Here is a 45537-nt window from a genome sequence, read left to right as displayed (position 1 = left end):
CATGAACAGTCTCCGATAAGGGTGGGGCGCACGCCCAGCATCGCCATAGGCCGTTTTTTAAGAAAACTGTCAATCCAGCTTCTCGCCTGACGGACCGGCGTTACTGACGCACGTTTACTTACCGACGATCATGTTGCAAGTAGGGCGTGTCCTGAGCTGATTTCATGGCTTCGATCGCGCCCTCGACCGAATCGACGCTGACATAGGCCTCTAGGAAGCTGGCCGGCGTCATGCCCTTTTCGACCGTATGTTCGATCAGGGTGAAGAAGCCGTCCCAGAAACCGTCCAGATTCAGGAAGATGACGGGTTTGGCGTGCAGGTCCAGCCGCTTCCATGACAGCAGTTCCACGACCTCTTCCAGCGTGCCGACGCCGCCGGGCGCGACGACGAAGACGTCGGATTCGTCGTACATCAGCTGCTTGCGCTCGTGCATGGAGGTGACGACGATCGTCTCCACATCGTCGAACAGGCGCTCGCGGCTGCGCAGGAAGGCGGGCATGATGCCGACGACGCGGCCGCCGGCGTCATGCGCTGCGCGGGCCGAGGCGCCCATCAGGCCCACGCCGCCGCCGCCATAGACGAAGCGCCAACCCGCCTCGGCTACAGCCTTGCCGAACTCCGCGGCCGCCTGGATGTAGCGCGGGTCGGTCCCGTCGGAAGAGCCGCAGAACAGGCAGACGGATTGGCCCTCGAACGGGGCGATGTTGACGGAGGGCAGGGACATGGAACCTTTGGTGACCTCGGGCGGCAAGTGAAGACAGGCGGGGAGCGCCAAGCGGGCCGGGTTGAAGGGGCTGGGCCAAGCGAACGGAGCCGTCTATCTGGACACACAGCCTTATAGCGATGCGGGACAGGATGGAACGAAGGATCGGCCTGCGACTGAGTTTGAGCCTGGCGCTGGGATTGGCGACGGCGCTTTCGGCGTGCGGCGCTCCCAAGAGCGATGCGGAAGCCGATACGGCCGAAGTCCAGGATGGCGACTGGATGGCGACGCCGCGCATCACCAGCGTGTTGTCCCAGACGCCTGGAGGCGTCTTGGTGCGAGGAGAAGCCGCGCCTGGCGCGCGCGTGATCCTCAGCGGCGCTGATGGTTCTGCCGTGGCCGCCGCCGCGGATGCGCAGGGGCGATTCGAGCTGCATGTCGGTCCTGCGGCGGTCGGGCAGATTCTGACGCCTGAGATCCAGATCGGGCAGGCGACGACGCCGGGACCGCAACGTCTGCTGGTGGTCGGGGAAGGCGGGCGTCTGGCCGCCTTGTTGACCGACGGCGGCGCCAGTCTGCGCCTGACGCCAGGACCGACCTTGGACGCTTTGGACGGCGACGGTCGCGGTCTGATTGCCTCGGGCCGCGCTGATCCTGGCCGAAAAGTCGCGGTCCAAGCCGGAGGAGGAACGGCCCAGGGCGTGGCGGATTCGCATGGTCGTTGGAGCGTTGTCGTTCCTGCTGTGGGAGATCGCGCGAGCGATATCGAGGTAGAGGGGCGGATATTCCGCTATCCGGGCCCTGGCGCGCCCCCTGATCGGGTCGAGCGAGCAGGAGAGGGGTGGCGGGTCACACGCCAGTTGTCAGGCGCTGCGCGCCAGACGACCTGGTTTCCTGATGCAGGCGCATGAATTTCAGGCCTGATCGTCGTTAATGCAGCATTAACCAAACCAGTTGATCAAGAGGCGGTCTTCTTTTCGAGGACACCCACCATCACCAAACGACTTTCGGCCCGATGCTCATTGCGTCGGGCTTTCTTTTTGATCTCACGTGCGTGGATGCATGGTGAGGAAGGCAGGCAGCAAGCTGGCCACGACGCGGCGGCTGGCATCGTCCGATTGACCCAGCATCTCCCGTAAAGGGTCGCCGATCAGCGCTTCGCCGAATGCGCTGAGCGCAATGAAGAGAACGGCCGAGCCGATGATCTCGTCTGATCGATCGCCGCCCAGGCCGATCTTTTCCTGGATGGCGACAACCAAATTCTGAACGGCCTCTCGAACGGGTTCGAGATGGGACAGGTCGCCAGACAATGCGATCCAGGCCGCCAGTCGGCCTGCGCCGCCGGTCGAAAAGGCGTCGAAGACGGCGTTGATGAGCTCCAGTGGAGCGCCTTCGTCCGTCCGAAGCCTGGCGACTGCGGCGTCCAAGGCGTCGCTGAGATCGGCGACCATCGAGCCCATGAGCGCCGACTGCAGTCCGGCGGCGGAGCCGAAATGGTGGATCAGGTTGGCGTGGGTGACGCCTATTTCTCCCGCGACCGCAGCCAGGGTCACGGCGTTCGGTCCGCCGGAGAGCAGGAGGTCGCGCGCTGACGCCAAGGCTTCGCGGCGGGCTTCCTCGGGCGAGCGCCGTCGGCGGCGCGGCTTATCGGCGATTTTAATTGACATTTATGTAAATGACATCCATGTAGGTAACGTGTCTTACGAGTCGTCCAAGGAGACTGCAAGCCATGGTCGCGACGGCGCTTGATGATAGTGGAGCCATAACGGGCTTTCGCGAAGCCTCTCGCACGCTGAAACGTAGAGTTCAGCCCGTTCGTGCGGCGCGCGCGATACGTCGGTTGGTGGCGGACAAGGATGACACCGAACAGGTGTTCGAGATCATGAACGCCTTGGCGGGACGTTCGGTCGACTGGGGCTATGCGAAGTTGCTGAACTCCTCCGAAGGCGGCGTTCAGGCGTATCGCCGTTTGGAATTGGCGGACCGACTGCAGGATCGGGAGTGGTTGAAGACCATGCCGGCAGGCAGCGTCGGCGCGGCCTATCTGGATTTCATCGTCTCGCAGGATTTCTCCGCTTACGGCCTCGCTGAAGAAAGCCGCAAGGTGACGGATAGCGAGATCGAAGCCGCGCATCCGCGCGCCTGGTACGGGCGACGCCTGCGAGACGTGCACGACATCTGGCACGTGTTGACCGGCTATCACACCGACGCTCTGGGCGAAGCCTGCGTCGTGGCCTTTTCTCTGCCGCAGACGCGGAGCTCCGGCTTTGGCCTGATCGCGGCGGCGATCGCTGTGCAGTTCGCGCGAGCGCGCACCGGCTATCCATGCGCCCGGGCGGTGTTTCAGGCCTGGCGCGACGGGCGCCGTGCGGCCTGGCTTCCGGGACAGGACTACGAAGCCTTGCTCGCAGAACCGTTGGATCAGGCGCGGCTTCGCCTGCGTATTCGCAGGCCGGACATCTACGAACGCGTGCCTGCGGCGGTTCGAAACGCCTACCTGGGCGGCAAGGGCTGAGGCGCGAGCGAGGGAGCGCGGGCGGGGCGGCCGCGTTTCCTCCTTTCAGGACAATGGAAGACAGTCTGAGCGACTTCGCCTGTCGCTGGGGCGGAAGGATCGTTCATGTGGATTTGGATCGTGTCGGGCGCGGCTGTCGCGGCCCTGCTGGTATTGCTGCTTATTCGGCCTGTACGCCTCATTTTGCTGTCTCGCCCGGTGATGAGCGTGTTTCGCCGCATTATGCCGCGTATGAGCGCGACCGAGCAGGCGGCGATCGAGTCCGGCAACGTCTGGTGGGACGCCGAGTTGTTCTCGGGACGGCCGGACTGGAAGCGTCTGCTGGCGACGCCTGCGCCACGCCTTACGGATGAAGAGCAGACCTTTCTCGACGTAGAGACCGAACGGCTGTGCGACCTGTCCAACGACTGGGACAGCACCGCCGTCTGGCAGGATCTGTCGCCTGAGGCGTGGGCCTATGCGCGGGACAAGGGGTTCCTGGGCATGATCATCCCAAGGGCCTACGGCGGTCTGGGCTTTTCGGCCTACGCCCACAGCCAGGTGATTCAGAAGCTGTCGACGCGCTGTTCGGCGGCGGCGGTGTCGGTGATGGTGCCGAACTCTCTCGGACCGGCCGAACTGCTGCTGCACTACGGCACGGAAGAGCAGAAGAACCACTATCTGCCGCGACTGGCGCGCGGGGAAGAGATTCCCTGCTTTGCCCTGACCAACCCCTTTGCGGGTTCAGACGCCGCTTCGATCACCGACACCGGCGTGGTCTGCAAGGCCATGTGGAAGGGGCGAGAGACGCTGGGCTTCCGCATCACCTGGCGCAAGCGCTACATCACCCTGGCGCCCATCGCGACGGTGATCGGCCTGGCCTTCCGTGCGGTTGATCCCGACGGGCTGCTGGATCAGGGCGATGAACCGGGGATCACCTGCGTCCTGATCCCGCGCGAGCATCCGGGCGTGCGGATCGGGCGGCGCCATTGGCCCCTGAACGCTGTCTTCCAGAACGGTCCGATCGAGGGCGATGATGTCTTCGTGCCGATGGAGATGATCATCGGCGGGCGTGAGCAGGTCGGCGCCGGCTGGCGGATGCTGATGGAGTGTCTGGCGGCGGGCCGGGCCATCTCCCTGCCGTCCTCGAACGTGGGGATGTCCAAGCTGGCCGTGGGCATGGTCGGCGCCTATGTCGCCATCCGTCGCCAGTTCAACCAGCCGATAGGCGCCTTCGAGGGGGTGCAGGAGGCCCTGGCTCGGATGGCGGGGCATCTTTACGCCACAGACTCCGTGCGGCGGTTGGCGGCGGCGGCGCTGGATCAGGGCGAGAAGCCTTCGGTCGTCTCGGCCATCGCCAAATATCATGTGACCGAACGCGCTCGCATTATCGTCAATGACGGCATGGACGTGATCGGAGGCAAGGGCGTCTGCATGGGCCCTGGCAACTTCCTGGCCCGCGCCTATCAGCAGATTCCGGTCGCCATCACGGTCGAGGGCGCCAACATCATGACGCGCACCTTGATCATCTACGGCCAAGGCGCGATCCGTTGCCATCCCTATGTCCTGCCGATGATGCGGGCAGCCGAAGTGCAGGACTTGAAGGCGTTTGATCGCGCCCTGTTCGGCTATGTCGGCTTCGTGCGGGGCAATATGGCGCGGGCGATCGGGTTCAGTCTGACCGGCGGCGCGCTGATCACGGCGCCGCGCGACGCCGCACCTGAATTGCGTCGCTATTACAGACAGGCGACGCGCCTTTCGACCCTGCTGGCGTTGGCCTCGGACGTCTCGATGGCGATGGTCGGCGGCGCCTTGAAGCGTAAGGGCGCTCTGACGGGGCGACTGGGCGATATGCTGTCACAGCTTTTCATCCTGTCGGCGGCGCTGAAGCGTTTCGAGGACGAGGGGCGTCCGGCCGAAGACCTGCCTTTCATTCATTGGGCGGCGCAGGACGCATTGAGCCGTGCGACGACGGCCTGGCGAGACCTGCTGGCCAATCACCCGAGCCGGGGTGCGGCCCTGTTCCTGAAACTGGCGGGGGCGCCGTTCGGCCTGAAGGCGCCGACGCCCGGCGACAAGTGCGCCGCCGAGGTCGCGGGTTTGATCCAGCGCCATGGCCCTGCGCGAGATCGGCTGGTGGCTGGATCGTGGAGCGCCAGCCTGGAGGTCGATCCCATCGCCGCCGTCCTCGTGGCCTTCGACCTGTATCCGCAGGTGGAGGCTGTCGAAGCGCGGCTGAAATCGGCGATCAGGACCGGGCGCTTGTCTCGCGCGCCGCAGGATCTCACACGACTGGCGGACTGGGCGCGAGAGGCCGAGACGCAAGGCTTGATCGACGCCGACGAAAGCGTGCTGATCGCACGCTATGCCGAGGTGGCGATCCAGGCGATCATGGTCGACGACTTTCCGCAGGACTTCGGCCTGGCGGAGGGGCTGGCCCGTCGTGAGGTGGCGTCGGATCGTCCCGGGACGACGGGCAAGGGGCGGCAGGCCGCCTGATGTCGGATCGTTATCTGGACTTCGCCAACAGCGGTATGGGCGGCTGGTTGACCGGTGCGCTGGGTTTGCCGCGCCCCTTGCCGTTGCGCCGCAGGGCTGAGGCCGGAGCGTCGCCTGTCGGCCCCCTACTGCGGGGCGGCGGCGGGCGGTTGTCATCGCTTCTGCATCGACTGGCGGGCCAGTGGGGCGTCGATCTTCATACGACGCCTGATGAAGGCGCGCGCTATGGCGGGTTGATCTTCGACGCCTCCGACATCGACCGGGCGTCCGGCGCCACGGACCTCTATCGCTTCTTTCACGAGACGGTGCGTCGCCTTGGACCTTGCGGTCGCATGGTGGTGATCGGCCGACCGCCCGAAAGCATGGCGGACGCCGAGGGGGAGGCGGTTCAGCGGGGAGTGGAGGGCTTTGTCCGCTCCCTGGCCAAGGAGGCGCGCGAGGGCGGGACGGCGCAACTTCTGCGGCTCGCGTCGGACGCGGAAGAGGCCGCGGCGTCCAGCTTGGGCTTCTTCCTGTCGCCGCGCTCGGCCTATGTTTCGGGCCAGGTGATTACGATCGGCGCGGCGGCGTCTACGTCGATTTCCGCTGACCGGAGGCGAGTCCTGATCACCGGCGCGTCGCGCGGGATCGGTGCGGCCATGGCGCGGCTGTTCGCAGCCGAAGGCTGTGCAGTGACCGCGCTTGACGCGCCTGGCGCGCAGGCTGACTTGCGTGCTTTAGCCGCGCATATCGGGGCCGAGGCGTTAAGCGTCGACATAACTGCGGCCGATGCGGCGGAACGTCTGGTTGAGGCGGCGCGGGCGGCGGACGGCTATGACGCGGTGATCCACAACGCAGGGATTACGCGTGATCGCACGCTGGCCAGAATGTCGGCGACCGAGTGGGATAGCGTCATGGCCGTCAACCTGGGTGCGCCGCTAACTCTGACACGCGCCTTATTGGACGCCCGGCTAATCCGACCTAACGGGCGGATCTTAGCGGTGTCCTCGCTCAGCGGCATCGCGGGGAACAAGGGCCAGTCTAACTACGCCCTGTCCAAGGCGGCGTGGATCGGCGCGGTGCGGCGGCTGGCGGCCGAGGCGGGCGACGCGATCACCGTCAACGCCATTGCGCCAGGCTTCATCGAGACTCGCATGACCGCCGCCATCCCCTTCGCCATTCGTGAGGCGGGACGACGGATGAACAGCATGGGGCAGGGCGGTCAGCCGATCGACGTGGCCGAGACCGCCTTGTGGCTGGCGGAGGCGGACAACGGCGGCGTGAACGGCGCAGTGGTGCGCGTCTGCGGTCAGAGCCTGCTTGGGGCCTGACGGATGCGGAGGGCGAAAAGATGAGGGGAGCAGAGGCGGCCGCCCCGGTCTCCATGCTGCAACTGGCGGGCGGCGCGATACGGGGCGTGTTGCGTGGTGAAACGGGGAGCTGCAACCTACCGAAGGCGAAACTAGCGGCGCTGCCGCTGCGTCTGGATGCCGATGCGATTGGGATCTACGGACGGCTGTGCGGTTTCGTGACCGCTCAGGGCGTGCCCCTGACCTGGCCGCACATCCTGGCCTTTCCGATGCATTTGCGTCTGATGATGCGCTCGGACTTTCCTTTTCCCTTGGCGGGCTTGGTGCACCTGCATAACCGCATTCGCCAATATGCGAGGCTGAGGCCGGGCGAGGCGTTGAGTCCGCATGTGCGCTTCGGTCGCCTGATGTCGCATGAGCGTGGGCAGGCGTTCAGCATCCTGACCACGATGGGGCGGGACGGCGTGGTCGTGTGGGAGGCCGAGAGCCTTTATTTGAAGCGCGGCGGCGCTGGGTGCGGCGCTGCGGCGCCGGAGATGGAAGCGGCGGCCAAAATGGCGCAGCATCAGTCTTGGTCGCTTCCTGGCGATCTGGGGCGTCGATATGCGCGGGTGTCCGGGGACGCCAACCCTATTCATACCTCTGCCCTTGGGGCGCGGCTGTTCGGCTTTCCGCGCGCCATCGCCCATGGCATGTGGACCCAGGCGCGGGCGCTGGCCGCCCTGACGCCGCCCGATGGGCTGGAGGCGGCCGAGATCGAGGTTTCCTTCCGCACTCCGCTGCTGCTGCCCGGCGCGGCGGCGTTATTCACGGCGCCGAACCATCGCGATTTCGAGGTGCGCGATCCGACGGGTGAGCGCCTTCATATGCGAGGGCGCCTGAGCGCCCTGGCCCCATTGGAGATCATCGTCTGATGCTGACCCTGTCCTCGCCGCGCCGAGTCGCCATCATCGGCGCCAATCGTATTCCCTTCGCCCGGTCGAACACCGCCTACGCCGAGGCGTCGAACCAGGACATGTTGACAGCAGCCCTGCAGGGCCTGATCGACCGCTATGACCTTCATGGCCTGCGGCTGGGCGAGGTGGCGGCGGGCGCTGTGCTTAAGCTCTCGCGGGACATCGCTCTGACGCGCGAAAGCGTGCTGGGGACTACGCTGGGCCACGACACGCCCGCCTATGACATGCAGCAGGCCTGCGGCACCGGCCTTGAGGCGGCCATACTGGTCGCCAACAAGATCGCCCTGGGCCAGATCGAGGTCGGGATCGCCGGCGGGGTGGATACTACCTCGGATGCGCCGATCGCTCTGAATGAAGGTTTCCGCCGGGCCTTGTTGGCCGCCAACCGTGAGAAAACGATGTTGGGCCGGTTGAGGGCCTTGTCGCGAGCGGGATTGACTGCGCCCTTCCGACCTGAGCCGCCGCGCAACGCCGAGCCGCGCACGGGCCTGTCGATGGGCGAGCATTGCGAGCTGATGGCCAAGCACTGGGCCATCCCGCGCGAGGAGCAGGACGCCCTGGCGATCCGCAGCCATCGCAATATGTCGGCGGCCTATGAGGCGGGGCTGTTCGACGAGATGGTCTCTCCCTTCAACGGGTTGAAGCGCGACAACAATCTGCGGCCTGATATCGATCCGGCCAAGGTCACGGCGATGAAGCCGGTCTTTGATCGTGAGAACGGCACGCTGACGGCCGCCAATTCCACCCCGCTGACGGACGGCGCCTCGACAGTGCTGTTGGCCAGCGAGGAATGGGCGAAGGCGCGGGGACTGCCGATCCTGGCCTGGATGAGGGCAGGCGAGACGGCGGCCGTGGATTTCGTCAGCGGCGAGGAAGGCCTGCTGATGGCGCCTGCCTACGCCGTGCCGCGAATGCTGGCCAAGCTGGAGCTGACGCTTCAGGATTTCGACTTCTATGAAATCCACGAGGCCTTCGCCGCCCAGGTGCTCTGCACCCTCAAGGCTTGGGAAAGCGACGACTATGCGCACACCCGGCTGGGACTAGATCGGGCGCCGGGCCCGATCGACCGGGTGCGGTTGAACATCCACGGCTCGTCCCTGGCGGCGGGGCATCCGTTCGCGGCGACGGGCGGGCGTATCCTGGGCAATCTGGCGCACATGCTGAACCGGGCGGGCAAGGGGCGCGGCCTAATTTCAATCTGCGCAGCCGGGGGGCAGGGCGTCGTCGCCGTGATCGAGAAATGAGCGTGGCGCTGGATGTGACGCAGACCGACGCCGATCGCCTGTGGGCCGAGCGCTTCTGGACGCGCGCCTATCGTCCCGACGTGCCTGCGACGATCGACAACGAATTGGTGCAATGGGCTTCGGTCGGCGACCTGTTCGCGGCGGACGCTCGCAAATATGCGGAACGCGTCGGATTCGTCAGCATGGGCTCGGGCGTGACCTATGGCCGGGCGCTGTCGGAAGCGCGGGCGTTCGCCGCCTGGCTGCAGGCCCAGGGCGTGCGGCCCGGCGACCGGGTGGCGTTGATGATGCCGAATTGCCTGCAGTATCCGGTGGCGCTGTTCGGCGTGCTGTTCGCCGGGGCGGTGGTGGTCAACGTCAACCCGCTCTACACGCCGCGCGAGCTGCAGCATCAGCTCAAGGACAGCGGCGCGGTCGCCATCGTCGTGATGGAAATGTTCGCCGCCACTCTTGAACAGGCGATCGTGGGGACGGACATCCGCCATGTCGTCGTCACGGCCATGGGCGACATGATGGGGCCGGTGAAGGGGACGGCGATCACCGCCCTGCTGCGCCATGTCGAAAAGCTGGTGCCTAAGTGGTGCGTCCCGCAGGCTGAACGCTGGCCCGCCGTGATGCGTCGGGCGCGGCGACTGTCGCTGAAGCCGGTCAAGACGAAGGCGGAAGACCTCGCCTTCCTGCAATATACGGGGGGTACGTCTGGCGTGGCCAAAGGAGCCATGCTGACCCATCGGAACATCATCGCCAATGTTCTGCAGGGGCGCGCCTGGATCATGGCCCAGATCCCTGAGGATCAGGTGGTGGGCAATGTCACCATGCTGCCGCTCTATCATATCTTCTCCCTGACGGCGAACCTGCTGATGTTCGTGGGCGTGGGCGGACGCAACATCCTGATCGCTAATCCGCGCGATGCGAAGCGGGTAGAGTGGGTGCTGAGGAAGGAGCGGTTCGCGGCCTTTACCGGCCTCAACACCCTGTTCGCCGGGTTGCTCAAGAATGAGGCCTTCCGTGATCGCGACTTCTCGGATCTGCGCCTGACCGTGGCCGGGGGCATGGCGACTCAGGCGTCGGTGGCCGAGGCTTGGCAGAGCGTGACCGGCGCGCCGCTGATCGAAGGCTATGGCCTGACCGAAACCTCGCCGGTGGTCTGCATCGGCTATGTGGATATCGAGCGGCCGGAGACGATGGGCTTCGACGGCACGGTCGGGCTTCCTGTGCCTTCTACCGAGGTGCGGATGCGTCGCGACGACGGAAGTTGGTGCGGGATCGACGAGCCGGGCGAACTATACGTGCGCGGCCCCCAGGTCATGCGCGGCTATTGGAACCGACCGGAGGAGACGGCCAAGGTTCTGACGCTTGATGGCTGGCTGGCGACAGGCGACGTGGGCGTTATGCAGGCGGACGGCCGGGTGCGGCTAGTCGACCGGATCAAAGACATGATCCTGGTGTCCGGCTTCAACGTCTATCCGAACGAGGTCGAGGATGTGGTGGCGGCCCACCCCCTGGTGGACGAGGTAGCCGCTGTCGGCGTTCCTGATCCGGTTCAGGGCGAGCGGATCAAGGTCGTCATCGTGCCGCGCTCGCCCGAACTGACGGAGGCGATGATCGTCGCCCACTGCCGCGAGCGGCTGACGGCCTATAAAGTCCCTCGCATCATCATCTTCCGCGACGAGCCTTTGCCCAAGACCAATGTCGGCAAGGTGCTGCGCCGTGAACTGCGGGATTAGGCGGGTTCGGTCTTCCCGCGCGTGATCAGGAAGCCGAAGGCCGCCGCCAGCGGGAACATCAGTACGCCATAAACGGCGCCGGGCAGCGTCATCTCAGAACTGTTCAGCACGGATTGGGCGATGACGATGGCCAGGGTGGCGTTATGCAGCCCGACTTCGAAGGCGCTGGCGACGGCTTGCGGGCGCTCGATCCTGAGCAGGCGCGGCACGCCGTAGCCGACGCCCAGGCTGAGGAGGCAGAAGGCCACGGTGATGCCCGCTAGGTTGCCGATCTGGCTCATCAACACATCGAAGCTGGAGGCGGCGGCGCCGACGATGACCAGCACTAGGATCAGGATGGAGGCGATCCGCACCGGCCGGTCCATGGCGGCTGCGAAGGCAGGGCGCCATCCGCGCACCAGCATCCCCAACGCCACAGGCGCCAGAACGATCATGAAGACCTCTACGGTCTTCTTGAATTGCAAGCCGACATGCAGGTCGCCGGGCTGGAAGAAGGCGATCGCCAGATTGACCACGACGGGCAGGGTGACGACGGCGATGATCGAGTTGATGGCTGTCAGGCTGATGTTCAGCGCCACATCACCTCGGAACAAGTGGCTGTAGAGATTGGCCGTCGTTCCGCCTGGGGAGGCGGCCAGCAGCATCATGCCGACCGCCAGAACGGGCGGCAGGCGGAACAGCAGCACCAGCCCGAAGCAAATGACCGGAAGCAACAGCAACTGGCAGGCCAGGGCCACGCCGGCCGCCTTGGGCCTCTGGGCCACGCGGGCGAAGTCTGCGGGCGTCAGTCCGAGGCCCAGGCCGAACATGATGATGCCCAGCGCGACGGGCAGGCCGATGGTGGCCATTGCGGAATCCATGCGTCGTTTCTCCCCGTGCGCCAGATGGCGGCGCGATTGTCCCTCTTAGGCCTGGCCCGCCAGCGCGCGCCCCGCCGCCCGTCCCGAGAATATGCAGCCGCCCAGGAAGGTGCCCTCCAGCGCATTGTAACCATGCAATCCGCCGCCGCCGAAGCCCGCAGCTTCGCCTGCGGCGTAGAGTCCTTCCAGCGGCGTTCCGTCCGGCGTCAGCACGCGGCTGGACAGATCTGTCTGCAGTCCGCCCAGCGACTTGCGCGTCAGGACGTGCAGCTTGACGCCGATCAACGGCCCGGCCGCCGGGTCAAGCACCCTGTGCGGCGCAGACGTGCGGGCCCAACGATCGCCGCGATACCGCCGGCTGTTGTAAATGCCCTGAACTTGCGCGTCCTTGGCGTAGGGATTGGCCATCTGGGCGTCTCGATCCTCGATCTGGGCGCGGATCAGGGCGGCGTCCAGCAGCGGTCTGTCGGTCAGGCCGTTCATCCTGCCGACCAGCGTATCCAGGTCGTCTGCGACCACGAAGTCGGCGCCCTTGTCGCGGAAGGCGGCGACTTCTCGCGGCGCGGCTTTGCCTAGGCGTGAACGCAGGACGCCCAGAAGGTTGCGGTTGGTGATGTCCTGGTTCTGCTCCGAGCCCGACAGGGCGAACTCCTTGGCCATCATGGTCTCGGTGACGATGAACCAGGAGTGGTCATGCTCGGCCAGATCAGGAGTGGTCCGCAGATATTTCAGCGTGGCGATGGTGTCGTAGCCGGGCAAGGCCGGGAAGGGCAGGCGCCGCCCCAGGGCGTCGAACCACAGAGGCGACGGTCCCGGCAGGATGCGGATCGCATGGTCGGGCCAGATCGGCGCCCAGTTCCGCACGCCCTCCACATAGTGCCACATGCGGTCCCGGTTCACGAGTCGCGCGCCAGCCCTGGCCGCGATGTCCAGCATCCGCCCATCCACATGGGCGGGCACGCCGGTGATCATGCGTGCCGGCGGCGCGCCCAGCCGCTCGGGCCAATAGCGCCGGACCATCTCATGGTTGCCGCCGATGCCGCCGGTCGCCAGGATCACGGCGTCGGCTTTGAGGGTGAAGTCGCCGATGACCTGGCGATTGGAGGGGGCGCCTCGCGGCGCGTCGTCGGGCGCCAGAGTCACGCCGGACACCCCCTTCACGCGCCCGGCCTCGACCAGCAAATGATCGACGCGATGGCGATGATAGAAGATCAGTCGACCAGACTTGGCCGCCTCTCGCACACGACAGGCGAACGGTTCGGATACGCCGGTTCCCGTGCCCCAGGCGACATGGAAGCGCGGAACGGAATTGCCGTGACCGAGCGCCTTGCCCGCGCCGCGTTCGGCCCAGCCGACCATGGGCGTCAGTTTGATGTCGTGTCGACTGAGCCAATTGCGTTTTTCTCCGGCTGCGAATTCCACGTATGCGCGGCCCCATTGCACAGCCCACTCATCTTCAGCCAAGGGGGCGCCCAGGCGATCCCAGCCGGCGCTGCCTTGCCAGTCGCGCCACGCCAGGTCGAAGCTGTCACGCACGCCCAGCCGCCGTTGCTCGGGCGAGTTCACCAGGAACAGGCCGCCGAAGGACCAGAATGCCTGACCGCCTAGGTTGGCGGCATTCTCTTGATCAACCAGGGCGACGTACTTGCCCGAGCGGGTCAACTCGTGTGCGGCGACCAGCCCTGCCAATCCTCCGCCGACTATAACGATGTCCGTGTTCATCGGCCTGCACCCCAAAAATAATACGCTCTCATCATTACTAACAATAATGTTAGCGAAAGGAAAATAGTTTGAACAATGTGATACCTGGGTCTGCGCTGCATTGCGCAAGATAAGCGACGCAGCTGCAAAAGCTTCCGCTACGTCATCGAACAATGATGTAAGTAGTGTATTGACAGATCAGTGAATAGATGGATCGTGTGGCCTTAGTCCTGCGGTCGCACCGTCCAACCGTGAGATGATAAATCGGGACGGGGGAAACGTGTCGGCGCGCCTGGGGAAGGGCGCTCGATGTCTGGGGAGATAAGTTTCATGGCTTCAGCGGCCTGTAATCGCGCGCGTCTGGCTGTCACCGCGTCTGCCGTTGTTCTTGCTGTAGCGGCCGGCCCCGCTCTGGCTCAGGACGTCGCGCCGTCACAGGAAGCAACCACCGTCGGCGACATCATTGTTACGGCCCAGAAGCGTGAACAATCGATTCAGGACGTGCCGATCGCCGTGACGGCGCTGTCGGCGGAAAACCTTGACGCCATGAAGATCGAGGGCGGGTCGGAATTGATGCGGGCGATCCCGAACGTCAGTTTCTCCAAGGCCAACTTCTCCATGTACAACTTCTCGATCCGCGGGGTCGGGACTAAGGCGATTTCGGCCAGTAGCGACCCGGCCGTGGCGGTCAGTTTCAACAACACGCCGTTGATCCGAAACCGTCTGTTCGAGCAGGAGTATCTGGATGTGAACCGCGTCGAGGTGCTGCGCGGGCCACAAGGTACGCTGTATGGTCGCAACGCTACCGGCGGCGTGGTCAACATGATCCCAAACCTGCCGGGCTTTGACTTCGAGGGTTTCGTCAAGGGCGAGGCGGGCAACTATGACACCCGGCGCATGTCGGCCATGGTCAATGTACCGATCACCGACACCTTCGCCGTTCGTCTAGCCGGATCGGCGACCAAGCGCGACGGGTTCGACTACAACAGCTTCAACGACACCCAGGTGAACGACCGCGACATGTGGTCGACGCGCTTTTCAGCCCTTTGGGAACCGACGGACCGCTTCCGCACCAGCTTTATCTGGGAGCATTTCGAGGAAGACGATCAGCGTTCCCGCACGGGCAAGCAGTTGTGTACGCGGGATCCGGGGCCGACGCGCGTGGGTGCGGTCAATATTACTTCCGACCTGATCCGGAACCGTCTGAGCCAGGGATGTCTGCCCGGCTCGCTCTATGATGACGCGGCCTATGGCGCGCCGAACGGCGGCGCGTTCGCCCATATTTTTCTCGCCGCCACGTCATTTGGCTATGATGCTTCGAGAAGGCTGGTGGTGGGCGTGCCGCTTGGAACGGACCCTTATGCAGGTTTGACCCAGTCACGGAACTTGCGAGAAGTAGCGACCAGTTATGACCCAATCTTTCGGGTCAAGAACGATGTTTCGCAATTTAATGTAGAGTATGACTTCAGCGATAAACTGAAGCTGATATCTCAAACCGCGTACTCGAAGGATGGTTACTATTCAACTCAAGACTATAATAGATTTGTTTCAAATCCTATATTCAACAGCACTGACAATCTTTTTGATATTAATGGGCAGCCTATAGTTAACTCTCCTTTGCCTGGTGGTTACTATACAGATCCACAACTAGGTACATCCAATAGGATGATTTCTGCAGACTTGAGTAAGTCTGACAATCGCCAATGGACTCAAGAGCTAAGACTTCAATCAAATCTTGATGGCAGATTTAATTTTAATATCGGTGCTAATTATTTGGATTTTAAATCCAATGATGATTACTACGTTTTTAATAACGTTTTTACTTTCTTGGCTGAATATTATTACAATAATGTTGTAGGTGCTCCTGTAAATCAGGGGCGTGTTACGCAGCCTTGTACGCCTCAAACTCCAAAAGAATGTGTCTATGTCGATCCGACGCCTATCAGTCAGTTGGCTGGCGACGGGCACAACTACTTCCGTAGCAAGAATGTTGTTCATACACGTTCCTGGGCGGTCTTCGGCGAGGGGTATTGGGATCTGACGTCTGACCTGCGGCTGACGGCGGGGTTGCGTTACACCGATGATCGCAAGATCAGCACGCCCTATCCGAGCCAACTCCTTCTGGGTGCGGATCGCGGCAATCCGGGACCGTCGTCGGGCGGTTATGTCAGCCGTGGCTATCCGGCGCTGCCGGACGTCAAGCAGCAGTGGGGCGCCCTGACCGGGCGACTGGTGCTGGACTGGAAGCCGGTGACGCCCTTTACGGACGACACCCTGATCTACGCCTCCTACGCTCGGGGCTATAAGGGCGGCGGCGCTAACCCGCCTCGCGTCGACATCAATCCGTCGGTCATCCAGTATCAGCCGTTGGCCGAGTTGTTTGAGCCGGAATACGTCAACGCTTTTGAGATCGGAACGAAGAACTCCTTCCATGATGGAAAAGTGCGGTTGAATCTGACCGCCTTCTATTACGACTACACCGACTATCAGGTGTCGCAGATCGTCGATCGTATCTCGCTGAACGAGAACTTTGATGCGCGCATGATGGGATTGGAGCTGGAAACGGTGTTCCAGCCGACGCCTAACCTGCGCTTGGATGCGAACATCGGCTATCTGGACACCAAGATCGGCGATGGTGAAGGTTCCATCGACGTTATGAATCGAACCCAGGGCAATCCTGACTGGATGGTGTTGCGGCCCTGGCTGCAGGTGCCGTCGAACTGCATCGCGCCGACCAAGCATGTCGAAAAAATCTTAGGTACGGCGTTTCCAGAGATTACGAAGACGCTCGCGCTTCAGGCGCTGTGCGGCGGTTCGCTTCGCACGGGGACGTTTGATCCCAACTACACCTCCAGCGTTCCCTTCTGGCGTCTGTTCGGCATCACCTACGATCCATTCAAGGATGCGCCGAACGGGGGGCGTGGTTTTGAGGCGGATCTCAGCGGCAATGAGCTGCCCAATGCGCCGAACATCACCGCCAACATCGGCGCCCAGTACACATTCTTCCTTGGAGATTGGGATCTGACGCTGCGCGGCGATTACTACTATCAGGGAAGCAGTTATTCTCGCGTCTATAATACGCAATATGATCGCCTGAAGGCATGGGATAATGTTAATGTCAACGTTACGCTGGAAAATATGTCGAGCGGCTTGGTTTTCCAAGCGTACGTCAAGAATCTGTTTGACGACGCGCCAATCACGGATGCCTTCACGAATAGTGATGATACTGGTTTGACGACGAATGTTTTCACGCTTGATCCTAGATTGATAGCTGTAAGCGTAAGTAAGAGATTCTAAGTTTAAATCCTACGCCGCCATCTTTAATAAGGTGGCGGCGCTTGTTGTTGTGATTTATAGAATTTAAAGTGAATAATATAAAATTAATCATATTTATAATTTGACTTACATCTGTTTCAATTGTCTTGTGTCTTCGTCACCATTAACTGGTGAAATATTTGGGAGGAGATGACATGTTTAAAGCTGCTTCTATTGCTTCAGCCGCCGTTCTGGCCATCGCGGGCTTCGCCGCTCCGGCCATGGCGCAATCGATCAGTCCAGCCGGTACGTCTTTTGTCTTGTCAGGCGCCTTGACCCTTGAGCAGTCGACGACCATCAACTGTAACGTGTCACTGAACGGGACTGTGGCTGCTGACGGTAGTTCGGCCACTATCACCGGCGGCAGCTTCAGCCCAGGCGACTGGCAGTGCGGCCTGCTGGTCTCGCCGTCGGGCTTCCCCTGGACGATCACGCCCAACGGAGGTGGTTCGATCACCATCACCAACATCGGCGCCAGCTCGATCCTGGGCAGCTGCAATGGCGTCATCACGACGAACTGGAACAATGGAACCAGTAGCGTGTATTTCCCTACTTCCACTATTCCTGGTTCGCCGAACCCGTGCAAAATCACGGGCACGCTGACGAGCTCGCCGGGCCTGACAATTTCCTGATCATGCCTGATGGTGCGGTCGTCTTTTCCATGACTGCATCGTTTCCGACGCCGGGGGTTCGCAAGAGCTCCCGGCGTTTCTTTTGTTTAGACGCTGATAGTTCAGCAACAACGTATCTATCTGAACCCGACGCCTGATATGAATTAGCCTTCAGGCGAGGTGCTGCGTACGACGGAGTATTGAATGCTGTTGTGGCTGCCCTTGGTCAGTCTAGCCGTCGTGGGGCAGACGGAGGTCGCGCAGACGGAGCAGGGCCGCGCCACCGTAGCGAGAGCTGCAGCCGATCAAGCCGCGCGCCAAACTCTAGAAGAACCGGTCAGGGTCGATGACGTGGAAGTTCGCGGTCGCCGCGGCGCAGCCTTGGTCCCGCCCGAGGTCGAGCTGGACGGCGTAGAGATCGACGCCTTGGGCGCTTGGGACATCAGCGAGGTTCTGCAGCGGCTGGGTCAAGCATATGGCGTCGGCGAAGCGCCTATGGTTGTCATCAACGGCAAGCGCGTCGCCAATCCCGGCGCCTTCACCGGTTTCCCACCGGACGCCCTTATTCGGGCCGAGGTGCTGCCTGCCGAGGCGGGGGCCCTTTATGGAGGCGCGCCGGGGCAAAGGGTGGTGAACCTGGTCTTGCAGCGGCAGTTTCGAAGCCATGACGGTCAGGTATCCGGACAGCGGCCGACACAGAGCGGAATGTCGTCGCTGGCAATTGATCTGCGCCGCTCGTCGATTAATGGCGAACGGACCTTGCAGATGGGCGCGCGCGTTTTGCGCGACACCGCTCTGCGGGCCGATGAACGCGATCGAGGGGAAGGCGAGAGGCTTGCGGGTGACGCGGTCACCCTGCGCCCCGGCGTCGATCTGGCTGCGGTGAACCTGACTGCGACGCGTCCGCTCGGCGAATGGTCGTCTGTGGTCAGTTTGAACGGTCAGGCTAGGGAAAGCTCGTCGCGCGTTCGCTTCGGCGACGAGATCGTTGCGAGTCTGAGGCGAAATAACAGCCTGGGCGGAGCTTTCGGACTCAGCGGCGAGGCGAAGGGGTGGCGGGTCCAGGTGAATGCGACTGGCCAGGCGTCGCGAGCGCGCGAGAGCGGCTTTGGCGATACACGTGGTGAAAACCGCATGATGGGCCTGAGCGGATCCGTCGGGCGGACGTTGCTGGAACTGCCCGCCGGTCCCCTGGTCGCCAATTTCAACGGCAATTTCATGGATAGTCGCTCGACGGTCGAGCGCGAACAGGGCCGCGCAACAAGCCGCTTTCAGACTCGGGAGGCGAGGGGCTCTTTGGCCGTTCCGCTGGCCAAGGCGGGCGCGCGTGAAGGCGTGTTGCGGGGCTTAGGCGATCTGCTGGCGACGGTAGGCGGCGGCGTTCGGGACACGGGCGCAGGATCCGGCGATGAGATGAGCGCGGCCTTGACCTGGGTTCCGCGTCAGAAGGTGCGCCTTAATGGCCTCTGGTCCGCTGCGAACGACGGCATTTCGAACAATCTGAGGTCCGAGCCCCTGTATCATGACACGCCGCGAGTAGTGTTCGACTTCCGCAACGGCCAAGCGGTGGAGATCGTACCGATCATGGGAGGAAACCCCGACTTGCGACAGCCGCGCTCGGAGCGTCTTTCGCTGACGACGTCGCTGGGACCGTTCACGCGGTGGAGTCTATCCGCCAACCTGGGCTATCAACGCGACAGGACGACGAACGGGGTCGGCTCCCTGCCAGACCTGACAGAGGATGTCGAAGCGGCCTTTCCAGAGCGATTCCGTCGAGATCTGGATGGGCGGCTGATCTCTGTTGATTATCGCCCGCTTAACTTCGGCGCCAACCTGACGGAAGGCCTGACCAGCAGTTTGAACTTCAATCTGCCGCGCCCCTCTGGGGCTGTTGGCGACGAAGCGACGATTCTGCGGGTGTCGCTAAGTCATAGCTATCGTTTGCGCAACACGTTGTCGCTGGCGAACGGACTCCCTGAGCTGAATCGACTGAAGGGAGACGGGGGCGGAGTGTCGAGGCAGGACGCGCGTTTGCTGATCGATGCACGACGCGGGCGTTGGGCGCTAAACGCTTCAGCGCGATGGCAAGACGGTTATCGCACGCGACGGTTGAGTGGCGCCGATGGGCCGACGGACTTGCTGTTGAAGCCATTCGCATCAATGGATTTGAAGCTGAGTTTTCAGATGGCCTCTACTCGCGCGGCATCCGCCGTTGATGCTGAAGCGATGCGCCGAAGGGCTGGGGGCCTGCAAGTGAGCCTGGAGGTTTCAAATCTGTTCGATGAAAGGCCTCAAGCACATCTAGGTGATGGTGCGTCAGCGCCTGGCTATGGCCGGGATGCACAAGACCCCATCGGTCGCGCAGTGCGGTTAACGTTGCAGCGGCGCTTCTGAACACCTTCAGCGCATTCGCCGCAACACCATTGTCAACGACGAAAAACCGAATCGCCCAAGCTGGGCGCTATCTGCCGCTTTTCGACGAAGTTTTTATGGGGGAAGGATTTCAATCCCCCGAGTGGCTCCGCTTCGCGGAAGCTTTTCGAACTATCTGCCTTCTGCCAAATCGAGAAGTAGGGGCTTTGTTTGAGATGGTACGATTCTTCTATGAGGAACGACGGGAGGCTCCTGATCTCTCATCAACTTGAATCGTGTTCCTCATGCGGGACCGTGTTTGCCGAGGAGGACGCACCGACATTTCTCGCCGGGCAGGATCATCGGCCAATACCAACAAGGACAGCGCCCTCCCGCACCCACAACCTCCCTGGTTATACCGATCTAGGCAACAAAAACCCTGCAAGAGCAGTGTCTTGCAGGGTTTTTGCGTTTCTGTGTCCGCGCAGTGTCTTTGGGCCATTTTCAATCGGTCAGGGGAGCAGCGGGGCGCCGTCCCGAAGGAAGGCGCGCCTTTGCCGGTCCAGTACGGCCACGCCGCGTCCGGAGGGATCATGTGGACGTCGTCCTTCATCCCTTGATGAAAGCCAGGATGTCCGCGTTCACCACGTCGGCGTTCACCGTCAGCATGCCGTGCGAGAAGCCGGGATGGATGATCAGCTTGCTGTTCTGCAGCAGCTTGTCCTGCATGAGGGCGCCGGTCTTGTAAGGGACGACCTGATCGTCGTCGCCCGCCAACACCAGCGTGGGTACGGTGATCGCCTTCAGGTCCTCGGTCTGGTCGGTTTCCGAGAAGGCCTTGATGCCTTCATAGTGCGCCTTGGCGCTGCCCATCATGCCCTGACGCCACCAGTTGTCGATCACGCCTTGCGAGATTTCGGCGCCGGGGCGGTTGTAGCCGTAGAAGGGGCCGGCGGGCACGTCGATGAAGAACTGCGCCCGGTTGGCGGCCAGAGCGGCGCGGAAGCTGTCGAAGACCTCGATCGGCGTGCCGTTGGGATTGTTTTCGGCCTTGACCATCAGCGGCGGCACCGCGCTGACCAGCACGGCCTTCGCGACGCGGCCCTGAGGCTGGCCGAACCGGGCGACGTAGCGCGCCACCTGTCCGCCGCCGGTCGAGTGACCGATGTGGATGGCGTTCTTGAGATCCAGATGCTCGGCGACCGCCGAGGCGTCCGCGGCGTAGTGATCCATGTCATGGCCGTCGCCGACCTGTTCCGAACGGCCATGCCCGCGCCGGTCATGCGCGACGACGCGATAGCCCTGCTGCAGGAAGAACAGCATCTGGTTGTCCCAGTCGTCCGCCGATAGGGGCCAGCCATGATGGAAGTGCATCGGCTGGGCGTCCTTGGGGCCCCAGTCCTTGTAGAAGATGTCGACGCCGTCGGAGGTGGTCACATAGGGCATGGTCTGTCTCCTTGTCGTTATCGGAACGAACCGGCGGCCGTGATCGGCGTCGGCATGTGGAGGACCAACTGGGCGTCCTTGACGACGTCCAACTGGACCAGGGTTGAAGCGCCCAGCCCGTCGAGCAGTTGCGTCAGCAGTCCCCCTTGTCGCTGCAGCGTGATCCCGGACGGCATGACCTTCTGAGCGAAGGACAGGGTGTTCGACTGCACCGAGATCTGACGCCACTGGCGGATGCTGCCGAACGACTTCCCACCCTGGCAAACAGTCTACTGGTGGTTCCGGCGGTTCGTACGTCGACTGCTGTTTCGCACGATCCACGATGTCGCGCTGATGCTTGACCGCGAGCGCGAGAACCGGGAGCAAAGTCCGACCGCAGCGGTCGTCGACAGCCAGTCAATCAAGGCGCCCGCGGCGGAAAAGCGCGGCTTCGATGCGGGCAAGAAAGTCGTTGGCCGCAAACGGCATATCGCAGTCGGGCAGGCTGCTGATGGTGAATCTCACCACCGCAGACATCTCCGACAGCGCCGGTGCCCAGACTATCGTCGCAGCCATCCGAAAGCGTTGGCCCTGGCTCAAGCACCTTTTCGCCGACGGTGCCTATGACCGCACCCGCCTCATGGACGCCGCCGCCTATCGCGACTTCGTCCTAGAGATCGTGCGGCGCACCGATAAAGAGCCCCGCTTCAAGGTCCTCCCCCGGCGATGGGTCGTCGAGCGAACCTTCGGCTGGATGACCCGGTGGAAGCGCCTCGTCCGAGACTACGAACAGCGCCTCGACGTCTCCGAAGCCATGATCCACATCGCCCTCGGAAGCCTCATGCTGCGCAGGATCGTCCATCCTTGAGCATTCTCAAACGGACTCTGAGAATTCTTCTTCGTCGCTCAAGGTGTCGCGCAATGATGCCTTGCAAGTCTCACCGTGCATCTCGAACGTGTAGGATTCGCTCACCTCATCCCAATTCTTCACGGCTGTACGGATGAGCGTCCCACTGATCGTATCATGCTTCTTCTGCGATAACATATCCAGAGAGACTTCGAGAATTGGGCCGACATGCCGCTTTCGATTATGGTCAGCTCGATCTCTGGCCGAATGAGTGTGAAGGCATGGTTCGGGTCTGATGCACCGTTAATGCTCAAAACCGTGAAGTCGGGTTCTCGTCCTGTACCGAGCCGCCAAAACTTATGATTTCAAGCGTTGAAAGGTCTATGTTTGCTCAGGCTCTCGTTGTGATCCCGAAAGGATGTTTCCCAGTGTTTCACTTGTGATCCTGCACCTATCGAGGTCCGCGTCATCATAACGCTCGCCCTCGCCGATTTCGTAGATGTCGAACTCGACACCGGAATTTTGCAATAACGCGACGATGGCTCTCAAGCGCGAAATACCATCATCATAAAACGCGTTGCTGAATAGATCTTCCTGCACGACCGGACGACGACCTGTCACCGCAGCTTTGATGTCGGCAAGGCTATCTCCGGTGAGTTTGTATAGCGAAACCAACAGGGCCGTCGCGATCTCACTGGTGTTCAAGATGATCGCTATGTGAGGAAGGGTGGGGGGCATCCCCTTCCGAGGTCGCCCAGAGGTACCTGGAGAAATGTCGCGAATAGCATCACCGCCAGGGCTGGAGTGATGATAGATTCCCAACTCTCGGTTCCCGGGGCGGCCCAGCCGATCACGGCTGCGCACGCCACGGTCAGGAAATAGATGCCGACCTGCCCGGACTCGAGTCGATCACGAAGGGCTTGTAGCACCATACTTTAAATCCAGTGACAGAAGCGTCCGCCGCTTCTGGTTCCGGCGGCTTGGCTTTGTTGAGGGGAAGCCGCACGCTCTGAACTGGTGGGGGAGGCGGGGGCGGCATTTCAATTATTGGCGAATGATGGGGCGATGGTGGACGAAGATCAAGCGGTGAAGGCGCTTGCCGCCATCTCCAACAAAACGCGCCTGCGCATCGTGCGCTTGTTGATTGTTGCAGGCGCCGAGGGGCTGCGGGCTGGGCTCTATCGCTGACGCGCTCGAGGGCGCGCCTGTGTCGCGCCTGTCCTTTCACCTCGGGCAACTCGAGGCGGCTGGTCTGATCGAGAGCCGTCGGGCCGGGCGCTGGATTATTTACAGCGCGGCTTTCACGCGCTTGTCGGGTCTCTTGGCCTTCCTGATGCGGGATTGCTGTGCTGGCCATTGTGCGGTTTGCGATCGGGCGATTGCACTTTTCGCTCAATGCACTGGGCGCCCTACACGGGCGAGCGGCGGCTGACCGTCTTTACGATATCCGGCCATTTGTCGCGGATGCTCATAATGCTCGTGGGCGTGATACCGTCGAGCGGCCCTCAGATGTTCGGCGGTTTGACGTGGAGAAGGAGCTGCAGAGAAAGGACAAGCTGGGCGCGAAGCGCGTCCTGCCTTGCCGGCGACATATCGAAATCGCCGCCCAAGTCTCGCGCCAGCATGACTCCCCCGATCGTCGCCATGAGCAGCCGAGCGCGAATGTCGGCGTTTTCACCTCCGACCCAGGCTTCGAGCTCTGCGTAGGCGTCAGTCCCGAGTGTAGCGTCGATAATACGACGCGCACGCTCAGAGCCGCTTGAACGGAGCAGGATGTGCGCACCCAGAAGAAGCGGCGTGGCTCCGTCGCCGAAAAGCGCCTCGTCGACGAGTTTTTCGGCGAGGGCGACCCGTTCGCTCCAGCTGTCACGCCAACCGGAATGACAAGCCTTCACGACCTCCGAGAAAAGATCTTCCTTCCCTCCGAAGTAGCGGTTGATCAGGGAAGGATCCACATTCGCCCTGTGGCCTATGGCGCGCACGCGCACCTTGTCGAATCCGTGTTCGGCGAACAGTTCGGCCGCGGACCGAAGCAGCGCCTTTCTCGTGACGTCCGCATCCCTGCAGCGCCCCTCCGCGCGCCCGGGTTGAGAAGGGTTCCGCGCCTTTCTGATCATCGGAGGCGTCTCGCAAGGGCTTAGGGATCGAGTTTGGGGCAGGGCGTGATCATCTGGACAACGCGTTTAGCTTGACGGGCAATTCAAAGCCCCAGGCGAATGGATCTGAAGGTTCGCAGACAAACTCCGAGCGTCCGATGTAATGCGAGGTTCCCTCCACCCTGACCCGTGAGACGATCCCCCGCTCGTCCTCCGAGACTCGCGCCAGGGTCCCGGTGAAGCCCTGGCCGGAGACGCCGCGAATTTCGCAGGATTGGCCTGGCTGCATCTCGCCTCTCGCGGCGCACAGTGCGATGCGCGCCGTTACGCCGCTGCCGGTCGGAGAACGGTCGATTTGCCCCTCGGCGAAAACGCACAGATTGTAGCTCGGCAGCCCGCCGTGATCGCCCAGCGGCGTGTCGTCGGTGAGGATCGTCCCGTAGAGGAAGCCGAGATCGGGTTCTGAAGGATGTCGCACCGGCAGGGTTGCGCGCACTGCATCGGTGATTGCGACGGCTGCCGCCGCCAGTTCGGCCAAGGGCGTGTCCATGAGGGACAGGCCGAGCCTCGATGCGGGAAGCACGGCGTAGAACGCGCCCCCGAAGGCGATGTCGAGTTGAACGGATCCGAACCCGGGCACTTCGACCGCCTGATCCAACTCAGGGCAATAGGCCTCGACGCTTTCAAACGCCACCCGCACCTCTTCGGCGTCTTTCCAGACTTCCACGTCCACCACGCCGCAAGGCGCTTCCAGCTTGAACCTGGCGCGGTCATCCCCGATCCGGACCCGGCCGCTGTCGACCGCCCACCGGCCCAGGGCGAGCGTGGCATGACCGCACATGGTGCTGTAGCCTTCCTGGTGCGTGAACAGCGCGGCGAAATCGGCGTCCGGGTGACAGGCTGAGGTCGGGATGACGCCATACATGTCGGCATGGCCGCGCGGTTCGAGCATCAAGGCGCGCCGAAGGTGGTCATGATTCCGATGCGCGTCGCGTCGCTTTTCGAGAAGGGTCGCTCCGACCAACTCAGGATAGCCCGCTTCCACGATGCGGACAGGTTCTCCGGCCGTGTGCATGTCGAGCGTGCGGAGCGTGACGGCCTCGGTCGGCGCGTTCATATCAATCTTAATCCTTCCTTTACCCTGGTTAGATCGCGGCGGCTCCACGCCTTGATCGGGAGGGGCCGGCCAGATTGCGCCGTTTCAGCGTGCGCCGAAATGGAGCTTGTCGTCGATGAGGAGCAGAATGCGCACGGGCTCGCAACTTTTCTTCCACGATCTGAGAACGACCGAGAGTTGAATTACGATGCTCTCGTCGAGCGGTCCGCCGATTATCGTCAAAGTCGTTCGAATGCGCCTGAGCGCCTGCGCTGGCTGGATTCGTGAGGTGCCCCCGCTCGCCTTTTTGCCCCTTATCCGGGTGATGTCCGCGTTCGGTGCGGCGATCCGATAAGCTTATACCAAAAAAGCATTTGTCCTGATGCAACACGCGTGTTGGCCTTATAAAAGGTCGAGCGACCGGGCGGCGAGATCTCCGAAAGCTTCGATCCAACAAGTTCTATCCGCGTCTTAACAACGCGGTTGATCTGAGCGCGCGACAATAGCGCGCCGTGGGAGGATGACATGAAGCTGCGCCAGAATCTGCTGTCGTCGACAGCAGCCTTTGCAACCGTCTTTTTTGCGTCTCAAGTTTGTGGGCAGGAGGCGGCTTCCGACAGCACTCCGCCGGAGATCGCCGCGCCGGCTGACCAAGCCACCCAGCTCGGTGAAATCGTAGTGACCGGAAGCCGGATTTCGCGACGAGACTACCAGGCGGAGAGCCCTGTCGTCACAGTCGGCAAGGAATTCATCGAGGCGTCCGGAGGGGCGCCGGTCGAGGCCGCGCTGGCGCAGATGCCCCAGTTCACGCCAGGGAACACGTCGACCTCCGGTCAATTGCGCGGGAGCGCGCAGGGCACGGTGGATCTACGCGGCTTGGGCGCTTCGCGGACCCTGGTGCTGCTGGACGGCCGCCGTCTGCAACCCTCCTCGGGGAACAATGTCGTGGATATCACCACCATCCCTCGCGCGCTCATTTCGGGCGTCGAGGTGATCACGGGGGGCGCGTCTTCGACCTATGGATCCGACGCCGTGGCCGGGGTGGTGAACTTCAAGCTCAACCGTCGTTTCGAGGGCTTTCAGATCGACGCTCAATATGGCCTGTCTGGTCAGGGCGACGACGAAACCCTCCGTTTGGATGTCACCGCCGGCGGGGCCTTCGCCGACGGTCGCGGCCATGCGGTCCTGTCGGCGGGCTATGGCCGGCGCGAGACCATCCTGACGGTGGATCGTGACTTCTATCTGCGTCAGCAGACGGCTTCGGCGACCATCCCCCAGGGCCTGTTGCCGGCGTCGGCCAATCGACCGAGCCAGTCTGCCGTAGATATGGTGTTCGCCCAGTACGGAGTGGCGCCGGGAACCGTCCAAGCTACCAGCACCTTCGGCTTCAATGATGACGGCACCTTGTTCGCCACGGGGCGTTCCGTGGTCAACTATCGCGGCCCGGGCGCCGAGATGGGCTTCACCAACAATGGTTCTTCGGTCGGCTTCAATGGGGTCGACACCTACTTGCAGACGCCGCAGACGCGCGGATCGATCTTCGGCGCGGTCGACTACGACCTCACCGACACGGTCAAGGCTCAGCTGCAGTTCAACTATACCGTTTACGATTCAACGACCCAATTGGCGGCGGCGGTGGCGGATGCGACGACCGGTCTCACCGTGCCGGTGACGAACCCCTTCATTCCGGCGGACTTGCGCGCTCTTCTGGCTTCACGACCAGATCCCAACGCTGCGTTCTCGTTTGAAAAACGGACGCTATACGCGGGACCTCGGCGCACCGATCTCAGCTATGGCGTCGGCCAGGTGGTGTTGGGTCTCTCCGGGGCCCTGCCGTATCGCGACTGGTCCTGGCAGGGGCACGTCTCATATGGCCGGACGGACGAGACGCGTCAGTTGACGGGATGGACCTCGCTGTCGGGAACCCAGCAGCTGTTGAACGCCCCAGACGGCGGCGCGTCCTTGTGCGACGGAGGGTTCGATCCGTTTGGTATGACCGCGCTGTCTGCTTCCTGCCTGAACTTCCTGCGGCGTTCGCCCAAGGACACCAGCGAATACAGCCAGACGGACGCCGAACTGAACCTGCAAGGCGGTCTGCTCACCTTGCCGGCAGGCGAGGTGCGATTCGCGGCGGGCCTGTCCTTCCGGCGCAACACCTACGCCTTCAACCCGGATTCTCTGCATATCTCCGGCGACGTGATTTCGCCGAACCAGGCGATGCCGACGCAAGGACGGACTCAGGTGAAGGAAGTTTATGGGGAGGTGTTGATCCCCGTGCTGGCCAATCTGCCTCTGGTCCGGAGCCTGGAGCTTAACCTGGGCTATCGTGTGTCGGACTACGCCGACGTCGACACAGTCTCGACCTATAAGGCGACCGCCAACTGGCGGGTGAACGACCTGCTGGAATTCAGGGGCGGGGTCGCCCGGGCCATCCGCGCGCCGAGCGCCGGCGAACTGTTTGCGCCGTCAGTGAAGACGGCTTCAACCATCGGCTCCACCACCACGGGCGCAGGCGATCCCTGCGATATTCGATCGCGCTATCGTGCAAGCGAAAACGCGGCTTCGGTGCGAGAGCTGTGTCTGGCGCAGGGCGTCCCGGTCGGGCTGATCGACAGCTATGTCTACAACATCAACACGGTGACAGCGACAACCACCAGCGGCCTGAACCTGATCCCCGAAACGGCCGACACCTATGCGATCGGCCTGGTGTTCCGTTCGCCGTTCCAGACGCCCTGGCTGAGCAACATATCCGGTTCCATCGACTATTATGACATCAGCGTCGAAGATGCGATCGGACCGTTGACGATCGGCAGCAGCCTGTCGGAGTGTTTCGACAACAATCCGACTTTTGCGAACAGCAATATCTACTGTCAGCAGATCGCTCGCGACCCGGCGACGGGCGTTATCACTCAGGCGTCTCGCCAGCCCATGCTGAATCTGGCCGCCTTCCGCACCTCGGGCTTTGACATGCAGGCGGACTGGCGCGCGGACCTTGTCGATCTGGGCCTTCCGGATGCGGGCTCGCTCTCGCTCAATATGGTGGCGACCCGCCTGCAGAAGTACGAAACACAGAGTTTCACAGGCGACCCCTTCCGCGACTCCGCCGGCTTCCAAGGGCGGCCCGAGTGGAAGCTGGTCACGACGGCCCGGTATGACGTCGGTGATTTCCAGTTTATGGCGCGTCATCGCTTCATCGACGAGATGAAGGCGACGGCTCGGATCACCAATCCAGCCAATACGACTCCGTCTGCAAAGGCGGCCAGCTATGTCGATCTCGAGGCGCGCTGGTCGCTGAGCGAGGCGACCGATTTACGCTTCGGCGTGATAAACGCCTTCGACCCCGAGCCGGTCACCATCAACGGCACGCCGGGCAGCACCGACGCCACCCTGTACGACGTCATCGGCCGTCGATTCTACGTGGCCCTTCGCCAGACGTTTTGAGCCCAAGGGAAGCAAGCTGATGAAATGCGATACAGCCGCCGTCGCTTTTATGATGGTCGTCGGGTTGTGGACGACGGCCGCGCCGGCTCTGGCGGAACCCGCCTTCACCTTCCGAATTGATAGCCGAGAGACCTTGGCCGGCGAGGATGGAGCCGGCGCGTATCAGGTGTTGAAAGGGGCGGTGATCGGCGAGGTCGACCCGGCGGAAGGCCAAAACGCCATCATTCAGGACCTAAACCTCGCCCCACGCAACGCGCGCGGCTACGTCGAGTATTCTACCGACTTCATCCTCTATGTGCCGGCGGACGGATCGCGTGCGAACGGCGTCCTTCAGTACAACACGCCGAACCGGGGCAATCTGATCCACTATCCGCCCGATCCTCTTTTTCTTCGGCGAGGTGAGGTCATCCTCTACGCTGGTTGGCAGGGCGACGTGCCCAAGACCGGGCCGGAGCGGATGACGCTTACGGCGCCGGTGGCGCGCAATCCCGACGGCTCATCGATAACGGGTCCCTATCGCGCCGATCTGATCCCGACGACAGGCGCTACGGACCTACGACTGCCAGGCGGGCCGTTCAACGGCACGATGAAACCCTATGCCCCGGCCTCCATGGACAACAGCGGACCCGATTACCGCCTGTCGCGCCGGGTGAAATATTCAGACGCTCGTATTCCGATCGCCAACAGCGACTGGGCCTTTGCCGCCTGCGACGCCTCCCACCCTTTTCCGGGCAAGCCGGATCCGACCCGCATCTGCGTCAAGGGCGGCGTCGACCCGAATTCCTTCTACGAGATCATTTACACCGCCCGAGATCCCATCGTTATGGGACTGGGGTTGGCGGCGATCCGCGACCTGGTCTCGTTTCTGCGTTACGAGGATGCGGATCGCGAAGGTTTGGCCAATCCCGCACGCGGCCTGGTTCGTTACGCCATCGGCTCCGGCCGATCGCAGACCGGCAACTTCATGAAGACCTTCATCCATCTGGGTTTCAATGAGGACCTTGGGGGGCGCCGCGTGTTTGACGGCGTTTACTCCCTGGTGGGGGCGCGGCTCACCAATGTGAACGCCCGCTTCTCCATCCCGGGCGGCGGCGGGGGCGCGCGGACGGACTTTTCGGCGCCGGCCCAACTCGGGCCGCGAGGCTTTGCGCCGGATTATGTGGACAATGTCGCGGGCCGGACGGGAGGAATCTTCGCCCGCTGCAGCCTGTCCGACACCTGTCCCAAGGTGTTCATGAGCTGGAGCAGTTCAGAGCTCTGGGCGCTGCAGGGGTCCTCGGGGCTGACCGACGCCTATGGCCTCCGGGACCTGCAACAGCCCGACAATCTGCGCATCTATCTCCACTCCAGCACCCAGCACCGGGACGCCGCGCTGCCGCGCTTCAACCCGGATCGCGCCGCCTATCCGATCGGGCCGCTGGCGACATACATCGACTCTCACCAAAGGGCCCTGTTCCTGGCGCTGGAGGAATGGGTCGTCGACGGACGCGAGCCGCCGGCCAGCCGCATTCCCCGCATCGAGGACGGCACCTTGGTCAGGCCTGATCAACTGCGCTTTCCCGCCATGCGCGGTCTGGTCTGGGACGGGGAGGGCCATAAGGGATCCATCCCGGACTTCGAGTATAGAGGCCTCTATGTCCAGCGTCCGCTTCTGAATTTCGGCCCGCGTTATCGCGCCGAGGACGAGAGCGGGATCATGGATTATCAGCCGCCGCACAATCTCGGACGCGACTATGCGATCCTGGTGCCTCAGGTCGACGGCGACGGTCATGATATCGCAGGCGTTCGCGGAATCGCAATTGAAGCGCCCCTGGGCACCAATCTCGGCTTCAACTATGCCGCCAACCCGGATTTTGAGGATCTGGACAATCTGAACGGCGCCTTCATCCCGTTCCACAAGACGCGCGCCGCCCGGGTGTCTGCGGGCGACGAGCGGCCGTCGTTGGAGGAACGCTATGGCGATCAGGCGGGCTATGTCGCGGCGGTCGAGGCTTCCGCTCGCCGGCTGGTCCAGGCGCGTTTTATGCTTCAGGAGGACGCCGACCGCTACATTGAGAACGCGCGTCGTCATCCCGTCCTGCCTTGATCCTTGCAGGCCATCGGCGCCAAACTTCCGGCGACGCAGAAGCCCGGGCTCGCCTATGCGGGCTCGGGCTTTTCCGTATCCTATTGCGGAGCCTTAGGTCGGGGGGCGGCACTGGTGGCTGGATGCGAGGGCGGGGTCGCCTCGGCCGTCATAGACGGGGACCGCCGGATAAGGGCACAGCGGACGGGTCAGTTCCACCCCGCTGGCCGGCGTGCTGCCGCGATAGCGCGCCGCTACGATGCGCCGGGGAGCGACGCCCTCCTCGACCCATCGCTCCAAAGCGAGGCTCATGTCGTGATCGGCATCGGCGACCAGCGGCATAGAGTTGCGAGTCGAGGTCGAGAAGTTGGTGGCGCCGCCGCCCAGGGCGCAGTGGCCCATGCCGGGGACGAGATACAGTTGGGCGAAGTCGGAGACGTCGCCGCCGGCCGTATCGATCACCCGGTCGAAATAGTCGATCGTGTCATAGGCGGACACCACGGGGTCCTGCCAGCCGATGAACAGGATGAGCTTGCCGCCTCTCGCCCGGAAGGCCGACAGGTCTGGGTTCACCGCGTCCGTCAGCGGCGCCATGGCGGCGCGAATCCGATCCACCCCGGTCGACCAGTCGAAGCTCCACCAGTTCCATTCCGGGTCGTTCAGCGACCAACGGCGGAAATAGTCGATGCGCTGCGGCTCGTCCGGCTTGCGCGGGTTGGCCCAGTAGACGTCCCAGCCCTCGGCCAGACCCTGTCCCTCGACATATTCGCTGCCGACCGGCCAGGCGGGGTAGATGGTCTCGCCCGTGTCCGCGCGCCGGGCGCCTTGACGCATGCCGCTCAAGGCGCTGATCTTGCGATCCGTCAGGCAGGTCGCGGCTTCCTCGCCCGGTCGGCAACGCAGGTCCGCCAGATCGACGGTGCATCGGCGCGGGTCGACCACTATCCCGTCGGCGACGCCGTCCAGGCCGTCGCAGTCGCGAAGCGCCTTCCGGCTGACCAGTTGAAGGTCGGCACGGGTGAGGATCGGATTGAGGTTGTCTCCTGGCGCATGGTTCTGAAGAAATTGCCACAGGAAGCCGAAATTCAAGTTGGTGCGGTTAGCCCCTGGCGCGCCGGCGATGATGCCGTCGAAATCACCAGGATAGCGTTGGGCCGCCGTCAGCCCCTGATGGCCGCCTGTCGAGCAGCCGGAGAAATAGGACTGGCGCGGCGCGGCGCCGTAATAGGTCTGGGTCAGCGCCTTGCCTGCGCGGATGGATTCATGGACTGCGCGATGACCCCAGTCGGCGATGGCCTCGCGATTGTCGAAGCCGAATTCCAGATCGTCGCCCACATGGCCGGTGTCGGTCGCCACCGCGACGTCTCCCCGACGGACAAGATTGCCCATCAGGTTGTATCGGATCGAGGAACTGTAGCCGCCGTTGCCGACCATGTGGATGCGTCCGTTCCAGGCGGCGAGCGGCATCCAGACCTCAAAGCCGATCCGCGACCGATCCGTCGGCTCCGCCACACCCTGGATGCGACACAATGTTGGCAGGTCGCCCACGGCCGCCTGTCCGGGAACGGCCAACTCGCCAGCGGGGACCACGGTCGCCTCGATAACCCGGGCGCCGGGCAGGTGCTGTTCGGCCATGGCGCGGCACTGGGTAGCGCTGTCGGGTGCGGAAGCCTCGGCAGTTCCGACCAGAAAGGTAATGGCTGAGGCGCCCGCCAGCATCGGCCTGGTCCCAATGCGTCGGTGGAGTCGCGGGGCGGGGGAGGTGGCGTCATCGGGCATGGTGGGCTCCTTGTGGCTTAAGGTTTCACAGCGCGCCCGTCAGGGCGGCGACGGCGGTCATCACCAGGGTTGTTCCGAACGCCCAGAGGAACATGTGTTTCTGGTGATCGCGCAGGCTGACCTGGGACAGACCGATGAGGATGAAGGTCGAGGCGGTCAGCGGGCTCAGCGGGAAGCCGGTGGTCATCTGGCCCAGAATGGCCGCTCGGCCGATCGCAGCCGGGTCGTGGCCCACGGCAGCGGCCGTTTCCGCGAAAACGGGCAGGACGCCGAAATAATAGGCGTCGGGCGTGAAGACGAGGCTCATCGGCATGCCGGTGACGGCGACGATGCCGCTCAACCAGGGAACGGCGAAGGCCGGCATATTCGTCGCCGCGGCCTGGGCCATGGCGGTGATCAATCCGGCCCCGTTCATTATTCCGGCGAAGACGCCAGCGGCGCATATCATGGTAATCACCATCACCACATTCCCGGCGTGGGCGGCCAATTGTTCCTGCTGCGCCTTGGCCGTGCGGCGGTTGATAGGCAGGGCGATAACGAAGGCCGTCATGAACAAGAGCGGCGCCGGCATCTTGGGCAGGGGAACCCATTGGGCGTAGAGGTCCTGGAACAGCAGGACGACGAGCAGGACCGTCAGGCCGAGATTGATCCAGAACAGGGCGTTCATGCGTCCCGCCGGCGCGGAGCCGTCGATCTCAGACGCGCCGACTTCCGGCGGAGGGCGGTTGTTTCGAAGCCCCCCCGCCGGGGCCAGCCGCCTGCGTTCGCGCCAGCCGAGGAAGCCGGCTGCCAAAAGGACCCAGGCGATCCCGGCCAGCATGGCCGGGGCGACAGGCGTGAATATCTCGTCCACTCCGGCCTCGAGGGCGCTCATGGCCCGCGCGGTCGGTCCGCCCCAGGGTAGGAGATTCATCACGCCGGCAGACAGTCCGATGATGGTGGGCAGGACGAGCGGCTTGACGCCTAGGCGACGATGGACCGGCAGAAGGGCGGTCACCGAAATCAGAAAGGTCGTTGCTCCGTCGCCGTCCAGCGCCACCAGCATGGGGAGGATGGCGGTGACAACGCACAGCCTGACGGGATCGTCTTGGACCAGCCGCAACAGCCCTTTCACCAAGGGTTCAAACAGGCCGACATCGATCATCAGGCCGAAATACAGGATGGCGAACATCATCATGGCAGCCACGGGCGCCACGGTCTTCAGTCCGTCGACCGCCATGACGCCGACGTCCTCCGCCTGGCCGCCGATGAAGACGCTGATCAGGGGAACTAGGATCAGCGCCACCGTCACCGGCACGCGCGCAAAGAGGATCAGCCCCAGAAAGGCGCCGATCGTCAAAAAGCCCTGCAGCGCAAGGTCCATACCGCTCCTCCCTGTTCCTTACCGGCCGCCGACGCTTCCTCGCCGGCTGCTGAGCCGTCGGGGCGTCGTTATTCGCCGGGAGACGTCTAAGACTTCAATGTTATGCGCTCTTGTCGATCTCCATCGCGAGCACATAGGAACTCAGGCTTTTGCCGTGGGCGTCGAGCGCGAGGGACCGGGTCACCCCGCCGCCCAGGGCCTTGTGCAGAACGAAATTGAGAGCGCTCAGGCCGGGGATCTCGAAACGGTCGATTTCACCCTGCACCGTGCCTCCCAGGCACGCTCCGACGCGCTCGACGGTGACCTCCCGAACCAGCAGTTCATAATCGGCCGGATCATAGGCGATGACCGAGATATTGGAGATGTCGCCCTTGTCGCCGGTTCTCGAGTGAGCGATTTCGCGCAATCGCATCAGGTGGTCTCCCAGATGATATCCGGACGGACCAGGCTTCGATCCAGAAGGGTCGAGGTCATGGCGATCACCGGATAGGCGGTCTGGAAAACGCCGCCGCCGCCTGCCGGTCCGTTTGTGTAAAGGGCGTCTACCTCTCGGCCCACTTGGCGGGCGCCGGTAAGCGTTCGTGTGCGCGCCGCGATGCGGGCGCGAACTTCGCCGGCGTCGTCTCTGCGTGTCGAACCTGGCAGGAGCGAATCCACGCCGATCAGGTCAAACCGCGTCTCCAGGATTTCATCACCCATCATATCCAGACGTTCCCGCATGATGTCGAGCGCCAGCCGGCCGCGCATCTGCGCCCCCGGCCCGCCATATGAGATTTGCCCTTCGCCGACGAAGCCGTCCTGATAGCCTACCGAAACCTTGAGTTGATCAGGGCGCTTGCGGCCGCCGCCGCGCTCGACCGAAACACGGTCCGGTCCGGCTTGGTGCACGATCACGCTGGAGAAGTCGGCTGTCACGTCGGGACTCAGGTAATTGCCAGGATCGTGCAGTTCATACAGAAGCTGCTCCTTCACGCCGGCCACGGTCACGGCGCCGCCTGTACCTGGGACTTTGGTCACGATGAGGCTTCCATCGGGCGAAACCTCCGCGAGCGGGAAGCCGAGCCGGGCCAGGCCCTCCACGGTCTTGTAGCCGGGGTCCGCGAAATAGCCGCCGGTGACCTGTCCGGCGCATTCCAGAAGATGCCCCATGATGGCGCCTCGACCTAGCTTCTCCCAATCGTCGAAAGCCCAGCCAAACTCGAACGCTGCCGGAGCCAGGAACAGCGAGGAATCCGCTATCCGGCCCGTCAGAACAATGTCAGCGCCTGCGGCCAGGGCCTCCACTACAGGCTCAGCGCCCATGTAGGCGTTGGCGGAGATCGCCCGCTCCGCCAACCCGTCGAGAGCGCCATGTGTCGTGGCGATCTGCAGAACGTCGTCGCCGATCACGGCTGCGATCTTCAGGCCGCTCAAGCCTAGACCTCGCGCTGTTGCAGCCGTCGCGCGGGCCGCGCCCACGGGATTGGCCGCCCCCATATTGCTGATGATGCGCGTATTCTGGCGTGCGCAGGTGGGCAGGACAGCCGTCATGCGCTCAATCAGCAGAGGGTCGTACCCGCCATCGGGATCGGCCATGCGTGATCGGACGGCTCGTGCGATCGTGCGCTCGGCCAGGCATTCGAAGACCAGATAGTCCAGCCGGCCATATTCGGCCAGAACGACCGCCGGCTCGATCCGATCGCCGGAGAAGCCGGCTCCGGATCCGATTCTTACAGCTGATTTTTCGCGGATGTATGCATCGGACATGACGCTATGTTTCGCGTCGCTTATAGAATTACAATGACTATTGCCTGATCAACTTATTCATCGTTAGCATAGATCGAAGGGAGCGCGGACTATGTCGCATCAGATCGAACTGCGGGAGTTGCGGCTGTTCCGGGGCGTCGCAGAACACGGCAGTTTCAGCCTTTGCGCTGAACATTGTGGTATTTCCCAGCCGGCGCTTAGCCGCACGATCAAGCTGATGGAGGACCGGTTGGGAGTTCGATTGTTCGATCGGGACACGAGAACTGTTGCGTTGAGCAGCTATGGTCGTCACCTGCTGCCGATCGCCGAGCGGGTGCTGCGAGAGGTCGAGGCGGGGCTGGACTCTCTTGATCAGTTGGCTTCGGGCGCGCGTGGCCGTATCGTTGTGGCCAGTTTGCCGTCCCTTTCGGCGACTGTGCTGCCTCGCGCCATCTCGGCCTTTCGCGAGACTGCGCCGGATGTCGAGTTTGAACTGATCGACGCGCTGTCGGGTGACATCGCTGAGGCAGTCATTCAGGGGAGAGCGGATCTGGGTTTGGCATTGCGGCCGATCAAGGATGATCTCTTCAACTATGAGGAGATTGGCTTGGACCGTTTTGGCCTGGTCTGTCGTGAGGACGATCCCATGGCCGTGGGCCCGCGCGTTTCCTGGCGCGATTTCGAGATGCGCCCCTTCATTGCAATGGCGTCCAACAGCAGCGTGCGCTTGATGACGGACGCCGCTTTCGTCCAGGTGCGATCACCGGTCAAGCCGCTCTATGAGTGTTCACAGATGGCTACAGTCGGGGCCCTGGTGCTGAACGGCTTGGGCGTTTCGGCCCTGCCGCGCCTGGCCATGCCACTGACCGCCGCGTCCGGCCTGGTTTGGAGATCGTTGTCGCAACCTTCGCTGAAACGGTCGGTGGGGATCATTACGCGTCGTAACCAGGCAGTCAGTCCCACGCTCGCGTCGTTCATATCTACCGTCATCAGGCATTCCGATGCGGTTTTGGGGAGATGCAAAGCGCATTTGAGTCAAGCTGACGGTGCTGGGGACGCGGGCTGAGAACTTCAGCGGTTGGTGCTCCAAGGGGGAACCTCCAAGCCGGTCATCCGAACAAGCCTTATTTCTTATCGCTCGTCGCCGTCGGATCGACGTCGGCCTCCGCGCCAATGTGCGTCGTCTCGACCGCTGTCGTCGCAGAGGATGGCGACAGCGCGAGCGCTTCGACATACCGCAGCAGGGGCTCGCGCTGCGCTTGCGTCAATCTCTCCCAGGCCTGAAGCAGACGATGACGCTGTTCGTCTGACGCCGGGTGGTCCTCTTCCCCCAGCCCCAGGAGTCGCGGAACCGTTGTGGCCAGCGCCAGCGCCAGCTGGCCCAGGCGCACGGCTGCAAGGCCGTTCAGGCCCTTCTCATACTTCTGGATCTGTTGGAATGACAAGCCGACCTTGCTGCCGAGCGCGGCCTGGCTGAAGCCCAGCGCCTTTCGTCGGTCACGGATGCGTCGGCCGATGGCTCGATTGTAATCCAGCTTCGCCTGCAGCTCGGTCACGTCGGTCCTCCTGATCTTGAACGTCGATACGCTGGATCTCGCTAGGGGCTTCTCTGACGGTGACCGCTAATTGACGGACACCGGCCCGGAACGTCCGGGAGGTGCGACGCGTCGCTCGACGGGCTCGGCGGCCTGCTGCGCGGATGCAGCGGAGGAAGGGTGATTGTGAGGCGACCGGTTCATGTCGTGACGCGTCACGTAGAGAAACAGGGTTCCCGCGATCCAGAGCACCGCGAATGGCAAGCTCAGGATCAGCATCGTCCGGCCGCGGGGCGCCAGCAGCACGCAGGCGAGCGCGACCAGGGGGAGAGCTGCGCCGTAAGTGATGTAGAGCGGCAAGCCGGTCGCGTTGAACAGGACGATGCCGAGATAGAGCACCACCCCTGCTCCCACGAGGCCGTTGAAGCTCGCGTATACGCTGTCCATAACCGGCCGGGGTTTGGTGTTCCTGCGGATACGATATGACCGCAGCCGCTTGCCGTAGCGTCCAGGCCGCCAGGCGATAGTCTGACCTCGGATGGGAGACTTCCTGCGCCTCATCCCTCAGTTCCCGGGCCTGGCGCCCTCGAGCGTTTCCGCCCTTTGGCGCTGTGCCAGCCAGATGCGCATGCGGAGGATTTCAGCGTCCCGGCTGCGGATCACATCTTCGGCGAGCGCCTTGGCTTCAGGGTCGGATCCCTGTTCGAGCTCGATGCGGGCCATGGCGACGGCGCCTTCGCTGTGGGCGATCATGAGGCGTATGAAGTCCGCATCGGCCTTGTCGCTCCAGTTGATGTTCATGGCCTGATGCAGCCGCTCGTTCGCTTCCTTGAAGGAACGGGTCGCCGCGCTGTCTTGGGGCCTGTCGCCATGGCCGGCATGTTCGTCGATGGGGCGCGCGTCGACGGAGCCGGCTGTATCGATGGCGGTTGACCCCCGCTTTGTCACCACGCCCAAGAGGAAGGCTGAGAAAGCGAGGAAGACGACGATGATGGCGAGGCCGCTGATACGTTTCATGAGCGGGTCTCCGTCGACGCGCGCCGTGTGCCGCGTCGATCCTGATAGGCGAGCAGGCGCAGGGCGTTAAACACGACCAGCAGCGTGGAGCCTTCGTGGACCGCCACAGCGGGCCCGATGCCCAGCCCGAGGATGGTGGCCGGAACGAGAAAGGCCACGACGCCGAGGCTGACGACCAGGTTTTGCCGGATGACGCTCCGCGTTCGCCGGCTTAGGCCGACCGTGAAGGGCAGTTGGGCGAGGTCGTCGGACATCAGAGCGACGTCCGCGGTCTCCAGCGCGACATCCGAGCCGGCGGCGCCCATGGCGATCCCGACGGTGGCGGTCGCCATGGCGGGAGCGTCGTTGACCCCGTCGCCGACCATAGCGACCTTCGTCTCCTCTCGAAGCCGCTTGATGGCGTCCACCTTATCTTCGGGCATGAGATCGCCCCAAGCCTCAGTAAGCCCGACCTGTCCCGCGATGGCCTGGGCGGCCTTCTGATGATCGCCGGAGATCATGATCATGCGTTGCACGCCCAGATCGCGCAGCGCGGCCAAGGCCGCTCTGGCCGCCGGCCGGGGCGTGTCCAGAAGACCGATCACGCCGAGATCGCGCGCGCCGGCGCGGACGACCATCAGGGTGCGCCCTTCGAGCCGCAGCCGGGTGACCGCGAGCGTCGTCTCGTCGCTGAGCGGCGCGACGCCGTCCGCCCCGAACATTTCGGGCTTGCCGATCCAGATCGTCTCGCCCGCCCATCGGGCGGTGACGCCTTTCCCCGTCAGGCTTCTGAGGTCTGAGGCGGGAGACGGGGTGAACTGGCCGAGACGTTCTGCGCCATCGCGCGCGATGGCGGCGGCCAGGGGATGGTCGCTGAGGCGCTCGACGGCGACGGCCGCCGACAGAAGATCGGCTTCGCGGGTTCCTTGGACGGGAATGATGTCGGTGATGCGCGGACGGCCTTCCGTCAGGGTGCCGGTCTTGTCAAAGGCGATGGCGTTGAGTGAACCGAGGTTTTCCAAGGGGGCGCCGCCCTTGATCAGAACGCCCGCCCGAGCTGCGCGCGCCACCCCGGACAGAACGGCGCTAGGCGTGGCGATGGCCAGGGCGCAGGGGCTGGCGGCGACCAGCACCGCCATGGCGCGGTAGAAGCTGTCGCGGAAGGGCTCGTCGATCACGACCCAGGCGAACAGCAGGACGAAGGCGAGCCCGAGCACCACGGGCACGAAGATGCGTTCGAATTTGTCGGTAAACCTTTGAGTGGGCGACTTCTGAGTTTCGGCTTCGCTCACCATCCGCACCACCTTGGCAAGGGTGGTGTCGCTGGATTTGCGTGTGGTCTCGATCTCGATGGCGCCGGCGCCGTTGATGGTGCCGGCGAACACGGCCGAGGTATTGGCGATCGAGGACCGCCCCGATCGCGCCTCTGCGGGATCGGCGACCGGCTGCTTGTCCACCGGCATGCTTTCGCCTGTGACCGGAGCCTGGTTGATGCTGGTCGTGCCCAAGAGGACGAAGCCGTCAGCGGGCAGGCGTTCATTGGGTCGCACCACGATCACGTCACCGATCTCGAGCTGTTCCACCGGCGTCTCTATGAGGTCGTCTCCCCGCCGCACTCTCGCCGTGCGCGGGGCCAGTTCGGCCAGAGCCTCAATGGCCCGTTTGGCGCGGCCCATAGCGTAGTGTTCGAGCGCGTGGCCCAGGCTGAACAGAAAGAGGAGTAGAGCTCCTTCCGCCCATGCGCCTAGCGCCGCCGCGCCCGCCGCCGCCACCAACATCAGGGTGTCGATCTCGAAACGCCCGCGTTTCAGGTTCTCGATGGCTTCGCGGACCGTGAAGAAGCCTCCGAGCCCATAGGCGACGAGGAAGAGCGTCAGCGGCGCCCATCCGGAAAGTCCCGGAACCAGTTTCTCCAGGGCGAAACCGATGCCGAGCGCGCTGCCGGATCCCAGGGCGAAGACGAGCTCGGTGTTGGCGCCGAAAACCCCGCCATGGGCATGATCGTGATCGGCATGTTCGCCTGTTCCTTCGTGGTCGTGATCGCCTTTCTCGGGTTCAAATCGTTCGGGCGGGGGCGGGAAGGGAGAATGGGAAAATCTCAGCCTGTGGTCCGCGAGGCGTTGCTGAAGGGCGTCCCGGCTAGTCCGAGTGTGATCGAACTCCAGGCGCAAGGCGCCCGCCACGTCCAGAGCCGCTTCGAGAACACCGGGTTCTTCGGCCAGGGCGGCTTCGAGCCTGCGGGCATGGCGGGCGTGGCGTACGCCCTCCACCCAACCGATGAGATGGCCGAATCGCTGGCTGATCTCGGCGCCCGCCTGCAACGCCTTGCGCCTGACGTCCGCTGGAGAAAGCGCAGCGGGGTCGTAGTGGAGGCAGAGTTGAGATGCGCCGTTCGTTTCGGCGACATGGACTTGGAACAGGCCGGGTGCGCTGCTGAGCCGCTTGACGAGGCGTTCGACGCAGGCGTCGGACGCGTCGGGGGCTTCCGGCAGCAGGACGGGGATGTCCATTCTGACCGTGTTAGGCATGTCTGAACTCCGGAGGTGAGACGGGGGCGGGTGGAGGGCCGATCTGCGGCGCGGCGCGCTTCGCCTCGGCTTCAAGGGAAGCGGCCTGCACGGCGCCGCCGGCGAGAAAGGCGATTGCGGCTAGTATAGCCGTCAAGGATGTCACCAGGCGCGCGCGTTCCATGAGGTTTTGCTCAAGGCAATTGCAGGACGGCGCCGAACCAGCCGAACTGCTGCGCCGCTTCGAGCAATTCGAACAGCGGAACGGCGAGAAGGAAGAACAGTCCGTCCTGGATCGTGCGCACGAAGAAGGTCGGACGAATGCAAAGCTCGGCCTCATCACGCCAGAGCCTCGGGTTCGGCATGAAGCGCGGGGTGCGCCGCCGATAGGCGTCGTAGGTCTCCCCGAACGTCTCGCTCAGGTAGCGCTCCTCCCGGCCGACGACGGTGCGGAACACAATCCAGCAGGCAAGGACGAACACCAGCCCGACCGACAGGCTGCCGGACATCGCCCCGGCTCCGAAGGCGCCGATGAAGCTGAAAACGTAGAGGGGGTTGCGGCACAGGGAGTAGGGGCCGCTCGTCACGATCTCCTGTTTCTTGCGGCCACCGATATAGAGGGAGCACCAGGCGCGGCCGATGATGCAGAGCATGATGGCGATCAGACCGAGATGCTCGACCGCGTGTTCGAGCCGTGGCTCGGCCTTCACCATCAGCGTCCAGGCCAGAAGGGCGAAGAGGCCCACGAGAATGAAGAGTTTGCGCCACCGCTGAACCGAGCGGAGATCGATCGGAGCGGCCGAGCGGCGGCCCGGGGCGTTCATTGGGCTTGTCCCTTATTGGCGACGCCCCGGGCGTCCTTGAGAATGTCGAGACCGCCTTTGAGGGCGATGGCCGCCACGATCAGCCCGACCAGAAGGTCGGGCCATGCCTGGTTTAGCGCCATGACCAGGCCTCCGGCGACGAGGATGCCGCCGTTCGAGGCGAAGTCATTGAAGCTGAAGGTTTCGGCGGCGCGCATGTTGACGTCGTCGCTGTCCTGACGCCTGATCAGCATCAGGCAGATCAGGTTCACGACCGCCGCGACGACGGCCAGACCCATCATGGTCCAGCCGACGGGTTCGGTCCCGACGATCCAGCGCCGCGCCACGTCTGCAAGCACCCCGGCCGCGAAGATCAGCAGCATGATCCCCGATAGCCAGGCTGCGCGCGTCTTCCAGATCATCGCCCGGCCGACGGCGAGGAAACCGATCAGATAGACGGCTGCATCGGAGCCGTTGTCGACGGCGTTGGCGAGAAGGGCGCTGGAGTCGGCGAGCAAGCCGCCGACTCCGAGGCCCACGAAGAGAGCGGCGTTGAGGACCAACACCACCAGCAGGGTGCGGCGCTGGACCGCCTCCGCTCCGAGGCCGCCGCTCATCAGTCTTCGATCCCTTCCGCCTTGCGATGCCTGACCGCCTTGGCCGCGAAGGTCGGCAGAACCAGCAGCGTCAGGGCGGTGGCGGTCAGGAGACCGCCGATGACCACGGTGGCCAAGGGCTTTTGCACCTCGGCGCCGGCGCCCGAGGCGATGGCCATGGGGATGAAGCCGACGATGGCGACCATGGCCGTGGTCAGCACCGCGCGCAGACGGCTGAAGGCGCCGAGCAGGGCCGCGTCACGCGGAATCTGGCCTGCCTGCAGCCGCTCGCGGATGGCCTGCATCAACACCAGGCCGTTCAGGGTCGCGACGCCGGACACGGCGATGAAGCCGACCGCCGCCGAGACGGAGAAGGGCATCCCCCTCAGCAGCAGGGCCAGCGCCCCGCCGACGAGGGCCAGCGGCACGCAGGCGAACACCAGCCCGGCCTCCGCGAACGATCCCAACGCCATGAACAGCAGGATGCCGATCAGGACGAAGACCACGGGGATGACCAGGCCCAAGCGCTGCTCGGCCCGCTTCAGGTTCTCGAACTGGCCGCCCCAGGTCAGGGAATAGCCGGCCGGCATTTGAACCTGTTGCTGAACTCTCGCCTGGGCGTCGCCGACGAAGCCGCCCAGATCGCGGCCGCGCACATTGGCCTGAACCACCATGCGGCGGCTGCCGTTGTTGCGGCTGATCTGGTTCTGACCTTCCGCCACTTGGATGCGGGCGACCGAGGACAGGGGCACCGTCACCCCGGTCGCGGTTGTGACCGGCAGGGCAGCCAGGGCGGCGGGGTCGTTCCTTTGGGCGTCGTCGAGACGGACCACGACGTCGAAGCGGCGGTCGCCCTCGAAGATTTGCCCAGACTCGGCGCCGCCGATGGCCGCCGAGACGGCTTCGGACACGTCGGCCGCCGACAGGCCGTAGTTGGCGGCGGCGAAGCGGTCGACGCTGACCGTCAGGGTCGGCAGGCCCGACGCCTGCTCCACCCGCACGTCGGCCGAGCCGGGCGTGTCGCGCAGGGCGTTGGCGACCTGATCCGCCGTGGCCTGAAGCTGGGTGAAGTCGTCTCCATAGACCATGACCGCCAGATCGGTGCGGACCCCGGAGATCAGCTCGTTGAAGCGCAGTTCGATCGGCTGGCTGAACTCGAAGCTGTTGCCCAACTGGGCGGCGGAGGCCTTTTCGATGCGGGCGATCAACTCCTCCTTCGGCAGCTTCGGATCGGGCCATTCCTTGCGCTTCTTCAGCACGATGACGGCGTCCGAGATGTTCGGCGGCATGGGGTCCACCGCCGCCTCGGCCGTGCCGGTGCGCGAGAACATGGTCTTCACCTCGGGCTGGGCCTTGATGGCCCGCTCCAGCGCCATCTGCATGGCGAGGGACTGCTCCAGCGAGGCCGAGGGCACGCGCAGGGCCTGCATGGCGATATCGCCCTCGTCCAGCGTCGGGATGAACTCTCGGCCCAGGGTGGTGAAGGCGAACCCGCCGACGACGAGGGCGCCGAGCGCCGCCGCCAGCACCGTCTTGGGGTGCGACACGGCGGAACGGATGGCCGGTTCGATCCAGCGGCGCGCGTGGCGCAGCAGGAAGGTCTCATGCTCTTCCGCCTCGCCGTTCTCGTCGACGTGGACGGTCTTGGGATCTCGCACCAGCAGGGCCGTCATGGCTGGGACGAAGGTGAAGGAGAAGATGAAGGCGCCGACCAGGGCCAGCATGACCGTGGCGCCCATGGGGATGAAGGTCTTGCCCTCGACTCCTTCCAGCATCAGCAGGGGGGTGAAGACCAGCAGGATGATCAGCTGGCCGAAGGCGGCGGGCTTGACCATCTGCCGCGCGGCGCCGGCGGCGACGTCCAGGCGTTCGTGTCGGGTGAGGGCCCGACCCAGATCCGCCCGGCGCTGGCTGAGCATCAGCAGGGTGTTCTCGACCACCACCACGGCGCCGTCGACCAGCAGGCCGAAGTCCAGCGCCCCTAGGCTCATCAGGTTTCCGCTGATGCCGAAGCGGTTCATGCCGATGACCGCGAACAGGAAGCTGATCGGGATCATCAGGGCCGTGATCGTCGCCGCGCGGATGTTCCCCAGCAGCAGGAACAGCACGACGATGACCAGCAGGGCGCCTTCGGTCAGGTTCTTGGCCACCGTCTTGATGGTCGAGTTGACCAGGGCGCTGCGGTTCAGCACCGGCTCGGCCACGATGTCGGGCGGCAGGCTGGCGCCGATCTCTTCCAGCCGTTCGGCGGCGGCCTGGGCCACGGTGCGGCTGTTCTCGCCGGCCAGCATCAGGGCGGTGCCGATGACCGCTTCATGGCCGTCGCGGCTGGCCCCGCCCAGGCGCGGCGCCTGGCCCATTTCCACGGTCGCCACATCGGCGACGCGCACGACCAGGCCGTTGCGGTTAGCCACGGGCGCCTGAGCCAGATCCTCGACGGTTTGGGCCAAGGCGTCGGTGCGGACGGTCAGGGCTTCGCCCGCGCGCTGCACGTATCCGGCCCCCGCCTGGGTGTTGGCGCGCTCCAGCGCCTGCATCAGGTCGCCCAGGCCCAGACCGTAGCCCGCCAGGCGAGCCGGGTCGGGTCGGACGGCGTATTCCTTCACATAGCCGCCGTTCACGTCGACGCCCGCCAGACCGCGCGCGGTCCGCATCCGGGGCGCGATGATCCAGTCCTGCACAGTGCGCAGATAGGTCGCCTGCGCCTGGGGAGACGCCAGCCGATCGCCTTCGGGCGTCAGATAGGCGCCATCGGGCTGCCAGCCAGGCTTTCCAGCTCGCGCCGCCTTGGCGTCGAAGGGCTTGAAGTCGACGGTCCACATCAGGACTTCGCCCAGGCCCGTGGTGATCGGAGCCAGGCCGGGCTCGACGCCTTCGGGCAGGTTTTCGCGCGCCTGGGCCATCCGCTCGGCCACCTGCTGGCGGGCGAAGTAGATGTCGGTGGCGTCGGTGAAGATGACCGTCACCTGGCTGAAACCGTTGCGGCTGAGGGAGCGGGTGCTCTGAAGGCCTGGAATCCCGGCCATGGCCGTTTCCAGCGGGTAGGTGACCTGGCGCTCCATCTGTTCGGGGGCCAGGGCGGGGGCCACGGTGTTGATCTGCACCTGGCGGTTAGTGATGTCGGGCACGGCGTCGATCGGCAGCTTCGTCAACTGGAACAGGCCCCAGGCGGCGACCAGCGTCGTGGCCAGGACGATGAACCAGCGGAAGCGGACGGACGCCTCGATGATGGCTTTGAACATGATCCCCTCCCTTAGTGGCCGTGCTCGGCTTCGCCCTTGGCCAGTTCGGCCTTGAGGAGGAAGGCGTTGGTAGAGGCGACGCGCTCGGTCCCGGTCAGGCCGCGCAGGATCTCCGTGGAGCCGCCGGCTCGACGTCCGGCCAGCACAGGCTGGGCGCGGAATCCGTGATCGGTCTTGATGAAGACCACCGTGGCGCCGTCGACCGTCTGCACCGCCTCGGACGGCACGGTCAGGGCGCCGCCGGACTGGCCTTCCGTGACCACGGCGCCG

34 protein-coding genes and 2 pseudogenes are annotated in these 45537 nt (G+C 63.9%); 15 read left to right on the top strand and 21 right to left on the bottom strand.

Annotation, left to right across the window (positions count from 1 at the left end):
- Positions 1 to 118: 118 nt before the first annotated feature.
- Entirely contained in the window at positions 119 to 724 is a 606-nt protein-coding gene (locus BDIM_RS08835) for an LOG family protein (RefSeq protein WP_003165241.1), read from the bottom strand.
- Positions 725 to 885: 161 nt separating this feature from the next.
- Here BDIM_RS08835 and BDIM_RS08830 point away from each other — a divergent pair, with 161 nt between their 5' ends.
- Complete coding sequence (locus tag BDIM_RS08830) at positions 886 to 1614, top strand: hypothetical protein (RefSeq protein WP_169312139.1); 729 nt, start codon at positions 886 to 888, stop codon at positions 1612 to 1614.
- 135 nt (positions 1615 to 1749) lie between these two features.
- On the opposite strand, the gene BDIM_RS08825 is transcribed toward BDIM_RS08830, so the two are convergent.
- Positions 1750 to 2370 carry a TetR/AcrR family transcriptional regulator gene (locus BDIM_RS08825; protein WP_003165239.1) on the bottom strand — a complete coding sequence of 207 codons (621 nt, stop codon included), beginning with the start codon at positions 2368 to 2370 and terminating at the stop codon, positions 1750 to 1752.
- A gap of 62 nt (positions 2371 to 2432) precedes the next feature.
- On the opposite strand from BDIM_RS08825, the gene BDIM_RS08820 reads away from it, so the two are divergent.
- The 6 genes from BDIM_RS08820 (at position 2433) to BDIM_RS08795 (ending at position 10912) form a co-directional block, all read left to right on the top strand.
- Positions 2433 to 3218: a Coq4 family protein gene (locus tag BDIM_RS08820; RefSeq protein WP_040345578.1), complete on the top strand. Its 786-nt coding sequence runs from the start codon at positions 2433 to 2435 to the stop codon at positions 3216 to 3218.
- Positions 3219 to 3323: 105 nt separating this feature from the next.
- Positions 3324 to 5696 carry an acyl-CoA dehydrogenase gene (locus BDIM_RS08815; protein ID WP_081461882.1) on the top strand — a complete coding sequence of 791 codons (2373 nt, stop codon included), beginning with the start codon at positions 3324 to 3326 and terminating at the stop codon, positions 5694 to 5696.
- Positions 5696 to 7006, top strand: a complete 1311-nt coding sequence (locus BDIM_RS08810) for a 3-oxoacyl-ACP reductase (RefSeq protein WP_003165237.1) — start codon at positions 5696 to 5698, stop codon at positions 7004 to 7006. Before BDIM_RS08815 ends, BDIM_RS08810 begins: the two co-directional genes overlap by 1 nt.
- Before the next feature lie 53 nt (positions 7007 to 7059).
- Positions 7060 to 7899 (top strand): MaoC family dehydratase, encoded by an 840-nt coding sequence (locus BDIM_RS08805; protein ID WP_081461942.1) that lies wholly within the window; start codon positions 7060 to 7062, stop codon positions 7897 to 7899.
- Positions 7899 to 9185, top strand: coding sequence for an acetyl-CoA C-acetyltransferase (locus tag BDIM_RS08800; RefSeq protein WP_003165235.1), 1287 nt, complete (start codon positions 7899 to 7901; stop codon positions 9183 to 9185). Before BDIM_RS08805 ends, BDIM_RS08800 begins: the two co-directional genes overlap by 1 nt.
- The gene (locus tag BDIM_RS08795; RefSeq protein WP_003165233.1) at positions 9182 to 10912 is read left to right on the top strand and encodes an AMP-binding protein; all 1731 of its coding nucleotides are present in this window, start codon (positions 9182 to 9184) and stop codon (positions 10910 to 10912) included. Before BDIM_RS08800 ends, BDIM_RS08795 begins: the two co-directional genes overlap by 4 nt.
- Here the strand turns inward: BDIM_RS08795 and BDIM_RS08790 are convergent.
- Complete coding sequence (locus tag BDIM_RS08790; RefSeq protein ID WP_040345575.1) at positions 10909 to 11772, bottom strand: bile acid:sodium symporter family protein; 864 nt, start codon at positions 11770 to 11772, stop codon at positions 10909 to 10911. The two genes, BDIM_RS08795 and BDIM_RS08790, sit on opposite strands and share 4 nt — an antisense overlap.
- Positions 11773 to 11817: 45 nt before the next feature.
- Positions 11818 to 13494 carry an FAD-binding dehydrogenase gene (locus BDIM_RS08785; protein WP_003165230.1) on the bottom strand — a complete coding sequence of 559 codons (1677 nt, stop codon included), beginning with the start codon at positions 13492 to 13494 and terminating at the stop codon, positions 11818 to 11820.
- 309 nt (positions 13495 to 13803) lie between these two features.
- Between BDIM_RS08785 and BDIM_RS08780 the strand changes: the two genes are divergently transcribed.
- From BDIM_RS08780 to BDIM_RS08770, 3 genes are all read left to right on the top strand, one after another.
- Positions 13804 to 16770, top strand: a complete 2967-nt coding sequence (locus BDIM_RS08780; RefSeq protein WP_003165229.1) for a TonB-dependent receptor — start codon at positions 13804 to 13806, stop codon at positions 16768 to 16770.
- A gap of 173 nt (positions 16771 to 16943) precedes the next feature.
- Entirely contained in the window at positions 16944 to 17420 is a 477-nt protein-coding gene (locus BDIM_RS17220) for a hypothetical protein (RefSeq protein WP_003165228.1), read from the top strand.
- 183 nt (positions 17421 to 17603) lie between these two features.
- The gene (locus tag BDIM_RS08770; protein ID WP_003165227.1) at positions 17604 to 19793 is read left to right on the top strand and encodes a TonB-dependent receptor; all 2190 of its coding nucleotides are present in this window, start codon (positions 17604 to 17606) and stop codon (positions 19791 to 19793) included.
- 567 nt (positions 19794 to 20360) lie between these two features.
- On the opposite strand, the gene BDIM_RS08765 is transcribed toward BDIM_RS08770, so the two are convergent.
- Entirely contained in the window at positions 20361 to 21197 is an 837-nt protein-coding gene (locus tag BDIM_RS08765; RefSeq protein ID WP_003165226.1) for an alpha/beta fold hydrolase, read from the bottom strand.
- Between the two features lie 17 nt (positions 21198 to 21214).
- Positions 21215 to 21409 (bottom strand): hypothetical protein, encoded by a 195-nt coding sequence (locus BDIM_RS08760; protein ID WP_003165225.1) that lies wholly within the window; start codon positions 21407 to 21409, stop codon positions 21215 to 21217.
- 16 nt (positions 21410 to 21425) lie between these two features.
- Here BDIM_RS08760 and BDIM_RS08755 point away from each other — a divergent pair.
- A pseudogene (locus BDIM_RS08755) lies at positions 21426 to 22044 on the top strand (IS5 family transposase); the annotation flags it as partial.
- A 360-nt stretch (positions 22045 to 22404) separates the two neighbouring features.
- On the opposite strand, the gene BDIM_RS08750 reads toward BDIM_RS08755, so the two are convergent.
- The gene (locus tag BDIM_RS08750) at positions 22405 to 22761 is read right to left on the bottom strand and encodes a hypothetical protein (RefSeq protein WP_040345570.1); all 357 of its coding nucleotides are present in this window, start codon (positions 22759 to 22761) and stop codon (positions 22405 to 22407) included.
- 327 nt (positions 22762 to 23088) lie between these two features.
- On the opposite strand from BDIM_RS08750, the gene BDIM_RS18585 reads away from it, so the two are divergent.
- Positions 23089 to 23211: a hypothetical protein gene (locus BDIM_RS18585; RefSeq protein WP_003165222.1), complete on the top strand. Its 123-nt coding sequence runs from the start codon at positions 23089 to 23091 to the stop codon at positions 23209 to 23211.
- A 317-nt stretch (positions 23212 to 23528) separates the two neighbouring features.
- On the opposite strand, the gene BDIM_RS08740 is transcribed toward BDIM_RS18585, so the two are convergent.
- Together BDIM_RS08740 and BDIM_RS08735 are read right to left on the bottom strand one after the other, a co-directional pair.
- A complete protein-coding gene (locus tag BDIM_RS08740; RefSeq protein ID WP_040345568.1) occupies positions 23529 to 24140 on the bottom strand; it encodes a TetR/AcrR family transcriptional regulator in 612 nt (203 codons plus the stop codon).
- A 49-nt stretch (positions 24141 to 24189) separates the two neighbouring features.
- On the bottom strand, positions 24190 to 25236 hold the full coding sequence (locus BDIM_RS08735) for a proline racemase family protein (RefSeq protein WP_003165218.1): 1047 nt from the start codon (positions 25234 to 25236) through the stop codon (positions 24190 to 24192).
- A gap of 504 nt (positions 25237 to 25740) precedes the next feature.
- On the opposite strand from BDIM_RS08735, the gene BDIM_RS08730 reads away from it, so the two are divergent.
- Both BDIM_RS08730 and BDIM_RS08725 read left to right on the top strand, forming a co-directional pair.
- On the top strand, positions 25741 to 28656 hold the full coding sequence (locus BDIM_RS08730; protein WP_003165215.1) for a TonB-dependent receptor domain-containing protein: 2916 nt from the start codon (positions 25741 to 25743) through the stop codon (positions 28654 to 28656).
- A gap of 19 nt (positions 28657 to 28675) precedes the next feature.
- Positions 28676 to 30742, top strand: a complete 2067-nt coding sequence (locus BDIM_RS08725; RefSeq protein ID WP_003165214.1) for an alpha/beta hydrolase domain-containing protein — start codon at positions 28676 to 28678, stop codon at positions 30740 to 30742.
- Positions 30743 to 30835: 93 nt separating this feature from the next.
- On the opposite strand, the gene BDIM_RS08720 is transcribed toward BDIM_RS08725, so the two are convergent.
- The 4 genes from BDIM_RS08720 to BDIM_RS08705 all read right to left on the bottom strand — a co-directional run bounded on the left by BDIM_RS08720 (position 30836) and on the right by BDIM_RS08705 (position 35609).
- The gene (locus tag BDIM_RS08720) at positions 30836 to 32356 is read right to left on the bottom strand and encodes a tannase/feruloyl esterase family alpha/beta hydrolase (protein ID WP_040345565.1); all 1521 of its coding nucleotides are present in this window, start codon (positions 32354 to 32356) and stop codon (positions 30836 to 30838) included.
- A 169-nt stretch (positions 32357 to 32525) separates the two neighbouring features.
- Positions 32526 to 33863: a CitMHS family transporter gene (locus tag BDIM_RS08715; RefSeq protein ID WP_003165212.1), complete on the bottom strand. Its 1338-nt coding sequence runs from the start codon at positions 33861 to 33863 to the stop codon at positions 32526 to 32528.
- A 100-nt stretch (positions 33864 to 33963) separates the two neighbouring features.
- On the bottom strand, positions 33964 to 34275 hold the full coding sequence (locus tag BDIM_RS08710) for an AtuA-related protein (protein WP_003165211.1): 312 nt from the start codon (positions 34273 to 34275) through the stop codon (positions 33964 to 33966).
- Positions 34275 to 35609 (bottom strand): acyclic terpene utilization AtuA family protein, encoded by a 1335-nt coding sequence (locus BDIM_RS08705; RefSeq protein ID WP_003165210.1) that lies wholly within the window; start codon positions 35607 to 35609, stop codon positions 34275 to 34277. The genes BDIM_RS08710 and BDIM_RS08705 overlap by 1 nt, the downstream gene beginning before the upstream one ends.
- Positions 35610 to 35700: 91 nt before the next feature.
- Here BDIM_RS08705 and BDIM_RS08700 point away from each other — a divergent pair, with 91 nt between their 5' ends.
- Positions 35701 to 36654: a LysR family transcriptional regulator gene (locus BDIM_RS08700; protein ID WP_003165209.1), complete on the top strand. Its 954-nt coding sequence runs from the start codon at positions 35701 to 35703 to the stop codon at positions 36652 to 36654.
- Positions 36655 to 36712: 58 nt separating this feature from the next.
- Here BDIM_RS08700 and BDIM_RS08695 read toward each other — a convergent pair whose 3' ends face one another.
- From BDIM_RS08695 to BDIM_RS08660, 8 genes and pseudogenes are all read right to left on the bottom strand, one after another.
- Positions 36713 to 37144 (bottom strand): helix-turn-helix domain-containing protein, encoded by a 432-nt coding sequence (locus tag BDIM_RS08695; RefSeq protein WP_003165208.1) that lies wholly within the window; start codon positions 37142 to 37144, stop codon positions 36713 to 36715.
- 66 nt (positions 37145 to 37210) lie between these two features.
- Positions 37211 to 37525, bottom strand: coding sequence for a hypothetical protein (locus BDIM_RS08690; RefSeq protein WP_003165207.1), 315 nt, complete (start codon positions 37523 to 37525; stop codon positions 37211 to 37213).
- Positions 37526 to 37687: 162 nt separating this feature from the next.
- Positions 37688 to 38140, bottom strand: a complete 453-nt coding sequence (locus BDIM_RS08685) for a DUF305 domain-containing protein (RefSeq protein ID WP_003169256.1) — start codon at positions 38138 to 38140, stop codon at positions 37688 to 37690.
- The gene (locus tag BDIM_RS08680; protein WP_035285029.1) at positions 38137 to 40647 is read right to left on the bottom strand and encodes a heavy metal translocating P-type ATPase; all 2511 of its coding nucleotides are present in this window, start codon (positions 40645 to 40647) and stop codon (positions 38137 to 38139) included. The genes BDIM_RS08685 and BDIM_RS08680 overlap by 4 nt, the downstream gene beginning before the upstream one ends.
- A 173-nt stretch (positions 40648 to 40820) precedes the next feature.
- Entirely contained in the window at positions 40821 to 41450 is a 630-nt protein-coding gene (locus BDIM_RS08675; protein WP_003165205.1) for a methyltransferase family protein, read from the bottom strand.
- On the bottom strand, positions 41447 to 42046 hold the full coding sequence (locus BDIM_RS08670) for a cation efflux transmembrane domain-containing protein (RefSeq protein WP_003165204.1): 600 nt from the start codon (positions 42044 to 42046) through the stop codon (positions 41447 to 41449). The genes BDIM_RS08675 and BDIM_RS08670 overlap by 4 nt, the downstream gene beginning before the upstream one ends.
- On the bottom strand, positions 42046 to 45267 hold the full coding sequence (locus BDIM_RS08665; RefSeq protein ID WP_003165203.1) for an efflux RND transporter permease subunit: 3222 nt from the start codon (positions 45265 to 45267) through the stop codon (positions 42046 to 42048). Before BDIM_RS08665 ends, BDIM_RS08670 begins: the two co-directional genes overlap by 1 nt.
- A gap of 11 nt (positions 45268 to 45278) precedes the next feature.
- Positions 45279 to 45537: pseudogene (locus BDIM_RS08660) on the bottom strand (efflux RND transporter periplasmic adaptor subunit); the annotation flags it as partial.

This window comes from Brevundimonas diminuta ATCC 11568 (assembly GCF_000204035.1).
Classification (GTDB): domain Bacteria; phylum Pseudomonadota; class Alphaproteobacteria; order Caulobacterales; family Caulobacteraceae; genus Brevundimonas; species Brevundimonas diminuta.
Note: the sequence above shows the minus strand (reverse complement) of the source record. Positions and strands in the feature narration are given on the sequence as shown.

Bases quoted from the DNA above. Each gene is read 5' to 3' on its own strand.
- BDIM_RS08835 (WP_003165241.1), bottom strand. From the start codon at position 724: ATGTCCCTGCCCTCCGTCAACATCGCCCCGTTCGAGGGCCAATCCGTC.
- BDIM_RS08825 (WP_003165239.1), bottom strand. From the start codon at position 2,370: ATGTCAATTAAAATCGCCGATAAGCCGCGCCGCCGACGGCGCTCGCCC.
- BDIM_RS08820 (WP_040345578.1), top strand. From the start codon at position 2,433: ATGGTCGCGACGGCGCTTGATGATAGTGGAGCCATAACGGGCTTTCGC.
- BDIM_RS08815 (WP_081461882.1), top strand. From the start codon at position 3,324: ATGTGGATTTGGATCGTGTCGGGCGCGGCTGTCGCGGCCCTGCTGGTA.
- BDIM_RS08810 (WP_003165237.1), top strand. From the start codon at position 5,696: ATGTCGGATCGTTATCTGGACTTCGCCAACAGCGGTATGGGCGGCTGG.
- BDIM_RS08805 (WP_081461942.1), top strand. From the start codon at position 7,060: ATGCTGCAACTGGCGGGCGGCGCGATACGGGGCGTGTTGCGTGGTGAA.
- BDIM_RS08800 (WP_003165235.1), top strand. From the start codon at position 7,899: ATGCTGACCCTGTCCTCGCCGCGCCGAGTCGCCATCATCGGCGCCAAT.
- BDIM_RS08795 (WP_003165233.1), top strand. From the start codon at position 9,182: ATGAGCGTGGCGCTGGATGTGACGCAGACCGACGCCGATCGCCTGTGG.
- BDIM_RS08790 (WP_040345575.1), bottom strand. From the start codon at position 11,772: ATGGATTCCGCAATGGCCACCATCGGCCTGCCCGTCGCGCTGGGCATC.
- BDIM_RS08785 (WP_003165230.1), bottom strand. From the start codon at position 13,494: ATGAACACGGACATCGTTATAGTCGGCGGAGGATTGGCAGGGCTGGTC.
- BDIM_RS08780 (WP_003165229.1), top strand. From the start codon at position 13,804: ATGGCTTCAGCGGCCTGTAATCGCGCGCGTCTGGCTGTCACCGCGTCT.
- BDIM_RS17220 (WP_003165228.1), top strand. From the start codon at position 16,944: ATGTTTAAAGCTGCTTCTATTGCTTCAGCCGCCGTTCTGGCCATCGCG.
- BDIM_RS08770 (WP_003165227.1), top strand. From the start codon at position 17,604: ATGCTGTTGTGGCTGCCCTTGGTCAGTCTAGCCGTCGTGGGGCAGACG.
- BDIM_RS08765 (WP_003165226.1), bottom strand. From the start codon at position 21,197: ATGCCCTATGTGACCACCTCCGACGGCGTCGACATCTTCTACAAGGAC.
- BDIM_RS08750 (WP_040345570.1), bottom strand. From the start codon at position 22,761: ATGCCCCCCACCCTTCCTCACATAGCGATCATCTTGAACACCAGTGAG.
- BDIM_RS18585 (WP_003165222.1), top strand. From the start codon at position 23,089: ATGGTGGACGAAGATCAAGCGGTGAAGGCGCTTGCCGCCATCTCCAAC.
- BDIM_RS08740 (WP_040345568.1), bottom strand. From the start codon at position 24,140: ATGATCAGAAAGGCGCGGAACCCTTCTCAACCCGGGCGCGCGGAGGGG.
- BDIM_RS08735 (WP_003165218.1), bottom strand. From the start codon at position 25,236: ATGAACGCGCCGACCGAGGCCGTCACGCTCCGCACGCTCGACATGCAC.
- BDIM_RS08730 (WP_003165215.1), top strand. From the start codon at position 25,741: ATGAAGCTGCGCCAGAATCTGCTGTCGTCGACAGCAGCCTTTGCAACC.
- BDIM_RS08725 (WP_003165214.1), top strand. From the start codon at position 28,676: ATGAAATGCGATACAGCCGCCGTCGCTTTTATGATGGTCGTCGGGTTG.
- BDIM_RS08720 (WP_040345565.1), bottom strand. From the start codon at position 32,356: ATGGCCGAACAGCACCTGCCCGGCGCCCGGGTTATCGAGGCGACCGTG.
- BDIM_RS08715 (WP_003165212.1), bottom strand. From the start codon at position 33,863: ATGGACCTTGCGCTGCAGGGCTTTTTGACGATCGGCGCCTTTCTGGGG.
- BDIM_RS08710 (WP_003165211.1), bottom strand. From the start codon at position 34,275: ATGCGATTGCGCGAAATCGCTCACTCGAGAACCGGCGACAAGGGCGAC.
- BDIM_RS08705 (WP_003165210.1), bottom strand. From the start codon at position 35,609: ATGTCCGATGCATACATCCGCGAAAAATCAGCTGTAAGAATCGGATCC.
- BDIM_RS08700 (WP_003165209.1), top strand. From the start codon at position 35,701: ATGTCGCATCAGATCGAACTGCGGGAGTTGCGGCTGTTCCGGGGCGTC.
- BDIM_RS08685 (WP_003169256.1), bottom strand. From the start codon at position 38,140: ATGAAACGTATCAGCGGCCTCGCCATCATCGTCGTCTTCCTCGCTTTC.
- BDIM_RS08680 (WP_035285029.1), bottom strand. From the start codon at position 40,647: ATGCCTAACACGGTCAGAATGGACATCCCCGTCCTGCTGCCGGAAGCC.
- BDIM_RS08675 (WP_003165205.1), bottom strand. From the start codon at position 41,450: ATGAACGCCCCGGGCCGCCGCTCGGCCGCTCCGATCGATCTCCGCTCG.
- BDIM_RS08670 (WP_003165204.1), bottom strand. From the start codon at position 42,046: ATGAGCGGCGGCCTCGGAGCGGAGGCGGTCCAGCGCCGCACCCTGCTG.
- BDIM_RS08665 (WP_003165203.1), bottom strand. From the start codon at position 45,267: ATGTTCAAAGCCATCATCGAGGCGTCCGTCCGCTTCCGCTGGTTCATC.